The following is a 57,671-nucleotide window of genomic DNA, read 5'->3' as shown; positions in this document are numbered from 1 at the left end:
GCTTTTAAGCCCCCGGTAGTAAGACGCCCTTTAAACAAAGCTCCAAAGTGCCCCTTAAAGCCTAAAGTATCTCTTTGTCCCAGCATGTCATCGATAAAGCCTAAAAAGGATATCGTAACCAAACCCAGCAGTAAGAGGTTGTCGGGTGGATTAGGATTTAACAAGGCAAAGATCAGTCCCACCAGCATATAGGCCAGGGGAAAACTCAGACCTGCACTTACGGGTATTTCCTGGTTTAAATAATTTGAGCGCACTGCTCCAACTTCCTGCAGCATGGGTAAAAGGAAAAAGAGAAGCAATCCTTCTGCGACCGCCCCTCCCAGTAAAGCTAAGCCTATACCTACCCAATCATGCACAAACCTTACCCCCTTTTCTGCAAACGGATGACCCGTATTACATCAAAAAACTGCCTGCCTCGATGCAGGAAGCCTTTTAAATCCCGGCCGGTTTCATTATGACTCATGGTGGTGGGTACTTCCATTAATCTAAAACCGTTGCGCAGAGCTTTTATGCTCATGCCCAATTCGACACCGTAAGCTTCCTGGAAAGGGGTAACTGCCTGTAATACTTCCCGGGTCATGGCTCGTTGTCCGCTTAAGGGAGCAATGACATCCAGGCCACCCGCCTTTTTTATAGCACGGGCAGCCGTCCCCTTCACTAAACCAAAACCACCTTTTTTGGTGGGAGGCGGAAAAGCTGCCACACATAAATCAGTCTGACCATTTATAACCGGAGCAATGATTTTGACAGCTTCTGCTGCCGAATCGCCCAAATCAGCATCCAGGAAAACCACCACATCACTGTCAAGCATCGGTACAACAGCATTTAAGGCCCCGCCTTTGCCGCGGTTTTCGGGCAGATCAACTACGGTAACCCCCTGGGCGCAGGCCACTTCGGAGGTTTTATCGGTAGAGCCGTCATTGACTACAATAATCTTGTCTATACCAGATATGCTTTTGACCGCTTGCAGGGTTGCCCTTAGGCGGTCTTCTTCATTATATGCAGGTATCACAGCGATAATGGTTTTCATCTGCTTATCTCCTTAAATATTCCACCGGTATCGAAGGCATAAACTTGGTGGCGGTTGTCTTGGTTCCATAGTCACCCGGCTGCCCGGTCATAGCCAATACCAGCGATATTTGTCCCAGGCTTAAATCAATGTTATCTATCGTGGTTAGGTTGTATTTTTGATAGGTTTCCATGTAGGAGTAGCTTACTTTGGAATTCTCCACCCCCACTATCTGCTTGCCCGAGGCCAGCAGGATATTGATTAAATTGGTATCAAAACTCTCTGGATATGAATTGCCGGAATTATTACTACCACCTATTAAAATCACTGTATCGACCGGGTTAGTGTAGACACCGCCTAACTTGATTAAGTTGTTTTCTTCCAAAAATTTTCTTGTCCCGATATCCGCCTGATTGGTTATCAGCATACCAACCGAAATAGCCACTTTCTGCCTCAACGCATCTGAGCTCACATCTTCTTCAGTACCGTAAAATTTAACCAGCTTTCTACGCAGGCTGCTATCCTTTAAATTAATGTTGTTAAGCATCACGGTTTGGGTGTTAACAGTCGCCCCGGCTATAGTCAGGGTGTTCAGCAAACCGGCCGGAATCTCTTCCCCTCCAGTCACCACAATAGCTAATTCTGCACCCTTAAGGTGTTCTTTGACAATAGGCCCCAACATGACTTGACCGAAATTCTCATAATTGTTTATTATTTTGTTTTTAGCTTCGTTTTCAGCCAGGAGATTATTTTCCTGCTCGCGCAGGGTCGCAAACTGCTGCTCAAGACGGTCTATGATCCTTTGTTGCTGCGTAACCATCAAATCATCACTAACAATTGAGCTGCCAATCAATATACCTAATCCCAAAGCTAAAAAAATAGCAATTATTGAAACGATATGATCTTTTAAATCGATCATTGCTTACACCACCACTTATGTCATTAGTAAGTAAATTTGCTTCCCTATCCGTATCGCGCAACCATTTTCACAGGTGCGGACGGCACTCAACTTGAAAAGCCGACCATGGAAGGTTGATACATACTTATTATATACTGTTCACGAGAATTTTTATTTGCAGCCATATTAATCGAAAGAATGGCTGGGTAGCCGGTGAAACCCAAAGCAATATGGTAATAGGGATCAAGGCCGCCATAAATAACTGGGCCAGGTATTTGCTGTGCAAGCTTTGTTTGTATAACTGACTTACCCCCCGGGCATCAATCAAAATGGATCCCACTTTCAGCCGGACCAGGAACGTACTGGCCATACCCTTGCGTCCCTTTTCCAAAAAATCTATCATATTGGAATGTGTACCTACCGCAACAATCAGGCTGGCACCGTATTCCCAAGCCAAAATCATAGCTATATCCTCACTGGTGCCCGGTACCGCAAACACCAATGGTTCTATCCCCATGGACTCGACCCTTTCAAGTCCAGGAGCCTTGCCATTGGCATAGGCATGTACAACTATTTCGGCTCCGGATTGCAGGGCCTCATCGGAAACGCTATCCATGTCCCCCACAATAATATCCGGCTTCAGATTAAATTCCATTAGAGCGTCAGCACCCCCATCCACACCGATTAAAACCGGCTTTTGCTCCTGGATGTAAGAGTATATTGCCCTAAGATCCTCCTTATAACTACTGCCCCGCACCACTATTAATACATGCCGGTTTAATATATGAGTGTTGAGCGGGGGCACCTCCAGATTACCCAACAGGACATCCTTTTCTTTTTTGGCGTATTCAAGGGTATTATCAACAAAATCGTCCAGTTCCTGTTTAATATTTTCATTGGCTTCATCTAACTTTTGATTTACATCGGCCAATGTCAATACTTTTCCCTCACCTAGTATATGGCTTCCGGAAATTACCGTGCCATCTTTTATCTCCAGCAAGGTTCCTTCCTTGACATCTTCAAAAATTTTTTCCGGCACCTCATCAATAATTGGAATACCGGCTTTTAGAATTTTATAGGCACCCCGGGCAGGGTAACGTCCGGTAATCGAGGGCATGGTGTTAAGGATAGCTATGGGTCTTATATCAATTAAACTGTTAGCAGCGACTTCATCGATATCATCATGACTGATTACGGCTATATCGCCTTTGCGCAGCCGGTTTACCAAATTTTTGGTGCGTTTGTCCAGTTTGGCTTTCCCTTTTAAGTGCATACTACACCTCTGTATAAAATCAAAACATCGTTTATGTAAAATCTATATTATCATATCACAACAGCTAATCAAAAAAACCACCAGGAACCAAAATACCTGGTGGTTTAGCTGATATTTTAAGACAGTTAAAGACTTGCAATAATCTTAAATAAAGATTAACTGACCTTGTTTTCCAATCTCAGTTTATCTGCAATAATAGCGATAAACTCTGAGTTGGTTGGCTTACCCTTTTCACCACTGATAGTATAGCCAAAAAATTTATTGATCTTATCATAATCGCCCCGATCCCAGGCCAATTCAATCGCATGACGGATGGCCCTTTCCACCCGGCTGGGGGTCGTATCATATTTTACAGCAATGGTAGGATACAGTTCTTTGGTTACTGCACCCAGATAGTTTATTTCTTCTACCACCAGCATAATGGCATCCCGCAAATATTGATAGCCTTTGACGTGAGCGGGTACTCCAATTTCATGGATAATTTTGGTTACTTCCACTTCCAAGTTTTTCGGAGCCGGACTAGACATGGTAACCGTTACCTGCTGACCGCTACCTTTAGGAGTTTTCAGTTTAACGTCTCTTACAACCTGTTTGACCCTTTCTCCCAGCACTTGTAAGTTGAAAGGCTTCAGAATATAATAATCAGCTCCCAATTGAACCGCCTTCTGGGTTATATTTTCCTGTCCAAAAGCAGTGAGGATAATGATTTTGGGTCTTGGTTCCAGATGCAATTCGTTTAGTTTCTCAAGTACGCCTATGCCATCGATATATGGCATTATAAGATCAAGGATTAATACTTCTACCTCTTTCTTAGACATCACATCCAGAACTTCCATTCCATTAGCGCATACATCTACCAATTCAAAATCAGGTTCATTGGTAAAATAATCTCTTAGGATACCGCAGAACTCTCGATTATCATCCGCTACTAGAACTTTGATCTGATCATTTTCACCAAACATTAGTTTAATACCCCCCTCTTCCAATAATAATACCGGCTATGTATTATTATTTTTATTTACAAACGCTTTTCGACGATAGGCTAATTTATTCCTCTTTTTTTATTATACCAAATTAATCGATTATTTAGCACAGGCTCCTACAATGAAACATCATTAAACATAAGATCTAAGATCTTTTAGGATTGGTATTTTTTACCAAAAGGTTTGCTTCCCAATATTGCTCATTTCCTTATTTCATTAGATTGTCGAAAACTTTTTCATTTTTATAGGTCAGCGGGCATTTCCGACAACATATTGTCCATAAATGTGCCGTATCCTGAAGTAGGATCATTCAAAAAAACATGGGTAACGGCACCAACGATTTTATTTCCTTGAATTATTGGACTACCTGACATTCCCTGCACAATTCCACCCGAAAGACTTAAAAGCCGCGGATCAGTCACCCGTATTACCATGCCTTTGCCGTTTTCCCGATGAGGATATACTTTTTCTATTCTGATATCCCATTTCTCGATATCGCTTCCATTGACTACCGTCAGCATCTGGGCTTTACCGGGATGAACCTGGTGAGCGTAAGCTACTTCCATGGTATATTCTTCCTTGGCATTGGTGATGATGTTATCGCTGCGACCATAGATCCCGAAGTTGGTGTTTTTCATAATCTTACCAGAGATTCCGCCCTGTTCATCGAAAACACCAATTTTTTCTCCCGGGCGACCAGGTTTTCCAGGCTTTACGGTCTGGATTGAGGCACTTACTACGCGGCCTTTGAGTACGTCTATATCCTGTTTCGTATCGGCATCCACAATTACATGACCGAGCGCGGCAAATTGCCGGGTACTTGGATCCCAGAAGGTCAATGTTCCTAACCCTACCACACCATCTCTAACATACAAGCCGATCCGATAACGGTTCGTCTCCGGGCAAAGAAGCGGCTTAACAGGTACAATAATATTTTTGCCGCGCCTGTTAAGACTCACCTTTAATTCTTGGTCTTTTTTACTGTCAATGATTCTGGCCAAATCGTTTTCGCTGTTTACTGCCTGACCATCTATTTTAAAGATCCGATCTCCTATTTCCACACCTTCTTCTCGTCCCGGATAACTTTTGCCGCCTTTGCTGTTCAAAACAGGTGCAAACCCCACCACCATTATGCCGCGCGATTGCAACATAACACCTATGGAATGACCGCCAACTACCACCCGCTTCGTAGGCAGGGCTTCAATTTGAATTGATTTTATCGGCATATATTCTAAAATGTTAAGACTTACTTCTGTCTTGCCAGGCTTCAAAGCGGTAATTTTATAGGTGGAACCCGTACGGTTTATTATAATTGTAGGGTCTTTTCCCAAGGTAAATATGCTGCGAGATGATCCCGTTATCTTAATGTCGATTTTTTCCTGCAGTCCCTGAGGAAGTTTTATGTTTATGGAATTACCTTCCCCAACGATAATTTTCTGCTTCTCGGGCATACTCAAAACTGTTCTTACTTGAGGACTCAAACATAAAGCCAAAAAAAGAGAGGCTATAACAACTCCCACATAATGACGGTTTTTTTTCAACTTCTTTCCTCCCGAGTGTTGATTAGCTTATTATTTCCGGGAGGAAACATAAATATGCAGTTTATAGGCATAGCCAATTATTATGATCAGATGCGAACTGAATAGGCACCCAAAATCTATGTTATCAGTTGCTATGCCACTTTCATATTTTTTAAAAAAAATATTTGACTTTCCTTGACTTTGGTTTTATAATACAGGCATAATCAGTTGCCAATGGTGAAAAAATATACCTGGATGAAGGCATATTTTTTTCACCGGAATATATTAAATTAAAAAAGGAGGTTTTTGTATGTTTGAATTATCACCTCATCGCCGCCGGCACCGGGACATGATGTTCGGTTTAATTGGCTGGGATCCGTTCAAAGACATGTGGGGAAATGAGTTTATGCCCCGGATGTTTAATGAAATCCGTACGGATATCAAGGAAAATGATACCGAATATATTGTGGAAGCAGAATTGCCCGGGGTAAAAAAAGAAGACCTGGTCGTGGAGCTCAGGGATAATACGTTGACGATAGCGGCTAAAACTATGCGCGAAGATACACAGGAAACCGAAAACTATCTGCGCCGGGAAAGATCCGTGGGTCAAGTCAGCAGAAGTTATTATGTGGAAAACGTTGATCAGGACGCGGTAAAGGCAGATTACAAGGATGGCGTATTAAAAATAATCCTTCCCAAGTTCAAGGATAATAAAGACAGTGGCTTTAGGATACCTATTGAGTAATTTTGCAAGTCCCTGGATAAATCCAGGGACTTTTGACCTTTTCTGATTAAGTTTTATCCCGCCGCGCACCTTTAAATAATAGACCAGATAACACATATCGAAAGGACTCACCCAGGTTCTCAGGCCCAAATTCACTCACTCTAGCGGATCCCTGTCACATCGACGGCTACACTGCCCACTTCTGTTCCATTTAATATAATCAAGGATGCTGCGGATAGCATATATAAAACCCCCTACGGGGACTACTGTGGCTCACCGGCAATCAGCCCACCTTAAACCGGGGGTAATAGTAAATTGCGCGGGAAGCTATTAAGGACGCTGTGTTATTTTGTATAAATCTGGGTCTAATTAATCCGCGGTTATTATGTTTTGGACTCCAACAATTCCCGGGCATGCTTTAAGGTTAATTCGGAATAGTTCTCGCCATCTAACATACGGGCCAATTCTTTTACCCTGGCCTCATGATCCAGAGCTTGAATACAAGTGTAACTGCGTTCATTTTCAACATATTTATCAATCAAGAGATGCTGCTGCGCATAACTAGCCAATTGAGGCGAGTGGGTCACCAGGATAACCTGATGTTCGGTCGATAATAAGGCAATTTTTTGAGCCATGGCACTTAAAGAGGTTCCCCCCAGACCCGCATCGATTTCATCGAAAATTAAGGTAGGTACTTTGTATACGGCTGCCAAAGCTATTTTTAAAGCCAGGATCAAACGTGATATTTCTCCTCCGGAAGCAATGCGGGTAACCGGCCGCAATTCTTCTCCGGGATTGGGGGAAAAGAGGAATTCCACCTCATCCAATCCCCGCGGACCAGGCTGGGTTTTTTCCCTGATCTCAACCTTAAAACGTGTATGGGGCATATTTAGGCCGATTAGTTCCTGGCGAATCCTTTCTTCCAACCGAACAGCCGAATTCTGGCGCAGGGCCGTCAATCTAGCTGCTGACTCACGATATTGCTCTTGCGCTTTGGTCAATTCGGCGCGTATCTCTTCCTGCCTTTCCTCGCTGTGTAAGAGTTCTTCGCGCTCATGGCGGGCATTATCCAGAAAAACCAGGATTTCATGTATAGTGGAGCCGTATTTGTTTTTCAATTTGTCAATTACGTAGAGTCTTTCTTCCACTTTATCAAGCAAACCTGGTTCAAAATCCAGGTTATCCTTGTAAGAAGATATTTGCCTGGCCATATCCTCCAGGGTATAGATGATATTTTCCAGGGGTTCTGTTAAATTCTGAAAAAAACGATCTTCGCTGGTATTTAAAGCAATGTTTAAGGCGGACGAAATCTGATCATAGGCACTGGCCGTTTGTTCAGAGCTATATAAACAGGTCAGCATACTGTGGCTAGCCTCCATCAATCTTTGGGCATTACGAATGCGCTCTCTTAGATCTGTAAGCTCCTCCTCCTCGCCCTCCTTAAGGTCGCAAGCCTCTATCTCCTTAATCTGATAATTTAAAAAATCCAGTTTTTGATTCTTCATCTGTTGGCCGGTCTCAAAATCAGCCAGTTGTCGTTCAGCTTCTTTGATCCGGGTGAAAAGAGCTGCTACTGTATCCAGCAATTCGTCTGGAGGTGGAGAAAAGCCATCCACATAACCAAGATAATTGCTGCTTTGCAAAAACGCGTAGCGGTCATTCTGCATCTGGGTATCGACCAGCAGTGTCCCTAATGCCTTAAGTACATGCAGGTTTACGTTACGGCCATTAATGCGTGCTGCGCTACGCCCATTAGGGAAAAACTCCCGGCTGATAACCAGATCTTGATAATCAGCATCACATAAACCCTGTTGGGTCAAAAAAACCTGGGTCTCATGGCTGGACTGCAGATCAAAAACTGCTTCGATAACAGCCTTTTTATCTTCATCACGAATATAATCATTTTTGGTTCGTTCGCCCAAAAGCAAGCCCAGCGCATCGATAATAATTGATTTTCCCGCTCCGGTTTCACCGGTTAAGACGTTTAGACCGGCGGTAAAGTATAAGCGCTGTTCCTCTATGAGGATAAAGTTTTTAATGTATATTTCTTCTAACATACTATCAGACCTTTATTTCATTCCCCAATCAACCTGCGAAATGAGGCTAATACATTTTCTACCGCGTCCTTGGGCTTTACCAGGACAAAGAGGGTATCATCCCCTGCCACCGTACCTAATATCAGGTCATTTTCTATGGCATCAATGACAGCCGCAACGGTTTGCGCGGTTCCAGGAAGCGTTTTAATAACGATAAGGTTCTCGCTGGAATCCAGATAAGTTACCGAATCCTTAAACACCCTTTTTATTCTTTCATTGGAACTGCGGGAGCCATGCCCATCCGGGAAAGCATAACGATAGCCCTTTTCATCAGGTATCTTAATCAGACGCAGTTCTTTTATGTCCCTGGAAACAGTGGCCTGAGTAACATCAAAACCACGACTGCTTAAGGCATCGCACAATTCTTCCTGCGTAGTAATTCGGTCAGTTGAAAGGATGTCCCGGATTGTAAAATGCCTGCTTGATTTCACTTCCTACCTCCATGCAGTATTGGTTAGTGAAAGCCACCGGAGGATAAATCGGGCGGTTGGTTTAAGCTGGGCTGACTTGTTTTTAAAAAAACTGATACTCTTTAACCTTGGCCCTCATTTCTCCACAATTTATGGTTTATCGTATGAAAAAACGTTGTGTCTTTAAGCTGCAACAGTTTAACCTTAGGGGTGGCTTTTTTTATATTAATCATATAATTCTCATCCAATTCACTTTTTACCTGCCCGTCAATGATAATATCAACCGGATTTAAAGTTTGCGGATAAAGTGCTATTTCTTTGGCGGCATCGATCACCAGCGGCCGCCGATATAAATGGTAGGCTGCAATCGGGGTAAGCAGGAATACCTCCAGATCAGGGTCGGTAACCGGCCCACCCGCCGATAAAGAATACGCCGTAGACCCGGTAGGGGTTGCAATAATAATGCCGTCTCCGCGAAAAACACCGTGCGACTGCCCCGCAATATTTATACCCAGATTCAACATTTTGGCATTGGCAGATTTAACGGTCATTTCATTTAAGCTAAAATGGGTCGCTTTTAACTCGTGGTTTTGAAAAATATCTATTTCCAAAAGCATGCGTTCATCCAAGGAAAACTCCTGCCGAATCAGTCTTTCCAGCGATTCCTCTATTTCATGGGCTTCAATACTGCTCAAAAAGCCCACTGTACCCATATTTACACCTAAAATGGGAATATTTCGATCCGCATACTGACGTGCCACCCGGATGAGCGTGCCATCTCCGCCTAGAACGATGATGATATCAAAACCATCATCCGGTGGAGAGAGTAAACTGACATCTTCTATCTCTGCCCCAATACCCATTGCCCGAAATCTTGCAGCAATATTATCCGCTGTCTGCATACTTTGGACTATGAGTTTATTTCTCACCACTAAAATCTTCACCAATTCTATCCCCCAACCCGTTATGCGCCCGGCTGACTACCTTGGATATTTGTTCATCTATGTCATGCAAACCCGTTTTATGTTGGCACAGTCGGATAAAGTATTCAATATTTCCCTTAGGTCCTTTGATAGGTGAAAAGGTAACCCCCACACAATTCAGGCCTTCCTGCTCAGCCGCAGCTATACAGCACAAGAGTACCTCGCGGTGAATGGCAGGATTCCTGACAACTCCGTTTTTACCGACTTGGTTTCGTCCTGCTTCAAATTGCGGTTTGATCAAAGAGATTATTTCGCCCTCCTCCCGCAGCAGTTCTTTTAAAACGGGAAAAATCAGAGTAGTTGAAATAAAGGAAACATCCATGGTGATTATATCAACTTTTTCCCCCAATTGATCCCGGGTTAGATAACGGATATTAGTTCTCTCCATTACGATTACCCGAGGGTTGTTTCTTAATGTCCAATCCAACTGACCATAGCCAACATCCACGGCATAAACCTTTGCAGCCTGGTTTTGCAAGGCGCAATCGGTATAGCCGCCGGTCGATGCACCTACATCCAATACAGTTTTGCCGCAAAAATCAACCTTAAAATCCCTGATAGCTCCTTCCAGTTTATATCCGCCGCGGCTCACATATTTTAAACGGGAAGACTTGATATCAATAACGGCTGCGGTGTTGACCTTTACACCCGGTTTATCAATCAATTGGGAATCAACATATACTTCTCCCGCCAGGATCATAGCCCGGGCCTTTTCCCGGCTACCTGCCAGCCCTTTGGAAAATAACAGATTATCCAGCCTAACTTTCTCCAATTTTACGCAACCCCCAGGCCTGGCTGGGTATTAGATCCGGCCAATTATTAAAAACCGTTTCCGCTATGGCTTCCGGCGTCAAATCCAGATAATCGAATAGAATATCCACCCGGCCTTGTTCAATGAATTCATCCGGAATACCCAGGCGAACTACCTCGCATTCCATTTTATGGTCGGCTAAAACCTCCAATACAGCCGAGCCGAAGCCGCCTTCCAAACAGTTATCCTCAATTGTAATCAGGCGCTTGAAGCGTTGACTTAGGCTAATAATCATCTCTTGATCCAGGGGTTTGATAAAGCGGGCATTAACAAGTTCCACCTGGATACCCATCCCAGCCATTACATTCACAAATTCACGAGCAATTCCCAAGGCACGTCCCACTGCCAAAACAGCCAAATCCTGACCCTCGTTAATCAACTGAGCTTTGCCAATCTTCAATATCTGACGCTCGTTATGTATTTTAGCCCCCTCACCGATGCCACGCGGATAACGGATTGCTACCGGCCCCTTAATCGTAAAAGCAGTCTCCAGCATATCCAAAAATTCGTTTTCATCACCCGGAGCTAAAATCGTAAAATTTGGGATATTGCGTAAATAAGCTAAGTCAAACACACCGTGGTGGGTAGGGCCATCCTCTCCAACCAATCCAGCCCGGTCAATCGCAAAAATCACTGGCAGGTTCTGTAAAGCTACATCGTGCAGAATCTGGTCGTAAGCCCTTTGCAGGAAAGTCGAATAAATACAAACCACCGGCTTAAGACCGGCTTTGGCCATACCCGCTGCCATGGTAACAGCATGCTGTTCACATATCCCGACATCGAAAAAACGTTCCGGATAGGCCCGGGCAAAACGTTTCAAGCCGGTTCCGCTGGTCATCGCTGCAGTAATTGCTACAACTGCCGAGTCTTCCTGGGCTTTATCCAGAATATAGTCACCGAAAATTTCGGTATAACTAGGCAGCGGCTTTTTCGGCTGTTTACCGGTATTGATATCAAACGGGCCTATGCCATGGAACAAATCCGGGTCATTTAAGGCAGGCTGATACCCTCGGCCCTTCTGGGTAATGACATGCACTAATACCGGTCCCTTCATGGTACGTACATTGTTTAAGACGATCGTTAATTGTTCCAGATCATGACCATTTACCGGGCCAATATAAGTAAATCCCAGTTCTTCAAACCATACACCAGGAACCATCAGGTGTTTCACGGAATCTTTAAATCTGCCCGCCGCCTTGGCTATATTAGGCCCGATACCGGGTATTTTGCTTAGTACGCTTTCTATCTCTTCTTTGGTACGGGAGTAGGAGGGATCAGTACGCAGGCGGTTTAAGTAAGATGACATAGCTCCCACGTTTTTAGAAATGGACATCTCGTTGTCATTCAGGATTACAGTTATATCCGTACCCTCATTGCCGGCATGGTTTAAGGCTTCATATGCCATTCCGCCTGTTAGAGCACCATCCCCCATAACAGCCACGACAGAATAATCCTGGTCTTTTATATCTCGGGCCAGAGCCATACCTACCGCTGCCGAAATAGAAGTGCTGCTATGACCGGTATCGAAGGCATCATGGGCGGATTCCTCTGATTTGGGAAAACCACTCATGCCACCGTATTGACGCAAGGTAGACATACTATCTTTGCGGCCGGTGAGTATTTTATGTACATAACTCTGATGACCGACATCCCAAATAATCTTGTCTTGGGGAGTATTAAATACGTAGTGCAGGGCAATGGTGAGTTCGACAACACCCAGATTGGCAGCTAAGTGGCCTCCGCATTGAGCCACACTGCTTATTAATAACTGGCGAATATCCTGGGCTAGATCGTTCATTTCAGCCAACGAAAGTTTTTTTAAATCCTGGGGTGAGTCCACGCGCTTTAAAATGTCTGGCACACCCTCACCTCCTAGTTTTGAATAACTCAATACCACTAATGTTTTCCCACCAGGCCAAAACAATCGCAACTTTTAATATAATACTATTCGCATTTTCAATGGCTATATATTTGCCAATGGCTTTTCCGCCTACAGTCAAGGCGGCAATCAGGCTGGTCATCATGGCTCCGATTAAAACAATATTGGTTATCGAAAACATATTGCTCAAATTAAATACAATGCCGGCACCAATGGCTCCGCTTAGTGTCCCGGCAATATCACCGATAACATCATTGCAGTAATTGGCAACGGTTCCGGCGTTTTTAGTTATTTTAACCGCTTGCGAGGCGCCAAATACTTTTTTGGCCGCCCGGGCGTTAAAAGGCGGCAAAGCAGCAGCAGTGGCAGCAGTTCCAATAATATCAAAAAAAATACCTAAGGCAATAATAACCAGTAAAAGAATCAAGGCTACGATTACGTTATTAATAACTTCCATAAGAGCCTGTGATCCTATGTTTACTAAAAGGGCAATAAAAAAAGTAAAAAAGGCAACGAGCAAAGCTGACACCAGAATGCTCTTTTTTAAATAATTAACCAAACTTTTAAATACCCTCCAAAAACGGAATAAGGCAAAAGGTTATTTACCGAGTAAACGCTGTGACATAGGTCCAGCAGGTTTTCCCCGCAGTTCACCCATCTGTTGCCAGATGGGCGGTTTCCCTTTACGACTGCTACATGTCGTCACCGTACATGGGGCTGGATTACCACTAAGTACACACTTTAATCCTCGATAAACCGTGCGGTTATGCACACAGTCTAGGAGTTTTCCTCAACAACCCACATCCTTTTCTAGCCTCTTTTGCAGACGATAATTTCAAAGCGAGCTATAATACTTTGGCCCAAGTAATATAACCCTTATAAGCTTATCCGCTATCTCCACTCAAGGCAGGCTACACTGCACCCAGTATTACCGGTATGCAGGTTTTCTTGCTTCATCCCTGGGGATGAAAGCAAGCCTCCACGGATGTGGGGTCGTATCCGCATGCCTTTGCGGGTTGCCCCAGCACCCTTAACTCCCAGCACCGACCCCTGACTGGGCGTCACAAGCCGATACCAGAATCTTCATCGATGTGCCCTTAACGGATTTTTAGGCCCGTCTTGAAAAAGGATAGGGTTGACTAGAATACTGCAACCTTTTGCCGTACTTTCCAGGACAACATTATAACACACTATAAGGGGCTGATGCCAGTTTTTATGGACAGTAAAGCTGTTATATTGTACCTTCTCAGACAGTTCTATGCAGGGTAAAAGTCGCCAAATCCCTTAAAAAATCTGCCTCAGTTCCAAAACCGGCCAGACTATCATGGCAGCGGTCAACACATTGGCGGGCCAACTGCCGAGCCCCATCCAAACCAAATAAACTGGTATAGGTTGATTTCATGTTTTTGGCATCGCTGCCTACAGGTTTGCCCAGCACAAACTGATCCCCATCGACATCCAATATGTCATCGGTTATCTGAAATGCCAGACCAAAATGATGCGCATATTGGCCTAACGCGGTCAGACCTTGATCATCCATCTCGCCTAAAATAGCACCGGCTCTTAATGAGGCCTTAAAAAGAGCTCCAGTTTTTAAACTATGCAGCCCTTCTAATTCTTCGCGGTTTATCGCCTTATTTTCAGCATCCAGATCGATGAGCTGCCCTCCGATCATACCTTCACTTCCGGCAGCTTGAGCGATTTCCCGGATTACCTGGAGCAACCTGAGGGGATTTTGAGCAGCCAGGTCGGTACTGCCGGACATAAGGACAAAAGCCTCCGTTAACAGCGCGTCTCCAGTTAATATGGCGGTCGCTTCCCCGAACACCCGGTGGCAGGTGAGCTGGCCACGTCTATAATCATCATCATCCATGACCGGTAAATCATCATGAACCAAGGAGTAGGAATGGATCATTTCCATGGCACAGGCTATCGTTGATACCGATTCCGGATTACCTCCAGCCAGCCGATGACCTTCCAATACCATAATCGGGCGCAACCTTTTACCGCCGTTAAACACCGCATAACGCATAGCCTGATGAATAACAGGCGGATATGTATCCTCTTTTTTTAAAAGATTTTCCAGACAATTATCTATATATTCTTTGCGCTGCTGAATTTGTTGGGAAAACTCATGCAAATCAACCAACATCTATCTTCCTTTCTTTAGATGTTAAAATCGGTCACTTCTAAATCACCATTCATTTTCCTGATTAAAAGGCTGACCTTGCCATCTGTTTTCTGAAGCTCGTCCTGGCAGTAAAGGGCTAACTTGACACCCTCCTCAAACAAACTCAGGGATTTTTCCAGACTTATTGATCCCGATTCCAACTCTTCCACAATTTCTTCCAGGCGTTTGAGGGATTGATCAAAATTCATTTTTTTCATTTTATAATTTCTCCTTGGACTTGATTAATAGATTGAGTTTCCCATCGCTCAGCCGGGCTGTTAATTCCCCATCGGCGGCCAAATCATCTACGCTAGAGATAAGACGGTCACCCTGAGTCAACATTGCGTAACCACGGGCCATTACTTTAAGCGGACTCAGGTTATCCAAACCTGCCGTGGCTATTTGTAAACTATACTGGCGAGAGTTGATAATCTCCTGAATAGCTTTTTGCAGCCTTAGTTTTTTTTCTTCCAGACCGACAAACTGTTTTTCCAGCAACAGTTGAGGATCGTACCAGATTTTTCTCATCATCAGCCTATCCAGCGTTTCGGAACGTTTTTCCAGATTCCTGTTTATGCCTCGTAACAAGCTGCGTTTTAACTTTTCCAGATCCTGCTGCAACTGAAAACGATCCGGTACTGCCAATTGGGCTGCCTGGGTAGGCGTGGCCGCCCTAACATCAGCAGCCAAGTCACTTAGACAAAAATCCACCTCATGCCCTACAGCTGATATAACCGGAATTGCGGATTCATAAATCGCCTCCACCACTTCTTCGCTGTTGAAAGCCATCAGATCCTCCATAGATCCGCCTCCCCGGCCGATAATAATCAAGTCAACCTGAGCATATTGGTTGAGCGCTCGCAGACCGGCAGCCAGTTCCCGGGGAGCCTCGATACCCTGCACTGAACTATGAACTATGACTACCTCAACTCCCGGTTGACGTTCATGCAGCACTTTCAAAATATCTCTTAGGGCCGCACCATCTTGAGAGGTGACTACCCCTATCCGATTAACCACAGTCGGCAAAGGTTTTTTTCTTTCTTCGGCAAAATAACCTTTTTGGGCCAACTCTTTTTTTAATTGCTCCAAGTACAAAAACAGGTTACCTACTCCGAAAGGAAGCATTTTTTCTGCGTACAGCTGGTACTTGCCCTGTTTGGAAAAAACCGCAACCGAGCCAAACAACAATACCTCCATCCCGTCTTCGGGTTTGAATTTAAGGCTTGAGGTGCGGCTGCGAAACATTACGCAACTAACGGCTGCTTCTCCGTCTTTAAGGGTAAAATACATATGACCGGATTGTTGATACAACCGGAACCCGGAAATTTCACCTTTTACCCAAACCCCCTGAAGAAGGTCATCATTTTCCAACAGGGAGCCGATATATTCATTTAAGGCACCAACCGAAATATACTCCTGCATATTATCATTATCCTATCATCCTGTGTTTTTATCCGGGAGGGACATCCCGGCGGCCATACACAGGTTTTCCAATAACTTTGTAATCAGCATGGGTCCCACCCCACCCGGCACCGGCAGCAGATGCCCGTCAATCTTGGAAAGGTCTTCCTTGTCCACATTACCAAACAGGCTGTTCTGGTCATAATAAAAACCGGCATCGATCAACAGAGCACCTTCTTTTATTCCGGAGGCTTTGACGATATGAGGGCCACCTGCTTCAATAACGGCTATGTCTACTCCCTCCATAAGTGCGGACTTGTATTGGGGGGCAACCGACACCTGGCAAGACTCCTTTATAAACATAAGTGCCAGCGGTCTGATGAGATCGAAAGAGTCACCGATCAAAAGCACTTTTTTTCCAGCCAAGGGGGCTTTATATCTTTTACTTATATCCATGCAGGCCAAGGCGGCGCAGCTAATAAAACCGGGTGTGCCATTTACAAGCCTGCCCATGTTGACAGGATGGAATCCATCAACGTCCTTGGCAGGATCAATGGCGCTTAAGAATTCTTGCTCATAGGGTTGCAGCTCTTTCGGTAACGGCAATTGTAACAAGATACCGTTAACTGCCTGATCATGATTAAGCTCATTAATTAGATTTAAAACTTCCTCTTTAGCAGCATTTTGCGGCAAACTGGCAATACGGGTTTCCCCGCCCAATGTATCTACGGCATTCTCCTTAAGTCCAATATATAGTAGGTTCTCCTTGTCATCCCCGACATTAATGACTGCAAGACATGGCTTAAGACCTTCCTGGGCCAGGTTTTCTTTTAATTGGTTCCTTATTTCGCTTGAGATATCTTTGCCACAGATTAATTCCATCTAGTATTGCTCCTTTCTTGGAACTTTATTTTTTTAACCTTTGTAGCCTGTCAACTTCCAGGGGTTCATTTTTGTTGATGCAAATAAGCGGCCAAGGCGGCTGCACCCACCGCATTATCAGAACTTAAATGGCTGTCAGCAAAATGGGTATTAATACCCACGGCAGGATGCTCCAGCCTTTTCACCAGCCGTTCTCTGATTATTCCGTTGGCCATAACCCCTCCTACCAATAAAACATCTTTGATTCCGGTCTTATTGGCATGAATCACAATGATTTTCTCCAGGGTATTGGCAATTACTCTCAGTACAGCAAAGGCCAAAGCTTCCCGGGGAACCCCCTCTTTAAGCAACTGTTGGCAACGGGTTTCCACTCCTGAAAAAGAAAAACCCTCTTCAAGAACGTATGAGGGGAGGTTTAAAGGGTGTTCCCCCTTATACCGGCGAGCCATTTCTTCCAGCGCCGCCCCGGCTGGAAAAGGCAGCCCCATGGCTACACCGACCCGGTCGACCAGTTGTCCGGCATGTAAATCAAAACCTGCAGCCACAGCTTCAATGTTAAGCAGGTTCTGTCCTCCGGCCTTTTTCACAACCAATAATTCTGAGGTACCTCCTGAAAAGTGGACAGCCAGAAAACCTGGTTTGTCCAACAAACTGTAATTCCCAATTAAACCGGCCATGATATGGCCCTCCTGGTGGCTGATTTCGTAGAGCGGCAACTGGCTAAAGGTAGAGATACTTCGAGCGCTGGACAGTCCGGCCAAAAATACCGGCATATAGCTTCCTGCCACATTACGGGGAGCAGCGCTTGCCCCCAGAGCCTGAACCTGGTGTCCACTTAATATTGGTTCAATTTTTTCAAACAAAAAAGGAAGGTTTTTTATATGATAAAAAAGGGCTTCAGACTGTCTTAAGCCCCTCTCATTGTTGTCAACCTTCAATAATACACGTTCATCAGACAGAATATTTAATTCCTCGTCTACCAGTGCAACTGAAGTAGTGTAGGCACTGGTATCTAACCCTAAATATGTTCTCATGATCTATTCCTATTAATTTTATCCAAAATTGCATTAACGAATGCGGCTGAATTATGCTCCCCATATTTCTTGGAAATTTCTATGGCTTCGTCCATGGCAATAGCAGCCGACTTTACTTCCTCCATATATAGGATCTCATAAGTGGCCAGCCGCATCAGGTTTCGGTCGGTAGAGGACATACGTTCCACGGTCCAATCGGTGGAATGGCGAGCTATGCATTGATCAATTGGTTCCAAATGCGTCAGGCAGCCCTCGATTAAAGTCCAGGCAAACTCACTATCTGGTTCTGTTAAATTGCTTTCTTCCAGAAGATATTCAAAAGCTGTCCGGGGTTCGGCATTGACCTGATCTACCTGAAATATAACTTTGAAGGCAATTTCCCGGGCTTTTCTTCTGCTCAAATCAATCTCCCTTTCTGCAGGGGCGATATGGTTTCCCCGCTTATTATTTTTCTTTAAACAGATTTTTTATCCAAATCTCAAAACTGGCACTTTCATCAATTTTCTTGCCAATAAAATACCCCATGGCAATGCAAAAAATCACAAATATAGTGCGCCAGAAACCATAGCTGATAAACAGAATACTGGCCAGCAAGCCCAGCAATATCCCAATAAATTTACCTCGGTGTTCTGTTATGATTAGCATAAACAGCTTTTCCAACATTTTGGTCTTGCCTCCTTATTTGTCAGCGTTAAAATCATGAAACTGCACTTTGATTTCCGCTACCGGCAGGCCACCTATATTCTCTAAGTGTTCTTTGACAATTTTTTGCAGGACACCGCTGAGTTCAGGAGCACTTAAGGCAGGGTTTATCATGGTTTTTAGGGTGATTGACAATCCCGCCGATCCTTTTTTTACCACTGGGCGTATTTCTTTAACGCCGTCTATCTGACGCACCGCTTTCATGATAATCAGTTTTACGGCTTCTATACTTATAGATACTTCGCCTAAAACCCCTTTATCAATCAAAATACCATCCCTGTTTGGTTCGTTTCTTAGTCCCAGGTATAATAGTACGAGAGCCAAGAAAAACAACAGAATCCCTACCGTGCCGCATATAATACGGTTTTCAGGAGTCGCAGCAACAAGATTTATGTATTGCAAAGGCTCAGGAGCACCTAGTGATATCGCAATTGCAGCTGCCCCAACCACAAGCAGGATTAGGTTATATATGAAAAGAACTATCCGCCAAAAAACCGGCATAGTAGAATTCTCCTTTCATTTATGCAAAATAGATTAGTATTCAATACAGATAACCCCCTGTGTAAACAGGGGGTTATTAGACATCAATCATTAAAAATTACTCTGCTTCCATTTCTATAAGCAGATTATTGTCTTCCCCGCTGTTTTTTTTCATGCTGACTGATACAATGTGCACGTTTACGGTCGTAACCTCAAGACCAGTCATGGTCTCAACCGCAACCTTGACTTCCCTTTGTACTGTCTCAGCTACCTGGGGAATAGTATAGCCAAACTGTATAATTAAAAATATATCTATGGCGGTCTCATTATTGTCGATTTCTACCTTGATACCTTTACCAAAATTCTTTTTGCCGAGCTTTTCGACAAGATCAGTACCCCATCCGCCGCTTAGCGATACAACACCCTCTACCTCAATGGCTGCCAAGCCTGCGACCGTTGAGACAACTTCATCGGCTATCCGTATAACACCATAATCATTAGGGAATTCCGGCTTGTTTGCTTCCAAAACGTTCACCTCCAACTATATTATGGAGTTATTTTACACTGTCAGATGATATTAATCAATCTTTGCCCGATATTTATGACAACAAAACGTTAAGGGCAGAGCTATTATTCAGTCATTCTTCTTTGAATAAAGTTGGTATATACTTCACCTTTTTGGAAAAAAGCATTATCCAGCACCTTTAAATGAAAGGGTACGGTGGTAATTGCACCGGTAGCCTTGAACTCCAGCAAGGCCCGTTTCATACGCACGATAGCCTCGTTGCGGTCTCTGCCCCATACAATCACTTTGGCTATCATGGAATCATAGTAGGGGGTTATGGTGTAACCGCTGTAAACACCTGAATCAACTCTGACCCCCGGGCCTCCGGGGGGCAAATATTCCCCGATCATTACCGGAGAAGGCCTGAAATCATGATCCGGATCTTCCGCGTTAATCCTGCATTCCATAGCCCAACCGTTCAAACGTACATCTTCCTGCTTAATATTTAACCTTTCTCCCGCCGCAATTTTTATCTGTTCCTTCACGATATCAATACCGGTCACCATTTCCGTAACCGGATGTTCCACCTGAACCCGCGTATTCATTTCTATAAAATAAAAGTTTTTGTCTTTATCGACCAGGAATTCAATCGTTCCGGCGTTGTAATAATTTGCGGCGGCAGCTGCTTTGATAGCTGCCGCGCCCATCCGTTCCCGCAGTTCTTCGTCAACCAAAGTGGATGGGGATTCTTCCAGAAGTTTTTGATTACGCCTTTGCAATGAACAATCTCTTTCTCCCAGATGAATAATATTGCCATACTCATCGCCCAGGATTTGTATTTCCACATGGCGAGGTTCTTCTATGTATTTTTCAATATAAACTTCGTCATTGCCAAAAGCAGCTTGGGCCTCCAATTTGGCCATATCCAGAGCCTCTTTTAAAGCAGCCTTGCTGTGGGCTAAACGCATACCTTTACCGCCACCGCCGGCAGATGCCTTGATCATCACCGGGTAGCCAATATCATCAGCTATTTTTATGGCTTCAGCCAAGCTCTGTACCGCTCCTGCGCTGCCGGGAACGAGTGGTACACCAACGGCGGTTACCAGCTCCCGGGCCTTGACCTTATCCCCCATCAGGTTAATAACCTGGGACTTGGGACCAATGAATTTGATATTATTGGTTGTGCAGAGTTCGGCAAAATAGGCGTTCTCTGCCAGGAATCCATAGCCGGGATGGATAGCCTCAGCTCCGGTATTCTTAGCCGCGGCAATAATATTGGATATGTTTAAATAGCTATGATTGGCTGGCGCATCACCGATACAAACAGCCTCATCCGCCATTAGAACATGTAGTCCGGGTTTGTCGGGTTTAGAATATACGGCCACAGTGGCAATATTTAATTCCCTACAGGCTCTGATTATCCTTACCGCAATCTCGCCCCGATTGGCGATTAAAACCTTGGAAAACACAATCTCACCCCTAGTCTTTCTCAATTATGAATAATACCTGATCGAACTCTACAGGTTCAGCGTTTTCCACTGCTATCTCCGTTATGGTTCCATCATACTCGGATTTAATTTCATTCATTAATTTCATGGCTTCGACAATGCACAGGGTCTGCCCTTTTTTGACCTGTTCCCCTACCCGAACGAATGGAGGGGCATCTGGGGAAGGAGCAGCGTAAAAAGTTCCCACCATGGGCGATAATACCTCTACCAGCTTATCGTTTACACGGTCGGGCCGGGCCGCAGGTTGTTGCAGCGGGGATACAGCCTGCGCCAAGGAAGTCTGATTATCTCCAGCCGGATTTTTACGCAGGCTAATCCTAAAATCGTCCTTTTGGACTTCCAAATCAGATATGTTGGTCTGATCCAGCAATAATATCAGTTCTCTGAGTTCATTTAGATTCATCTCTTCATCTCCCATGTTGACAGCTTTTTTCCTAATCCTGGGTAACGGTTTGTTAATGATTTCCTCTTTTATTTCGGCTTCTTTTATTACTTCTTCTACAGCCAGCATTTGTGGTACATCTTCATTAGACCGTTCCTGTCTATATTCAAAGAACTTCAAGGCTACCTGGGGAAATAAGGCATAAGTCAATATGTCTTCTTCTACTTCCGATATGCCTTGCATCTCCTGTCGGGCTTTTTCCCAAACAGGTGGCAGTAAGTCAGCCGGACGTCCTTGTATTACCGGTTCATCACCGATAATTTTTTCCTTTACATTAGGATCAATGGGAGCCGGAGGTTTACCATATAAACCCCGTATATAATCCTTTACTTCGCCTGGACAGAGTTTATAGCGCTCTCCCATAAGGATATTCAGAACCGCTTGGATTCCGATTATTTGACTGGTTGGAGTTACCAGCGGCGGATAACCTAAATCCTTTCTGACCCGGGGAATTTCACCTAATACCTCATCCAGACGATCTGAGGCCTTTTGCTCTTCCAGCTGGGCAACCAGATTGGATATCATTCCGCCTGGAACCTGATGCTCAAATACCTTCATATCAGAAATCCTGGTTACCCCGCGCTCAAATCCCTTATGTTTTCTGAGTTGTTCAAAATGGTTGGCAATATCAAAAAGATCATGCAGATTCAAACCAGTATCCAAAGGCGAACCTTGTAAGGCTCGTACAATCGTCTCCACCGGCGGCTGGGAAGAACCAAAAGCCATAGGCACACTGGCGGTATCAATGATATCTACCCCGGCTTCGGCGGCCTTTATACAGGATACAACCGCCAATCCGCCGATATAGTGGGTATGCAATTGAACCGGCAGGCCCACTTGTTCCTTTAAGGCCTTGACCAGTTCATACGATACATAAGGAGATAAAAGGCCGGCCATGTCCTTGATGCAAATGGAGTCAGCCCCCATATCCTTTAATTGCAGGGCGGTATCTACAAAATGCTGCATGGTGTGAACCGGACTGACCGTATAGACAACACAGGCCTGGGCATGCCGATCGGTTTTTTTCACAGCCTTCATGCAGGTCTCTAGGTTGCGAATATCGTTTAAGGCATCGAAAACCCGGAAAACATCGATACCATTCTCGGCAGATTTATCAATAAATCGATAAACCAGATCATCCGGGTAATGAGAGTAACCTACCAGGGACTGTCCTCTAAGAAGCATCTGCAATTTTGTTTTTTTAACATTCTCACGAATGATGCGCAGTCTTTCCCAGGGATCTTCATTTAGGTAGCGGATACACACATCAAAAGTTGCTCCGCCCCAGACCTCCAAAGAGTGATAGCCAACGTTATCCATCTTTTCAAGCACCGGTATCATATCATTTGTTGTCATGCGGGTGGCCCACAGACTTTGGTGGCCATCCCTCAGGCTGGTGTCAGTTATTTTAATCTTGTTCATGTTGCACCCCCAGTTAATATCGCCATACCCTTTTAAATCTAAATTTATTCTTATATACAAATATACTCAGGTCGATGGACCTGAGTATTTAATGCTACCCCGACTGTTACTATTATATGTATTAACCTTTCTTATTTCAATATTTATTAATTGTATACCTGATAAATATACAAAAGAATGTCCTTTCCCTCTAGCGATAGTTCTCACGGGGTGCGATTGTGATGCGGTTTTTAGGCAATCCGGTAGTTAGGCTGGTCAATCCGGTTATTTCGGATATATGGGCTTCATCCAAACTCCGAACAGGTAAGACAATTGTGGCCTGGTCGTTTTTAACAATTACGGCGCAGTCCTGATAACCCTTTGATCTGATTAAGGTTTCTGCCTGCATTTCTTTTTCTACTGTATCGGCCACCTGAACCAGCCTCATAGCGGCTGCATCCCGTACTTTCTGGGTATTGGTCTGGTTGTTGGCAATTTCCCTTAACAGCTCGATCTGCTTGCTGCGTACCCGTTCCCTTTCCATCCTGAACTCAGCGAAAAAACCTATACTTACATTTTCCTGTGGCTTGGTTTTCTTAATTGAGGTATTCGCTACCGGGTTAGGGTTACTTGCTTCCTGGTTGACCGGCTGACTGTTTTTGGTCAGACTCACGTTGATTAAGTTAACGCAAATAATGGGTATTACTACAATAGCAGTAATTATCGCCAGACGCTTAAGCTTGTTTAGATCTATCCGCATGTTACTCCTCCTTCCCGGGAACTACTCTCACCTGGTAGGGATGAATGTTCAATAGTACCGCAGTAGCATCCGTCAACCTTTCCTTTACGGCCGCATTGTCCGCACCTTCGGCAACTACCAGCACACCTGAAATCTTAGGAGCCTTTTCCTCAACCAGCAAAGCTTCTCCGGCTGATACTGCCACATCGCTATTCAGATTTTCTTCTCGTATTTTGCGATCCCCGCCACTGCGATCCTGCTCCAGTGTTTCTCGGGTCTCATTCCTGGTATTACTGGCATAGCTTTTTATTCCGTTGGAACTTAACGTAATACATACTTTCACCTGTCCGGCACCCTCAATCTGGGCTAGGATATTTTCCAATTCTGCGCCTAGTCTATCCTGAGCCTGTTCGACACTGCCGGGAGCAGATTTTATATCCACTGAAGAAGGTTGGTTTTTGCCCATGGGCCATATCAGAGCCAATAATCCAAGGCATATAATAATCGCTAACAGATAGCGACTCCATTTTTTAAAATCCCGCAGCTCCTTTTTATTAGAATTTTGATCCCCCCTGATCCATTCTTCCAGCATCTTGTTAACCTCCCTCAAACTCGATTTCCACATCGTTACTCGGCAGACCATACAGGTTGTTTATTACCTGGGTTATTTTATTTTTTATCTGTTTTTGATCAACTTCAATTATCGGTTCCTCCGTACTGGAAAAAACATTGATTCCTTGTACTGTATTAACCCTGTCCGGCTGGGTGGTGCGTACTGTTATCTTAACCTTTTTCAGGTCGCCGCTTGGTTCCATCTGCACCTGGGTTTCTACATCGTGGACACCCGGAACTAAATTGCTGACGGCACTAATCTGTCCCTGGATTTTATCTTTAATAATATTTTCTCCGGTATCCATCATCTGTTGGTTGAGATTTTTGCCTTTCTCTTGAACTTCCTGTTTTATTCCCTCCTCCATCTGATAATCCCATAGGTTTACTTTAAGATCCTGATTTTTTGACAACAGATTTAGGGTAGGACTTAAGATAGCGATGAGGATAAACAAACCCACGGCCAATCGAACAAAGGGTTTGATTCTGCCCTCCGGCACCAATAATTCCAGAAAACTGGAGATAATGATAATTACCAGCAGATTTCTCACCATGCCATATAGAACATTCATAAAAATCACCTCTAACGCAAGATGAAAGCACTATTATACAACCCTGCCACAATGGCAATCATGATAAAAAACATTAATCCCACCGCGGCCGTAGCTGCCAGCATTAAAAATAAATGTGTACTCATTATTTCCAGGACAGCAGCGGTGCGCGGGTCTCCAATGGGCTCTACCACGGCACCTACCAGTTTATAGATTAGGGCTAGTACAGCTATTTCTACGAGGGGGAAAATAATTATGCCGAATACTATTAATACCCCAAATATCCCTAGAGCCTGTTTGAGCATGACCACATAGCCTGCGGCTACCTCGACAGTATCACCCAGCATCTTGCCTATGACCGGAACGGCGTTGTCAGTTACAAAGCGGGTGGTTCGCAGGGTTACTTTGTCCAGTACCGATGCATAAAGGGCTCGCAGGGTTATAATACCCACAAAAAAAGTAAGCAAAAAACCCAGCACTAGTTGCGAAACTTGTCCAAAAAATTTCGCCAATCGTTCTACTTTTATGGTATCCGACATACCGTTGACCAGATGCAGGGTAGCAGATATTATAATGAGCGGAAATACGATGGTTTTAATAGCGGAAGCAAAAGCCGTAGCCGTAGTCATCAATAAGGGAAACAACATAACCGAAGCGTTTACATTACCCAGACCGGTAACCAAAACCATCATCTGGGGAAGCATACTCAACATAAAAGTAACCATATTGTCAATGGTATGCTGACCTATCCCCAGCACCACTTTAAATGAACCAATGGCGATGGCGCACAAGGCTAAAAAACACGCCATATATGCGATCTTGCCTACCTCAGAGGTGAAGGATTGCTGTAGATTAATCAGTAAAGCTGCCAAAACCGACAGAATAATAAGTTTTGATAAAAGGCCGGAGTTTGCCAAAAACTCCTTGCCGAAGAACTTAACTATATTGGACAAAATTTCCTGGGGATTTAGCTGCCAATCACCTTTGGAAAAATCAAGCAGCCATTCTTTCACTGATTTATGTTGCAGGTAAGAATTCAATTCGCCATCGATATTGGCTTTATACTTTTCCAGGTCACTCATATCTATATTTTGCATACTATCCTGGAAAGAAAACACTTCCGCATTGGCAGCATTCTCCACAGCCACAGCCGGCAGCGGCAGCAGCAATATTAAAACCAATATGAACAACCCGATCCAACCTGTTTTTCTCACAATCAACAACTCCATTTAATCTACTGCCCTTCCATGGTTAGAACTCAACCACTTAAGAAAATAGCTGTCCCTTATTACGAACTGGCGAAGCTTGACTTACCTGCGGAAGCTAAAGCTTTTGCTACGGCGATTGGGTTAAAGCATCGCGGTTATTTAAGCTAAAGCTTTTGCTCCTAAGTCCGTTTTTTGATAAAATGCAATGATGCTGTAGATCGTTTTATTTGTTAAAGATAAAATCTCCCATTTTAATGACTACCGGTTCTACTTGGGCACTCAGCCCAACCATGAACCGCGATAGTGGTAAATTACCCCGGCATAAGTTCCAGCAGTGATTCCAGAATGGCCACCATGATCGGGAGAGCCAGAACGGCTATAATGATCTTGGAAGCGAACTCCACCTTTTTGGCAACGGCCTGTTCGCCGGCATCCTGGCAGATCACAGCCGCAAATTCGCCCAGATAGGCAACTCCTAATATTTTTAATATGGTTGTCATGAAAAAAAAATTAATACCGGCCCGCCGTGTCAGTTCTTGCATGACACTGATTATGGACGCCATTTTCCCCATCATTAAAATAAAGATCAGGATGCTAAAAACCATGCTTAACAGAACTGCCATAACCGGTTTTTCTTGACGAAGAATCAGCAGGAAAATGGTCACCATTAAAGCCAACCCTACAACTTGCGCAATTTCCAAATACCTGCCCCTCCACTTAATAAATATACTCGCGCTTTTAAATGTTAAATACCGATCTGACTACCGTAAATAATTGGTTCATCAACTGCACCACAATAATAAGCACGACCACCACACCTGCCAGGGTCAACATCTCCGCCTGTTCCTGCTTTTGCGCTTGTTTAAGAACGATACACAATACCGAAATCAAAATCCCAATGCCGGCAATACGAAAGAGTATGTCAATATTCACAACCACTCCCCCTAACTTTTTAAGGTTTCATTTACAGCAATAGCAAGACCACCATTGTGCCTAAAATAAACCCCCCATAACTCCACAACTTGCGCCCTGATTCCATTTGGTCGCGGGCGTTTTCTTCCTGTATCTGCAATTCTTCCTGGATGAGCTGAAATAATTTTATTTGTTCTTTAATTCCGGAAGATCCCATTTGATTAGCTACGGCTTTTAGAATTTCCAGATCATCCTGATTAAGATCACAAGCCGGTTTCAACTTCTGCAGAGCCTTTTCCCAGGCTTCCCCAACCGTTATGCCTTGCCTGTCCTGCAATAACCGGGAACTCTCCCCAAAGAGGATTTTTACCGGCTGAGCAGTTAATAGGGCCGTCTTTTTTAAGGCGAGGTATAACGGGGTTTGCAGGTAGGTAATCTCTTTTTCCAAAAAACCCAGTGCCATCCTGATATTTTTTATTTGTTCGACCCGCTTTTCAATCCGGCGGGCCCCCATCAAGCCATAGCTGCCAAATCCGGCAATTATAAATACTATTCCTAATGTTTTTATCCAGATCATATTAATCCCACCTGATTATTTCTTCCACCGTGCCGGGTCCCTGGCGGCGAGAGAGCGTAATAAGGGTTTGAAATGCCCCGCAAGCTAATATTTCCTGCAGCATGGGACGCTTGCGGGCTTCGCTCAAGTCCCGGGCATGTGCGGAAGCGATAACGGTTACACCGGCATTGATACATTCCTGCAGAGCGGCAATATCCTCCTGACGCCCGATTTCATCCGTAATTATTACCTGAGGTCCTAAGGCCCTTATAGCCATCATCATACCCAGGGCTTTGGGACACGCATCCAAAACATCGGTACGCGGACCCAGATCCATTTGTACTCTGCCCCGGTAGCTGCCGGCCAATTCGGAACGCTCATCAATCACACTCAAGGTGCAGGCTGGCCCCCAATGGTTGCCAGCAGAAATATTACGGGCTAAATCACGCAGGATGGTGGTTTTACCGCAGCGAGGGGCCGATATCAGCAGGGTACTGCCCGGCATATTATGCTGATAAATATGGCGCAAAAGAGGCAGGGAACAATCCTTGACTTCCCTAGCGATACGGAATGACAAGCTGGAGAAGTCTTTGATCGTTTTTACTTCCCCGCCTGCCATCAGCACCTGGCCTGCCAGGCCGACCCGGTGACCACCCGGAATCGTAATAAAACCTCGTCTGATCTCCTCTTCGAATGCATAAAGAGAATTATCACTTATGGAAATAAGGGTGCGAAAGATATCCTCCTCACAAACCACATATCCTGCCGCCAGATTTTTTTCTAAGCCCCCCTGCCGGTTTACCGCCCATTCCTGAGCGCCGGTCTTCAGAAGCAAAGGCTGCGCACAGCGCAGACGAATTTCCTCCAGATAGTTGAAGTTATCCGGGTTAATTTGCATAAAGATATCTTTTATTACCGGTGCCAAAAAAGGAATAATGGTGCGATACATTATTTCCTGACTGCTAAGTCCCATAGGTTCACCACCCTTGCCTTAATAATTATTGGTTTAGGCAGTAAAATATGCCAATTACTTTATATGGAGCTTGCTCGGAAACGATGCAGGGGAGTTTGGTGAAACCAAAAAGAGACTGTCCTTTGATGGACAGTCTCCCTAAAAAATCTAATGGATTTATAGATAACCTCTGCTTGTATCTGCATTCAGTTCCGGGCTTTCGTGCCCGCAATCGAAACAGTTGTCATTTACGAAAACGACTTCATTGCAACACGGACATATGACTTCAATGCTATCTTCTACATCAGCAAATATATCGCTTTCAATAAAGAGTTTTTCCCCACAGTTGCGGCAGGATATTTCCATAAATTCATTGTCTTCAAAAATCGTCTCTTCTAAATCCAGCAAATCATCATCAATGTTTTCCAGGTATTCCCTGATTTCGTCCATATCTTCCTGGAGTTGACTGATTTCCTCAGACATTTCATTTAGTACGCCCAGTATGCCGGAAATAATTTTACCCTGCGGGTTGCCCTCAGTAATATTGAGTCCCTCACTCAATCCTTGTAGATAGCTGACCTTCTCCGACAGATCTCTTAACATAAAATCCTCCTTTTTGAGCAAAAAAGTGCCTAATACTATTGGGTGCATTTTTTATTATTAGCACTTTCAGGAGGAAATAAACCTTATGCCAACTATTTTTAATCCTCTATTTCACCCCTGATTATTGGCTTAAGACCAGGGGGAAAAAATGAATCAAGAGAATTATTTCTTGACTCATTTCACATTTTACTAAGCTCTTTCCATATATTGACCGGTTCGGGTATCAATTCTCAGGCGATCCCCCTCGTTTATAAATAGCGGCACCTGTACAGTAGCTCCGCTTTCCAGTTTGGCATTTTTGGTAGCACCGGTAGCCGTATCTCCTTTGACGCCAGGTTCGGTTTCGGTTACGGTAAGTTCAACGAAATTGGGGAGTTCTATACCCATGATAGTACTGTTATGCATCAATACACTTATATTCATATTTTCCATAAGCCACTTGACACCGTCACCAATATCATCCTTGTTCAAGGTCAACTGCTCGTAATTTTCATTGTCCATGAAAACATAGCCTTCACCGTCATTATACAGATACTGCATCTCTCTTTTATCCAGATGTGCCCGGGCTACTTTTTCGCCGCCCCGGAAGGTCTTTTCCACCGTACCGCCGGTTTTGACATTTTTCAGTTTAGCTCTTACGAAAGCCGCTCCTTTACCGGGTTTCACATGCTGGAAATCCAATACCTGATAAACAACGTCTTCAAACTCAATAGTAATGCCTGTTTTAAAATCATTAACTGAAATCATCCTATCCCTCCATCATAAAATTATTATTCCTTTATCAGAATGGGTGATTACTTCACATCCCCCGTTCTTTACAATAACGGTATCCTCAATCCGGATTCCTCCCCAACCAGGAATATAGATGCCTGGTTCCACGGTTACCACCATGTTTTCCTGCAGTATGTCTGAACCGGAGGGAGATAAACGGGGGGCTTCATGGATCTCCAGCCCAACCCCATGACCCGTGCCATGCAGAAAATATATATCCAGACCAGACATCTTGAGACAGTCCCGCACTTTTTTATCAATTTCTCGGCCAGCTGCCCCGGCCTGAACGAGACTTACTCCCAACTGCTGGGCATCCAGCAGATGCAAGTAATAATCACGCAACCGGCTGGAGGCTTTGCCTATAACTACCGTTCTGGTCATATCACCTGCGTAACCCTGGTAAAAACCTCCGTAGTCCAGGGTTAGCATATCACCAGTTTTTAAAAGGCGGGATCCCGGTTGTCCGTGCGGCAGGGCTGCGTTTTCACCGGCCACGACAATCGTGTCAAAAGCTTCCTTGGTACAGCCGGCATCCTTTAGCAGCCAGACTATCCGGTTAGCTATGTATTGTTCGCTGATTCCAATGCGCAATTCTTTTATTATCTGCTCAAAGACGACGTCCCCATAATGGGCGGCCTTGCGCAGCATGGCCAGCTCATGATCATCCTTGATCGTACGCTGTTGTTCAACAATCCCGTCCAAAGGCACCAGTTCAGGTTTTATTCGAGATTGCATTTGCCGGTAGCTGTTATAACTGACATCCCGACTTTCAAATCCCAGCTTTTTAAAGTTATCACAAATACCCGCCAGGCTGTCAAGTGGAGCAGCATTTTCCTTAATTAATTCCCAATCCGGCGACTCCCTGGCTGCCTGTTCAAAATAACGGCCATCCGTGATTATATAACTATGTTCACGACTTACCAGCAGCCGGGCATCCCTTCCACCCGTAAAACCAGATAAATACCTTATATTCTCGGGACGGGTTATTAAAACTGCCTCCAGTTTGTTTGATTCCAGGCTACGGCGTAATTCATTAATACGGGTAATGTTTATTGTTTTCACCTGCCTATCGCAATACTATTCAATTATATTTTGTCCCAGAGCCCCCAGCCTAAAACAATTACTGATTCAGTTAGAACTTACGTTGCAACCTAAATTATGCACGAAGTTTCCAATCCGTAAAACTACTCTGCTATGTAATAGATGGTTGGGGCCTATGGATATGAGGAGGTTAATTCTTATTAAACCATTGGCAAACCGCCAGCAAAGCCAGGCTGTAGCCGTATGAACCCAAGCCAAAAATGCCTCCTTGGGCCACCGGCGATAAAAGTGATTTTTGGCGAAAATTCTCCCGGGCATAAATATTCGTCAAATGTACCTCTATAAAGGGAATCTGCACCGCTTTTAAGGCATCGACAAGGGCAATACTGTAATGGGTTAAAGCCGCAGCATTTATAATGATAGCATTAAATCTATCCACTGCTCCTTGAATTATGTCTACCAGGTCACCTTCATGATTAGATTGAAAAAACTCCAGATAAGCTCCGTTTTGTTGAGCCAGCAAGCTTAGTTCCCGCTCAATGTCATCCAGGGTTTGAGTACCATAAAGCTCAGTCTCGCGCGTACCCAACATATTCAGGTTCGGCCCGTGAATAACCAAAATACGGGGTACATTAGGATTTCTGTTCAAAACTGCAAAAGAAGTATTTGATTCCAACCTCTGCGGCATTTTTTCTCCTCCTCCCTTACTGTCCGCCTACACTTATACCCTCCATGCGAATACTGGGAGCTGCCCTGGCTCCATAGAAACGCAGATCCGAACCAACTGCCTGCACATTCTTAAGCCAGGTGAAAATATTGCCGGCAATCGTTATACCTCGAACCGGTTCAGCCAGTTCCCCTTCCCTGATCATTATTCCGCTGGCTCCCAGGGAAAAATCACCGGAGATGGGATTGGCAGTATGCATGCCCATTACCTCCGTTATTAAAATTCCTGTTTTAATATCTATTCTTAAATCTGCCGGATCTTTTAATCCCGGGCTTAGAACCAGATTGGTAATTCCCACCGATGGCAGGCTTCTAAATGATGACCGCTGACCATTACCGGTGGAAACCTGGTCTGCTTTCATAGCTGAGTAGTTGTCATACAGGAAAGCTTTAAGGCATCCATCCTGAATCAAACCAGTTCTTTGACAGGGCATACCTTCACCATCAAACGGGAAAGCTGCTATACCACCGGGCAGAACTCCGTCATCTACAAGAGTTACAGCCGTTGCCGCTATTTTATCACCCAGACGGTCTTTGAGCATGGATTTACCTTTGAGCACCGCATCACCTTGCAGAGAAGGTGCTAATAGACTTAAAAAACGGGCTGTTACAAACGGCTCCATTATGCAAGGCAAATTTGCTGTAGCGGAAGTTGTGGCCCCAAGACTGCGCAAAGCCCGGTGGGCCGCTTCCTGCCCCAGCGCAGCCGGGTCTAATTCTGCGAACTTCTTTTTGCTCATCACCGCAAAACCGGTTTGAGAATCTTCTTCATCCTGGGCAACGAGTGAAATAAATAAAGTGCTATAATTCCCCTGAGCCGAAGCCAAGAGTCCCTTGCTGTTCATAATAAGCGTATTAAAATCCGCTTCTTCATAACCGGCCCTTTCGACAACTGCTATTCGGGGATCAAAGGCACGGGCAACCCTTTCTGCCTCCCGGGCCAGTTCTATTTTGTTTTCCAAAGGGGTCACGCAAATCTGCGGATCGTAAATATCCAGAGTCGGATAGGAATTAACCGGCTCTGGCAACTGGTTATATAAATCCAGCGGCGTGTTTTGCGATATGTCGATAGCATCCTGAACCGACTGTGCAACCGCCTGTGCGGAAAGATCACTGCTGTATACAAAACCTAGGCGCCCTTGATTGAATACCCTTACCCCTAAACCGATTTCTTCGGCTTCTTTTAGGGTTTCCACCTTGCCCCGGTTCACATCAACGCTTAATTCCCGGTTATAAAGCAGGTAAGCCTCAGCTTCAACGCCTTTTCTACGAGCAGTCCAAAGAACTTTTTCACCAGCCTGTCTAAGTAATTCTTCCATAAAACCACCTATACTAATTAAAAATACTATACTACCTTAACCACCTGCTATTTTCTGCGGATTCTTTTAATAATCTTATCCGCGGCCTGTCCGGTTCCGCCCACAGTCAATTCTTTAATCCGAATGGTAGGCTGGGCATCGGCTACCGTAACACCCTGACCGTCTTTGCCACATACCCCTATAGCAAAACCCAGATCATTGCCGATCCTTTCTATATCCATCAAAACCCTGGGGCCGTTTCCGGTTAGAGTTGCTCCCCGTACTGGATACTTGATTTCTCCATTTTCAATAAAATAACCTTCCTGAACATCAAAAACAAAATCTCCATTGGTCGTATTTACCTGACCGCCACCCATTTTTTTGACCAACAACCCCTGCCTGGTACTGGCAATAATATCCTGGGGATCATCATTGCCGCTGGCAATAAAAGTATTGGTCATGCGAGGGATGGGTTTATGCTGGTATGATTCCCGGCGCCCATTGCCGGTTAACTCAGCACCTTCCTGGGCGGCAGTCAAACGATCATTCATAAATGTATTTAGTATCCCTTGGTCTATAAGCACGGTGCGCCGGGCGGGACTGCCCTCGTCATCAAAACGAAAGCTGCCGTATTTGCCTTTGAGGGTCGCATCATCAATAACACTTAGTTCCCGGCAGGCTACTTGTTCCCCGCGTTTATCTTTATAAACTGATAATCCTTTCTGAACCAAATCCGCCTCCAGACCATGCCCGCAGGCTTCATGAACCATTGTACCACCGGCCTTCGCATGCATTACCACCGGCATTCGCCCGGCCGGAGCCGGTTCTGCCGACAACATGGCTACAGCCCGACTGGCCGCCTGCTGAGCCATATCCTGGATAGATACGGTGTCAAGTATTTCCCATCCGCATAATCCCCCGGCGACCTCGTAGCCGGTTTGGATCATACCATCCCGGGAAGCGATGGCGTTTACCATTAAGCGAATACGGGCTGATTCATCCTCCACAAATACGCCGTCCGAGTTGGCAATCTGTATCTGACGATGGGTATCACCAACCGCCACGGTAACCTGGCGAATTTCATCATCGATCTCCCGGGCGGCTTGATTGGCTGATAAAACCTGGGCAATTTTTTCACTTAATTCCACATCTTCGGGTAATCGTAAAAACTCAAACTGCAGCCCGGATTGGATCGGAGTCAGATGAATCTCGCGATTCTGTTCTTTTCCCGCAGCCAAGGTACGACCAGCCACCTCGGCTGCCTTCATTAACCCTGATTCACTCACATCATTAGTATATACATAAGCGGTTTGACCGTCCTTGATTACCCTGACACCGGCTCCCTTCTCCCGTCCCAGGTTTACTTTTTCGATCTTATTGTCTTCGCACAATACGTTACTTATTCTTTTTTCCTCGATAAATATCTCGGCAAAGTTCCCGCCCTTACTAAGAGCTTGGGAAAGCACATTGCTAAGTTCGTGTTTGTCCAGCATTTTTAGCTCCTTCTGGTTATTTATGTATGTTCTCACTATACTCAAGACGGCCGCACTTGTCCAGAAAAGTCCCAATCCCCCAGAAATAGCAAAAGCCCCGCATTTAGCGGGGATCCCCTATGACCTTCGTCTCTTTTGGATATACATGTTTAGCTCTTCATAAAAGTTTTCACGAGTACCGGCTAATATAATAATTATAAGTTTTCCATCTTGCTCTATAATAACTCTCGACATGATTTCCTTAGCCACCGTACATAGCTACAGTTGCCCTTGAATAGCCACATCATCACTCCGGCAAATTATATGCAGTTTGGTAGGTGACGGCCGATGTGTCAGTTCCCGGGCACGATTTCATAAGAGGTAATTCTGCCGGTTATGTATTTCTGTGTCTTGGTATCGTAGATAAAAAGTGCCGATACCAAAAGGGTTCTTGATATTCTCTGAGTGGTGCCCCTTTCACAAGTTCCTTTGGATTTAAAAGTATAGATATAATCGCTGTTATCGATAGGCTTGGAACTCGTATATACAATCTCCCAGTATATTGAGTCATCTTGATAATTATACTTTACTGGCGTTGGGGTCGAGCCCACCTGAGTACCTGCGGGGCCGGTTGACGGATCATCATCCCGCAGGTTTTGCAGGGTCTGCTCCAAAGCCCATTCCACCCCGGCGTCGGCTGCTTCCTGGGCTTGAAGTTTGCGGTAGGTATAATAACTGATTTTTTTCTCCATTGCAGCCAGGCTGATTATGGCAGTACCTAAAATGACTACTGCCAGCATTACCATCACAGCCATAACCATTAAACTACCCTGCTCATGATTGGAAGTATTTGGTTTAATTAACATTTTACCCTCAAAAAATCTGCGGTTTTTTTATAACCTTTGTCGCATCTTAAAAAGGAATAACTCGAAACTTTAAAGCGAATTTAGCCAATCGTTTTCATCAATTTCGGCCCTGGGGACAATCATTTGTGTTAGTGTAAAGCTGTTCTTTTCGTTACCAGCCACCACATCTACAGTTAGGATATGGGGGCCTGACAAGCAGAATTTCACCTTGGCAATCTGCTCAACAATAGGTTGCGGTGGTCCTGAATCCGGTCCCTTGCGATAGAGCCAATAATTTGCACCTTGGGAGTATTGGATTTTGGCCCCGCTTGATAGGATAAACTCCAGTTGGCTGCCTTCAGCGCCGTTGACTGCTAATGAGTCAGGTTGGGCCTGTACCACGTAATCAATAATATCTTCCATGGCCTTGCGAGCCATGTATTGAAGTTCAGATCGAGAAAAGTCGCGGTAGAAGATATGGTGGCTCATTTGAAAAACCGTAACCAGACTGCTGGCAACCAATATCGCCAGAAAAAGGGCGACTAATATTTCAATCAAGGTAAATCCTGCATTCGCTTGCTTAATCATCTAACCCCTTCTTTTTACTATTTATTACGGTTTTTAACACTAATGAACGGGACTTTACACCTTCAGTCCAATTAACGGTTACTGATACATTGAACAGATGGCTTAATTCGCCAGGACGTTTTTCAATATCTATGGTAGAAGTTAAGTCTGATAGTTGTGCCGGTTTATATTTATGGTCGGCCCATATTTCGTCAGCAGATTTACCCTGGTTTCCCGCATTGACCTTATCCTTATCGGCTCTTAGATTTTCCAAGATAGAACGGGCATAAAAAATAGCCGCAGTTTCAAAGCGAGCCTGTTGTAGCCACATGTTTGCCGGGATATATACTACAACGACCGTTGAAGCCAGAAGGGCTACTAGTACCAAGACGGCTAAGACCTCTATTAAGGTCAGGCCATGTTCCTCTAACTTTATTAAAGCGAACATTAACTCACCTGATTTTTTGCATTAATCCTCCAAACAGGATTTTTATAAATTCGCCGCATTTAGGTTTTTTCCTTTTTTTTGTCAACAAATTATTCCCATTTTTTACTGTCTTTTGAGCGACAAAAAAGCCTGTTCAGTGGATGTATTTAGGTACAAACCCAGAACAGGCTTATTTTATCGTTTTAGTTTTTTGAGAATTGATTAGTCGATTTACGGACGGGTAAACTTTAGCTTTCGCTTTGCTATGACAAGGTTTCGTATTGGTTCAATTCATTAATAATTTCTTCTATCACCGCATCCAGATCTTTACTGCTGGTATTAACCCGAATGTCGGCACAATCATAATATGGTTTTCTCTCATCCAGCAGGTGCTGAATGTCCTCTGCCGTATAAGACCCCTTAAGCAGGGGGCGGGTTCCTTTTTTACGACTGACCCGGGTATGAATATCTTGGGCTGTCGCCTCCAATAAAATAATAATTCCGTTTTGCCGCAGTACTTCAATATTCTCAGGCAAAAGAACCGTGCCACCTCCGGTGGCAATAACTAGATTGTCCCTTAGACTAAGCTTTTTAGCCATTAGAGATTCTTCAGAACGAAATCTAAGTTCTCCAAAACGGCGAAATATTTCAGTTACGGTCATGCCACTTATGTTTTCGATTTCCCGATCCATATCAACAAATTCTTTATTTAATTTCATCGCCAGCTTGGAACCTACCGAACTTTTACCAGTACCCATAAATCCTATAAGAACAATATTTTTCTTCATTACCTCACCTTTTCAATTACTGTCCATCAACTTCATTTATATATATGTATAAGTGGCGGAGAGATTACTAATAATTGCTGCTTCCTAAAACGACCGTTTATTTCTTTTTAAAATAACCTCCCCGAAAATATTTGGGCTCCATATACACGATAAAAGCACACGGGTCTCTTTCATAAATCTTTTCTGTTACTTTAGAAGCCAGATTGCGTTTTACGACTGTGTTTAAAACCAGCTTCGGCCCTACTTTACCCTCAGCTTCCCAGCAGGTTACCGGATAGCCTTCATCCCGAAGTTCATCAACCAGGTAAGCATTCTGATAATCAATCGTTATCTGCAGACCTCTAAAACCCAAGGCCAGTTTTTCTTCAATGATACTTCCAACCAATACACCCATCGCAAATCCCGTACAGAACACTACCAGCTTAAGGGGATCTGATAATGCACCTACGACCATTCCCAAAGCGATGGTATAAACCATAATTTCAAAAAAGCCGATAATAGCGGCCGGCCATTTATCACCACGAATAATTAATATTGTGCGGATCGTTCCCATCGAAACATCAATAATTCGGGCAAAAAAGATAAACAAAAGTTGACCTATCAAATTCTATATCACTCCTTGGCAATCTTCTAATCTTCAACCCTGATTCTTCCAGTGGTATTTAACACTATCACAGATTTATAAATGTTTTGGCATTTTATGGTAACCCTACCGGCCGCGCTCGATGTGCCATCGGGAAGAAATATACACGCATTGCGTCCACCATAAAAACTGTTGAAATTCGTTACAACATAAGTAGTGCCACGGTTGAAGGAGTAAAACTGGTTATTATAGCGGTACGTGTTATCATCAAAATAAAATACCACCGCCTTATAGCTTCCGCTGGTAACAGCCTCTTGGCGCGCACATCTTAATGTATAGGCCAACTGCCGTGCGTCCCCTTCAACCTGCAGCCGCGACAATACCCCAGTAAAACGCGGAAACACCAGAGCCGATATAATCACTAAAAGAGACGCAACCGTTAAAACCTCAATCAGGGTGAAGCCTTTCTTGTTTAGCGCAATAATCGTACACCACTTCTTTCATGTAGGCCACCGGAGCAGAACAGGCGCATAAAATCTCCAAGCTTAAGGCCCCCTGATGAACGAGCATAGGAAGCCCCCCCAGGGTTTTAAGTCCTTTTTCCTGGGCCATTGACAAGAAACGGGTTTTAAGCGGATTATAAATCAGATCACATATGAGCGTATCTTTACGGCAATTATCAAGGGATACAACCGGACAATCATCTGTCTTAGGGAACATACCTACCGCGGTACAATTAATAATAATATCAGCCTTAGCGCTTAATTCCTGAAATACATCATCCCGCATAGCCTGGCCGATTGCCGTGCAGTTTGCCGTATTCTGCACGTTTAAAGCCAAGTTGCAGGCTTTGGTTTCATCAACATCCAAAAAAACAAGCTGTTCAACATTAAGCAAAGATATTTCATGAGCCAGAGCTCGGGCAGCCCCACCGGCCCCAATAAAGACAATCCGTCCTTGGGGTGTGATCCCTTCATCAGACAGACTCCTAATAAAACCCTGACCATCCGTATTAAACCCAATCAAACGACCCTTATCGTTTTTAATTACATTGACGGCTCCACAGAATCGGGCTGAAGATGAAAGATCATCAAGAAAAGGTATAACCCTCTCTTTAAAAGGAATAGTTACATTTACTCCGCCCATATGTAGGACCCTAATGGAAGCTACCGCATCTTCTAAGTCAGTTTTTTCTATCTTAAAGGGTAAATATGCATACGGCAAGTCCATTTTGGCAATAGCACTGTTTTGCATCAATGGTGACAGACTGTGTTCAACCGGATTTCCAAAGAGTCCTAAAAGGATACGATGTTGATTATCCAAATCCATACCTCCAGCTAGGTTATATTTTGAGCCGTTTCTTTTTGGTGCTCGTAAAAAACCCTAATTACAGGCAACTGGCACTACTAGCACCCACCTAGGCTAATAACTAGCAGGTTGCAACCCCGTGGTTTTTTGATTGCCCGCGCAAGCTAAAGCATCCCCTGCAGTTGTAAAATATTATTTTCTTTAATCCGCGTCTAGTTCCTTATATGCGTTTACTGCGCTCAAAGCGGCGTAAAACAAAAAACTCCATGGCCCGGGATATTTTCGTACCATAAAACTCCCTTTTTGCTAAGGGTTTAACCAATATGGTTAGAAGACGGGATCGATTTCCTCCCAGGATATCAGTAAAAATCTGATCGCCGATTACGGCAGTTTCTTCGGGAGCAACCTCCATTAAAGTAACTGCCTTTATAAAAGATCTGCGGCTAGGTTTACGGGCGCGATGAATAAAAGGAACGTCCAGTCTAGAGGCTACTTGCAGAATTCTTTTTTCAGCATTGTTGGAAAGGATGCAGATTTTAAAACCCTGCTGCTTAACGAGCAAAAACCATTCCTCTACTTCGCTGCGCAATTCGTTGCTGTTCCATTCGGTTATCGTATTGTCCAAATCTAAAATAAACGCCCTGATACCCTGACTCTTAAGTTCTTCCAGTGGAATGTCCAATAAAGAATCCACGTATAAGCTGGGATATAAAATATTTGCCATTTAATTACCTCGGTTTAAGACATGATTTCTCTTAACATAGCTGCTGATAGCTCGGGGGCCACCGGATTCATGTATATTCCGGCAGCAATTTCCACGGCTGCATTTACCAGCAGCCGGGGAGTCAACTCCATATACCAATGGTAACCGGCTTCAGGTTCAACATTTACCGGCGCAGTGTTAAATACCAAATTATACGATGGATTATCCAGACAATCCATGATTACCCCGGTTAGCTTTTTAAGCACACGGGCCAGATCCCTTACTTCTTCTTCGTTAATATCCGCAAAATGCTCACAGTGGCGTTGAGGGACGATCCAGGTTTCATAAGGAAAACGCGGTGCATAAGGACAAATAAGTGTAAAATGGTCGGTTTTACATATCAGCCGTTCTTCCGAAGCGGTTTCCTGAGCCAGCATATCACAAAGCAAACACCGGTTATTATCCCGGTAATATTTAGGCAACCCACTGTTCTCCTGCGGTACAAAGGGCAGTCCTACAATCTGACTGTGGCAGTGTTCCAGAGAAGCTCCGGCAAACATGCCTCGATTCTTATAGATCTGAATGTATTTTATCCTTGCATCGCTGGATAAATCCTGATAGCGTTCTTTAAAAATATTCAGTACGGTTTCAATTCTCTCCGGCGATAGATCGTGAAATTCCACTCCGTGCCGGGGATCCTCGATAATTACTTCGTGCTCACCCAGGCCATTGTAGCATGAAAAAATCCCTGAATCTGTTTTTACAAGCTCTCCTTCCAAGGTAAACGCTGAAAACTTATTCGGTATGGCTCTGACCAGCCATCCTTTCTCATTGGCTTGCGATTTAGGCCGGTAAGCGGTAATTTCCGGGGGCGTAAAGTTCTCATTACCCTCGCAGAACGGACAGAAACCTCCTGCTGCTGGAGCTTTTAGTCCCATTTTGGCAATAGGAAAATCATTGGGCTTTAGAGCGCGGTTCGCGGCTACCGCCACCCAGTTTTGTTTAACCAAGTCCCATCTAATCTCCGACATTTAATACCCCTCCTTGCTTAAATAAAGCAGATTTCTTTAAACTATATGTTGCCTGATACTGTTTACAACAACACAGTATAAATTTCTTTTATAGTTGTAGTACCCCCTATATCCGGCAGGCTTATGCAAACAATTAAAATATCACTCACAAGAAAAAGTGTCCTGCAGTGTCTAAATAATCTGGGTTATCTATATCTTACCGCAAAATCTGTCATTGTAAAAATTTACGGGTTTTTTTTAATAAAATGCTTGCCATTTTAATTCTTATAATATAAACTTGTAAATAGTTAATGTAGATGTAATTAGTCCACTTTAGAAGGTGATGTTAATGCAGCTTACCCGACAGGCAGAATATGCGCTGAAAACCCTTTTGGAACTGGCATCTCACCCCTTTGGGGAAATACTGTCCAGCAAAGTAATATCTGAACGCCAGGATATCTCGGAAGATTTTCTTAAAAAAACTATCCAGCTTCTTTCTTTAAGCGGTCTGGTTGTTACCCAACGGGGTAATCAAGGAGGGGTCAGACTAGCTAAACCGGCAGACCAGATAACCATAGCCGATGTAGTTACAGCCATAGAAGGCCCGATAGCTATTAATCCCTGTCTGGCTCCGGGTTATTCCTGTCCCAATCGTGCAACCTGTCAGATTTCTCCGATTCTATCCAGGGCACAACAAGCCTTACTGGCTGAACTGAGCCGGGAAAGCCTGGCTGACTTGGCAGGCAAATAATTTTTTATATGCTTGCGGAGAATTGCCGTCTCTTAGTGGACTAAATATGTCCGAATTATCTATTAAGATTAGGAAAAACGTGAGAGTGAAAGGGAGGATGTATAATGTACTGTAACCAATGTGAACAAACCTCAAAAGGAATTGCCTGTACCGTGACCGGAGTCTGCGGTAAAAAACCTGAGGTAGCAGCCCTCCAGGATGTGCTGCTCTTTGCTCTTAAAGAACTTTCCATGTATGCCGATCAGGCCAGGCAGGAGGGTATATTAGATCCTGAAGTCAACCATTTTACTGTTGAAGCACTTTTTAGCACCTTGACCAATGTGAATTTTGACCCGCAACGTTTTTTGGACATGGTAACAAAATGTGTATCTTTAAGAGAGAATCTTAAAACCAAGCTTTCCTCATCCCCGAATCCCTTACTGGCTAAAAACCCTACAGTTGCTTTTGCTGCAACACTCCCCGAGCTAATTAAACAGGGGGAGGAAATTGGTTTTCTAGTAGATCAGAAGGGTGACGCGGATCTGCGCTCTTTGCAGGAGCTGCTCATCTACGGATTAAAAGGTGTGGCCGCATATGCTCATCATGCTTTAATACTGGGCAAAGAAAACGATAATATATATGCTTTCATCCATTCCAGTCTGGCTAAAATAGGCAATCCCGAGCTAGATCTCAACGATTGGCTGGAGCTGGTCATGCAATGCGGAGAGATAAATCTGGCGGCTATGGAACTGCTTGACGCCGCTAATACAGAAACGTTTGGCCATCCCGTTCCGACTGAGGTTCCTTTGGGACATAAGGCCGGCAAATGTATCCTGGTCTCCGGCCATGATTTAAAAGATCTAAAAGATCTCCTGGAAGCCACCCAGAATAGCGGCATAAACATCTATACCCACGGAGAAATGCTGCCTGCGCATGGATATCCAGAGTTAAAGAAGTATCCACATTTATATGGCAATTACGGCACTGCTTGGCAGAATCAGAAAAAGGAGTTTGTTGATTTTCCCGGCCCGATCCTGATGACTACCAACTGCATACAGGAACCTCAGGAAAATTACCGTGATAATATATTTACTGCCGGTCCGGTTGGCTGGCCAGGGATTAAGCATGCGCCTCATGGTGATTTTGCAGAAGTTATCGCTAAAGCAAAAGCGATGCCCGGCTTTAGCAATGATGAAGATAAAGGTTCAGTAATGGTTGGTTTTGCTCGCAACTCGGTTATGGGTGTGGCCGACCAGATCATTGCGGCTGTAAAAAGCGGTGATTTGAAGCATATTTTCCTGGTAGGCGGTTGTGATGGTGCCAAGCCAGGTCGTAATTACTTCACTGAATTTGTGGAAAAAACCCCTGACAATACGGCGGTTCTCACTTTGGGGTGTGGCAAATATCGCTTTTATGATAAACAGTTGGGCACTATCGGCGACATTCCCCGCCTGCTGGATATAGGACAATGCAATGATGCCTATTCCGCGATTCAGATAGCGGTAGCCTTAAGCCAGGCATTTGAATGCGGTGTTAATGATTTGCCGCTTTCCATGGTGCTTTCCTGGTATGAGCAGAAAGCTGTCTCCATTCTCCTTACCCTACTCTATCTGGGAATAAAAGATATTCGCCTGGGACCTAGCCTGCCGGCATTTGTCAGCCCCAACGTGCTGGATGTACTGGTGAAAAATTTTGATCTTAAACCGATTTCCACTGTGGAACAGGATCTCACTACTATTTTGGCTTAATATCCGTTATTATAAGGAAAAACCATAGGAGGTTATGATTATGGGCAAAGAAATTGATTTAGAAGAAAACGCCATACTACTGGCTAAAGCCGTATCAGCTGCAGGAGCTATAGAATACCAGGCTGATTCAGTTGTAAGTAAAACCCTAATTAACAAACCATCTGGAAACGTTACCTTATTTGCTTTTGATGCCGGGCAAGGCTTAAGCGAGCATACCGCTCCTTTTGATGCCATGGTATATATCTTAGACGGTACAGCCAATATTACTATTTCCGGTTCAGACCAGGTTGTAAAAACCGGTGAAATAATAATCATGCCTGCTCATGAACCTCATGCTCTAAAAGCAACCGAGAATTTTAAAATGATGCTGATTATGATTAAGTCCTGATCCGACTTGGACCGCAGAAGACGATAGCCCCTGTCTTCCGGCAGGGGCTATCTTTATTGGCAGTACTTGTTAGCAATGATTTTGGAGAAGGAGTGGGATTAATGCAATGGACCGAAGAAGCGCTGCAGGAACTCGAAAAGGCACCTGGTTTCATTCGCAGTATGGCCAAAAAGGCAGTTGAAAAAGCGGTTAAAAAAGATGGACGGCAGGAAGTAACCCGGGATGATGTTATAGCAGGACGGGAAAATTATATAAGCTTTGCCGAGAAAAAATCTTCTGATAAAAATATTACCCGAATCGCAGTAGTTCGTTGTGATACTGTATCGGAAGTATGTCCCGGGATAGCCTGCTTCAAGGCTTTTAACAACCGCCGCCAGCAATTTAAAGACTATGGTGACAATGTGGAAATGATTGGCTTTTTTACCTGTGGAGGCTGTTCAGGGAGGCGCGTATCTAGGCTGGTGGATAAACTGCTCAAGTACGACCTGGATGTCGTACATCTATCTTCCTGTATGACGCTGGATGATGATTATCTCCCCTGTCCTCATATAGATGAAATCAGAAAAACCATCGAAAGCAAAGGGGTTAAAGTAGTAGCAGGGACTCATCATTGAGTTGCACCGTAAACCGAATGAAGATTGAAGGGAGGTTCTGTTATGGCCGTGCGTACCATAGTTAGGATCGATGAAGAGTTATGCAATGGCTGCGGGGTTTGTATCAATCCCTGTGCGGAAGGCGCCCTGGCCTTAATAAACGGCAAAGCCAAGGTTATACGCGAAGAGCTTTGTGATGGGGCGGGATTCTGTTTGGGCGTTTGCCCTACCGGGGCCCTGTCTCTGGAGCAAAGAGATGCCCGGGATTTTTCGGAGCATGCCGTCAACGAGCATAAAAAAGGGATGAAAATAAACTATATTCCCCAGATTTGCAATTTTTGCCACACTACTGAGGAAGATGCCTATTTGATCGCTGTCAAAAACCAAGGTCAGGCTTTGTGGGTATGTACCCGCTGCCTGCCGCGTCTGATCCATGGCTAGTAAAACAGAAAATTAATTAAAAGTATAGAATATTCTACCCGAATTATGTTATACTTACCGTAAAGTAAAATAACTGGTTCGGTCAAAGCAATTCTGATGAAAATCAGATGCGTGGGACGGGTGAATCTAAGTCAGGCACAGATATGATGATCCGGTCGTGAGAATTGGCATACTGGGGTGGGTAGCCTTATTAAAGCTATCCACTCCTTTTTTGTCTCTATATGAGGAGGTGTTATTTGAAGTGCTTTTTAGATTAGAATGACTGCATATTTATCAGATTTCAAGGTAAATCCTATAGCTAACAAGGAGTTGAATGCATGTTTTACTTTTGGCTTTCCATAGCCATTTTTCTGATAACCTATGTTTTCATAATCTGGGAAAAGATCCATCGCAGTGTCGTTGCATTTGTGGCTGGCACTCTGGTTATCGCCTTAGGTGTAATTAGCCAAGAGATGGCTGTCGAAGCGGTTGACTTTAATACTCTATGGCTTTTGATCGCTATGATGATAATCGTTGGTATTACCCGCAAAAGCGGTGTTTTTGAATACCTGGCCATTAAGTCAGCTAAAGTGGCCCGGGGTAATCCCATGCTGATCCTGGTGCTCTTCAGTGTAATAACAGCGGTGGCATCTGCCCTGTTAGATAATGTCACTACAGTGTTGCTGATGGTGCCGGTAACCTACGCAATAACAGATCGTTTAGGCATTAACCCCATTCCTTTTTTGCTGGCTGAAATTCTATCTTCAAATATTGGAGGAACCGCTACCCTCATAGGTGATCCGCCCAATATTATGATTGGCAGTGCAACCAAGCTTGGATTTATGGATTTCGTAAGCAACCTGGCCTTACCAGTTATTGTTATATTAATTGTTACGATTATAATTTTAATGTTTATCTTCAAAAAAAGCCTGCATGCTGACGAGGATAAAATTGAACAAGTAATGGAGCTTGATGAATATGACAGCATTAAAGACTGGGGACTCCTAAAGAAATCTTTGCTGGTGCTGGCACTAACAATGCTTGGATTCATCCTGCACCAAAGTTTAAACCTGGAGTCAGCCACCGTTGCCCTTCTAGGGGCTGGCATACTAATGTTGATTACCGGGGTTGACCCAGCCGAGGCCCTATTAAATGTAGAATGGCCTACTATCGTCTTCTTTGCCGGCTTATTTATAATTGTAGGCGGCATGGAAGCTAATGGGGTTATTGAATACATTGCTCAGAAAACCCTGGATTTAACCGGCGGTAGTGAGATCAAAACCGGTATGTTTGTATTATGGCTGTCGGCCATCGCCTCGGCCTTTTTGGACAATATTCCTTTTACAGCTACGATGATTCCTTTACTGCAAAGTGTGGGCGAAATGTCACATATGCCGATGGAATCAATCTGGTGGGCCTTGTCTCTGGGAGCCTGTCTGGGAGGTAACGGTACCCTGGTCGGCGCTTCTGCCAACGTAATAGTAGCTGGGATTGCCGAACGAAATGGCACCCCCATTAGTTTTATCGACTATCTGAAGATTGGTTTTCCTTTAATGATTCTGTCCGTAGTGATGGCTATGGGTTATCTATATATTGCCTTCTGGATGTAATTGCGGACCTGAAACTAAATCCAAGGCATTCCAAAGAGGCTGGTATAACAATGTACCAGCCTCTTTTATATCATTTTCATTCCCCGTACTCCCTTGGGGATAAAAGCCCTAGAGACTTTGCAACGGATTTAAACTCAGTTTAAAAAACTGTACCCGCTACCTCTAAAAAGAAACAGTCTTACAATCTTAATAAAGATCTGAATTTTCCCCAGGACGGCAGCGCATTTCAATTAAGCTCATTTCTAATTTGTCCTTGGTATATTATTCCAGAGGCTTCCCCATTCTGTCTAGGAAACTAGAGTCAAATGCCTGAAACAGCACACTCTTTTGATATAAATATGGAAATACAGTTAAAATATGGTTGATTAAGAATCCTCGTCTTGATATACTGTAACCAATATAGTTACAACTTAGTCATGATGAAGAAAATTGGCTTAAAAACCTGCGAATCACCGAATGGAGGGAGCGATACCGATGGAAGAGTGGAAAAAGAGCAGTTGTACACTCTGTGCCCAGAATTGCGGACTGGAGATGATGGTGGAGGACAACCGTATCAAAAAGGTTCGCGGGGATAAGGATAACCCGCGCAGTCAGGGCTATTGCTGCCGAAAAGGATTAAGCATCGCCCATGCAATACATAATGCCGACCGCATTCATTATCCGATGAAAAAACTGGGCGATCATCATGAACGGATTAGCTGGGAACAGGCGATAAAAGAAATTTCGGAAAAAATGCTAGCCATCCGGGAGCAGCACGGTTCGAAAGCCTTTGCCTACATGGGAGGCGGGAGTAGCGGCGGCCAGATGGAAGTAGGCGTAGGCTTGCGTCTTTTGAACCTCCTTGGTTCCCGTTACTATTATTCACCGCTGGCACAGGAATTCTCCAATGTCTACTGGGTCGATGGCCGTATTGCCGGCAAGCAGGGTCTGATTACCCTTCCTGATCCGCATCGTGCCGATACCATCGTTGCGTGGGGCTGGAACGGCTGGATGAGTCATCAAGAGCCGCGTACCCGAGAATTGATCAAGGAAATCAAAGCTAACCCTAATCGCAGACTCATTGTTGTTGATCCCCGCCTTTCCGAAACAGCGGAACGTGCAGACATCCATTTGGCACTTCGTCCAGGTACAGATACCATGCTCCTTAAAGCTATGATACAAATCATTCTGAACAATAGATGGGAAGATAGGGCTTTCATCCAGGAACATGTTAATGGCTGGGATGAGCTTGAGCCTTTGTTCGAAGATTTTGATGCGAAGCGTGCTGTAGAGGAGGTCTGCGCACTCGATTATGCACTGGTAATCGAGGCAACCCGTCTGATAGCTCAGACAAAATCCTGCATCCATCAGGATCTCGGCATCTATATGAACCGCAACTCCACCATCAATAACTACATGCTGCACATCCTACGATCCATAACTGGCCGTTTTTGTGTGGAAGGAGGTCAAATGTATCCGGCTTTTCTCTTTCCCATGGGCGGAGACAGTGATGAACGTAACCCCAAAACATGGCGCACAGTCAAGCACAATATGTTCCCGATTATGGGGGTATTCCCGCCGGCAATTCTGCCGGACGAGATCTTAAATGACCACCCTGATCACATCAGAGCACTTATCGTCAGCTCCTGCAACCCCTTGCGCTCGTATCCCGATACACTGGCCTACGAAAAGGCATTTGAGGCGTTGGAGTTATCCGTTTGTCTGGAGATCAACTACAGTGAAACAGCCCGTCTTAGTGATTATATACTGCCGTGCCGCAGCTATATGGAAATGTATGATACAACCTGTTTCAATTTCTCCTATCCTGAACTCTTCTTCCAGATGCGGCAGCCGGTCCTGGTACCACTTAGTGATGAATCCAAGGAAAACGCAGCCATCATGCTTGAACTTATAAAAGCTATGGGCTTTTTGCCTGAATTGCCTGGGTATCTCTATGAAGCTGGCAAAAAAGGTATCACTTCATACCTGGGTGCCATGGGAGCGTTCATCAATGAAAATCCGCAGCACCTAAAAATTGTCCCCCTGATCATGGCTGAAACGCTCGGATATGCTCTTGGATCTGTGAATCAGGCTCTGATAGTCGGACTTTTGGTCGGCAGCAGCAAAGCCTTTAAGGTAGGTGCAGCTGCAATGGGCTATCCGACAGACCAAACCATGGTAGAGACAATCTTTAATGACATCCTTGCACATCCGCAGGGGCTCATGCTGGCGAAATTCCAGGGTGATAATTTTAATATGCTGCGTACTGAAGACAAAAAAATTGCCCTGAAGATTGAGGAACTGCTGGAACCGCTAAAAGCAGCCACCATAAACAGCGAACTTGAAAGCTTAACAATGCCTGCCAAATACCCGATGATTCTCCACTCCGGCCTCCATCATGAGACAGTTGCTAACACGAACATGCGCAATCCAGAGTGGAACAAATCACGACGCTGGGCAACAATGCTGGTCAACGAAGCTGATGCCGTCCGTCTAGGCCTGACGGACGGAGAAAAGGCACGTATTGTAACAAAGGCATCATCCGCGGAAATAGAAGTAGAAATAAGCCCGCGTGCAGCAGCCGGCTGTGTATATATCCGGCACGGCGGTGGATTGATCTATGATGGCAAAAAATACGGCGTCAATGTCAATGAGCTAGTAAAAAGCACAGACCGTGACGAGATGTGTACTCCTATGCATCGCCGTATCTATTGCAGAGTTGAGAAGCTATAAAATCAAAATAAGTTTGGGGACAGACCCTGAACTTTTTTCCCCTAAGCTGGCACCCAGCCTTTCCCCCGTTTTAAAACAGAGCAAATCAATAACGGAATCAAACCCCGGAAACTTTAAATTAAATAGCAGGATTCAAAAATGGGTTGATAATGTCGATTAGCTTAGCCCTGGATCTCAAAAAGGGCCATGTTTCAAATTATGAAACATGGCCTTTGCCCATGAAATCCTATGGTTATTTTCGCTGAGGTTTAATATACATTTGTATTTGGTTGGAAACGATTAAATAATCCACCGTATTTTCTGCTCAAAATCGGGAACCGGGAATACAGGGGGATCTGGCCAGGCAACTGGGTGCCCCAGCGGCGTAACCGCAACGATTTGTTTGTCATCGGGAATATCCAGAAGTTTGCGTAAGTTGGCCTCATCCTGCAGCGGCCCTGTCATCCAGCAAGTCCCCAGACCCAGGGCGGTAGCGGCCAGCAAGATATTCTCCATCGCGGCGCAGCCGCTCTCCAGGTGCATCCTGTTAACACCTGGAACGGGATCAGCATCGGCCAGCACCATGATAATGACCGGAGCCCCGCCATAGGTGCGGGAGTAGTTGATAAAAGACTCCCTGGCTTGAGGGTCTTCCCAGTCCCGGGTATAGCCTTCCGCAATTTTGCCGTAGCTTTCTCCCATAACCTGCTTCTTTTCTCCGCTAATTACCAGAAAACTCCACGACTGCAGATTGCGCCCCGAAGGTGCGGCGTGGGCTGCCTCCAAGATGGTCAAAATATCCTCGCGGCTGACCGGATCAGGTTTATACATGCGTACCGCCCGGCGCTTCTTTATAACCTCAAAAAATTCCATTTAACTCGCTCCCTTCAGAAAACATTTTGTAAACTTAAATGAAAATTGAGGACTTGCCATCCCCCTTGGCACACTATTTTTGCGATAAAGCGAATACCTCCCGAAGGAAACAAGTCCTCATGCAAAACAATGTATCAATTAGATGTCCATAATGCAACCATTCTCATTTAGTCTATCGCAACGGCAAGTAGCTTCTGAAACCCGTTTTGTTATTGGCTTTCACCTCTCACTAAACTGCGATTCTCCTCAGGCTTTCTTGTCCCGACTCAGCGAAAGACTTGGGGCATCTCAGACAATCGTATCGTTACCCTGCATACAAGGTACTTTTTTAAAGCTACCTTCATTACAGCTACCCCCTTAATTATAAATAGTTTATTGTTATGCTCTCCAATCCTAGTATAACCAGATTTTGAACTTCCTTTATCCGGGGAACATAGATTATTAATAAGTATACCTTTCCCTACCATAAATCCTCCATCGGTTGCCAAACATCCATCGGTGGCAATGATATGCAACCTGGTAATTGGTGATTGATTAATATACAAAATAGAAAATAAGTTGTATAAAAGTAATAATATTCAGAAAATTGAAACTTTACACAGGGGCTTGTCTCTGAGTATTATATAGGTATCCTAAAATAATATTATTGGTATACATTAACTGGGAGGTGATTGTAGGTTTAACTGGGATTGAGCTCTGAATACGAGAGATTTTTGGGGAGGTTTATCATGAAGAGAAAAATAATTGCTTTGTTACTTGCCTTGGTATTTAGTTTTACCTTTGTTTGTCCGGCACTGGCGTTTAACCTGGGCGGAAATGCTCTGCCTTCGGGTTCATCAGGAATAAGTCTTCCGGGGGTAGGAAATATCAGTATTCCTTCACTGCCATCAAGCCCATCTGGCGGCGGCTTGCCCAACATAAGCTTGCCATCGATACCGGGCCTTCCAGCGATTCCTGGTACTACACCAGCAACGCCGACTACTCCGCCAACAACACCGACAATACCGACTACACCTACTACTCCGCCTACAATTCCCGAAATTCCTGTGGTTATTCCTGATATTGGTTCCATTCCCGAATTGCCGACCAATGAGATCACCTTTGATGATGTCGCCAAGTTTATTCAATCCGATCAGTTTAAGCAGACCCTGGCTCAAATAATAACGTACATCCCGGAGAAAGACCTTAAAGAGATTCAGAAGTATGTACCGCCAGAGGTAATTAAGGCCCTGTACACCGGAATGATTACCAACAATCAAGCCAAGACACAGCAAGCCATGGATAAAATAATTGCCGGGCTCTTGCAGAAATATGCGCCTCAGATTGCCGCATATGCGGCCGAATCTTTGGCCGACCTGATGATAAGCCAGGGTTATCCCGGCACCAAGGATGAACTAAAGGCCAAATTGTATCCGGTTGTTCTGAGCGTTATTACCGGTCAAACCCCACCTGATACAGCCAAGATACAGGAGAAACTAATTGCAGCCGGGGTTGATGCTCAATTTGCCCCTTATCTGGCCTATGGAATCGCCCTGATGGCCTCAGACCAGATGATTGACATCATGGCTCCGGTAGTTGCTATGATAATCGTAGACCTAATTGGCAAGGTTATCGGAGTACCGATTCCGGCCAGTATAAAAGCCCAATTGGTGGCCAAACTAACTCCAATAATTGCCAAGATCATGAAGCAAGGCAAGACCGTCATAATTGACGCCAAGGCTATCAATAACCTGGATTCAATGTTGCAACTGAAGCCAGTAATCTTGAAGTAGTTACACGCAAAAGCAGCCCTGGGACGACCGCCCTCGGGCTGCTTTTTTAACCATACCCAATCCTTTTTAGTTAATCAAGTAATTAACTCGCACAATGTATTGATACTTAATATAACAATGCATTATTTTTGAGAAAATCCTCATAGTAACCTATTACCTAAGTCATCGATATAATCAGGCTGGTTCGAACCAGCAGTGGCTTCCAGTAATTCTCCTGCCTGTATAGCAATAAAACTTACCCTAATATACTCAGGTGTAAGCTTACCCATTTTAGGTGTTTTCGATCCTTATTTCCTTGATCAGCTTATTTACCGCCCGCTTTTCAATCCTGGAAACATATGATCTTGAGATCCCCAGTTTCTTGGCGATATCGCGTTGAGTTTCCTTTAAACCAGTAAAAATACCATAACGCATCTCGATGACTTGTCTTTCCCGGCGGGTTAGAGTATCTAATTTATCCCTCACCTTTTCCTCCTGCAGGCGAGCCTCAACCATTTCAACTATTTCGCTGTCTGTAGTCAAGATATCAATCAGCGATATTTCATTACCTTCCTTGTCATAACCGATGGGATCGTAGATTGATATCTCCGTTTTAAGTTTCTTGATATTGCGCAAATGCATAAGGACTTCCGTCTTAATGTCAATATCGTGCTTCGGCTAAAACCCTTATGGAATCGGCGATTCGATGATTAAAGGTTATTTTTATATTTACTCCGGGTAAATCACCTGGTTCATGGTAAGTGCCGTGTATCCTGCCGGATATATTTACTTGTGCTACCAGGCTTCGTACTATCCTTTTCTTGTCTTCAAACTCCAATTCATCAATATTTTCTAAAACTTGTTTACCTAGCTTTTTAAGTTTTTTGATATCGTTTCCGGATATACTGAGATTGGCCTCTTTTTTTATTTCCCCTATACGTTTCTCCAAGGATTCTTTACGTTGCTTTAACTGATATAGTTTGTTTTTAGTTCCGGCATCCAGTTCAGCCAGGCCAAGGGATATTACATCCAAAAGTTGCGCTCTGCCTCGTTCGGTTTCTGTCAGTTGTTTTTCAAGACGCTTGATCTCATTTTTATAATTATTATTACTCGGCAGACTTTGATTAATTTCGATTAAGAGCTTATCCGGATTAGATAATACCTCTTTTATTTCTTCCCATACTATTAATTCCAAACTCTCTGCATTAATGTATTTAGCGGGTTCACAACCCGGTATACGGTTAGTGGATTTTGATTTTCTACACGTATAACAACGTACTTTTCTGCCCCAATAATTAGCGTGAACTCCCCCCATAGGTGTACCGCAATCAGTGCAGGTAATTAATCCTGATAACAAATATTGCTGCTTGCCCCGCTTAGCCCATAGTCTTCTGGATTCTGCCAAAATCTCCTGGGCCTTTTCCCAAGTAGTCGTCTCCACTATTTGAGGCACCGGAATTATAATGGGGTTTTCGTGGTTTTTTAAGTAATGCCACTCCCCTTTATAAGCAGGATTCATAAGAATTTGTCTTACTACCTGTCGATACCAATACGTGTTCTTTTTAGTGGGAACTCCTCTTTCATTGAGTTCTATAGTGATTGCCGCAGGACTATAATAAGCTGTAAATCGTTCAAAAATATATTTCACTACTTCGGCTTCGTCTGGGTTTATTTTAATTCCGGTTCGGGGTTCGTAATCATACCCATACAGGCTGAAATTCATAGGGACACCGCCTTGGCGGGCTTTTTGATTTTTGCCGCGAATCATTCGTTCTTTGATTTTATCCCGCTCATACTCAGCAATAGCACCTTTCATACTGTAAAAAAGCCGACCTTCGGGGGTATCTTCCCAGGTAAAATCAAGAAATTCTAATTTAACATCGCCTTTTTCGAATTCTTCTGTCAGCAATAACTGGTATGATAATTTCCTGCTAAGACGGTCAGGATCTCTTAATACTACAGCATCAATCAGACCCTGGCTTACCTCGTTACGCAGATCCGATAAGCCCGGACGCTCTAATGTTGCGCCGCTATATCCTTCGTCTATAAATTTTACTATCTCAATAGCTCCCAGCTCATTAGCCCTTTGTATGCCGCTTTGAATTTGTTCATTAATGCTGTAGCCATGTTGGGCTTGATCTTCCGTGCTTACACGAGCATAAACCGCTACTCGCATTTCTTCTCTCCTTCGAGTTCTTTTTCTTTTTCCTCAGTAAACTTTTTAATAACGATATCCGCTAAAATCTTGTAGGCCTTTTTTTCGCCATCACCCCCGGTAAATACAAGATTAACATTTGGTCTTTTTCCTGGTATTACTATAGGTTTCTCTTCCAAGCCATCAACTCCTTTTTATTATAATTTTTATTAAATAATCAGGTTGTCTTATTAGCCCAAATAATGGTTATACGGGAAGACCTCGTTTAGATCATATTTGCCAGCCCAAAAGTGCCTCAATAATTTCCGTAGAAGCAAAAGACGCCACTTGTTCTATAGCCTCATGGGCAGCAAACTTTTTATTATTTCTATAGGCTCTATTCTCCGTACAAGCAGAATAGACATCAGCCGCAGCCAGAAGGATGCATAAAAATTCCGGTTCTTTCTGTTGCGGGTATCCCTTTCCCTCTGGACGTTCATGATGTTCTGCTACAAGCCGAATTATTGACTTTGGTATTTCTGGTAAAACGCTTAATAGTTGCGCACCGTCCAAAGGATGCTGCTGCATTTGTTTCCAGTCATCATCGTTTATCAGATAGCGCGGCTTCACGAACCAGTCCTTTTTCCAACTTGATTTACCCACATCATGTAAAAGAGCCGCGGTCAGAACATCCCTAACCTCTTTACCGGTTAAGGCCTTATCCGGTAAAGCATCAATAATTTTACCCACCGTTAAAAATACCTTGATCGAATGTGGTAACAAATCTGGACAACTTAAAAGCATTCTGGATATTTCCTGGGCAGAATCATTAACATCCGTTGACAAGAATTAACCCCCCTCTCTTAAAACCGCATATAAAAAAAGGCCCTGGAAATAAATCCAGAGCCTAAAAGAGTAAATTTTATAAGCTTACCAGCTTCTTGTTTGAATATAGAATCTCTGATGGATATTACCTTTGATGCTGAACGGCAGTACAATCTCTTTACGGGTGGTTCCCTTTTGACCAATAACTTTAATCTGATACATTCCGTCTGCTGGCCAGCGATTGGTTTCATAGATTTTTTCTCGTACCATATAGGTAACTCTAAAATCAGCCTTACTAGCATCGTAAGGCATGTTCAGGGTTTCAATTCCTTCTGCTACTGCCCGACCTGATTTTGTACAGGCAGCGTCCAGATAGGCCAACTCTGCTTTCATGCTGTCGATCTGGTATTTTTCGTTAGGCTTGCCCTTTCTGTGGGCATAAGCCTGGATGCGCATGTTGCGGCCCCGTTCACCTACTTCGGGAATAATTTGGCCTGTGATCTCCCAGCCTTCTGTAACGGTAAATGTTTTTTCTGCAGGTGCAGAGAATTGCCCCAAACTGTCTACTACAACCAATCTTACCGCCCATTGTCCTAACTCATTATCTGCCGGATATATCGGGAACATCAGCCATCGTTCCTGGGGCAGATTAAAGTTCCCGCCGTGAATTTGAGTATGGGTATCTGACCAATCCTGGCCCGGCTTCTTATACTGCCAATAAGCCCACTCCAGTGTAGAGCCAGGTGCCTCTGCTGTGGAGGCTCGTCCGTCCATCAGACTTATCTCGCCAGAATATACCGGGTTGGGTACGCTGATTCTGGCAATAGGAGGTTTGGCTTCATTGACTACAACTATTTTTTCAGCCGTTCCAGTAGCCCCCTCAGGATCTTTTACGGTCAGTTTAACTCTGTAAGATCCCGTATCCTCCCACGTATATCCAAAGGGATCTGGAGTTGTATGAATAAATATATCTGTCTGATCACTGGCTTTTTGAATTTCCCATTTATATTCAACGATTGGTTCGCCGTCCGGATCATAACTTTTATCTGTAATGGTAGTTGAAAGCTTAGTAAAAGTAGGATTTGGATTCACTATAAAGTCGGCAACGGGAGAACGGTTGACAACATTAAATGATTTGGTTTCTGTCCAATCTGACCAAGCTTCAAAAACATCTTGCACCCGCAAGCGGATCTGATACGTTCCTGCTGCTGCGTTGATCGCCGGTGGAACATTGTCATATCGGATATAGCTCTCCCATGTCCCATCGGGCTTCTTATACTGCCACTGCCAGCAGCGCAGGCCTTTCTGGTTTAAGGGATCGGTTGTAGCCTGGCTGATTGGATTATATAGGTCAGGATCATAACTGTTATCAATAATGCTTAATGGTACATTCTTGTTTACTGTGGTGTCCGTGATCGTAAAGCTTGCCACGGGTTTATAGTGAGCGATGATGGTAATGTATGCGTCCTGGTTCGACCATTTATTACCGGCCTTTTCATGTTCCCGGTAAGCTTCGGTGGTATTGGGACGATCCTGGGCCTTGCAGTATACTTTATAGGTTCCTGCCTGGTCAAAAGTAAGATCCAAAGTGGTTTGATTTTCCTCTGGCACAACCGTTTTACTGGTGTCATGAAGGGTAGATATATCTGCTTTTTCCACCAGCTCATAATCGCCCAGTTTATCGGGATCATGGGTAAATGACCAGGTCATCATTGTTGCCGGGTCTTCTTCGGGATCTTGATAATTGGCTCGCAAAGCAGCATCCTGCCCGACCAATACGATATTATCTGCCCCGCGATCCTCATCTACAGCCTTTATGATCTTTTTCGCCAGGTCGCTTAACGGGATGGACATATCATCAGCAGTTTGAATCCACCAGCCACCTTCGGGATTTTTCGCTATCATCTGCCCGGCCTGTGATTTAGTCAGTCCTGTAGGCGGTGATATAACTGCGAGTTTAAGGTTATGGGCCTGTAAAAGGGACACAATACTATCTTTTTGAGCCTCAAAATCCTTAAAACCATCTGTGTCTATAACGGATACTACGACATTACATTTATCCGGATCCCAATTATGATTCTCAATAGCTTGTTTGAGATACTGTAGACCTTGCAGCTGACTAAAAACGTGTGTTATGCCGTTGCTATCCCTCGTGTATAAGTACTGGGTATTGTTGCTGACATATGTGTATGGGATGCTTGCCCCTACTTGCTGCCCGTTATTAGGATTCAGTAACTGAATCTGACCATCCGCGCAATATACTACTAACCCTAAGAAATAGGCCGGTGCACCAATTGTGCCTCCCGGTTTACTCCATAGCAGCATACCATTTGGGTCATAAAATCTCAATTGACCGTCCAAAACGGCAAAACGTTGATCTGACATAGTACCGACAACTCTACCACCAGGGATTCTAATATTAGTATTCCTATCATCGTTTACTTGACCAGGAGATAAAGTCATTATTACTGCACCAGTAGTGGCATTGTATATTGTCCTAAAATGTTGATACCAACGATTATTGTAACCAACAGAAGTAAAAGCACCCTGAATCCGCTCTACACCAAACAGATGTTTATTAACGGGAAAAGAAAAAATTTTATCGGCACAATTAGCAGCTCCATCAGTTCTGTTTACCGGCCCTAAAGGAGTTGTGAAAGAAGTATTACTGTTTATATTAATAGCATTAAAGTAATATATGTTAGAGTCAGAGTATTTTCCGGAGGTTTGCTTACCTGCAGTAACCCCTAATATACCATTAGCTGCATTTACATCAAGCGTGAAAAAAGGACCGTACCACTTCTCTACAGGACCAAATACCCCAGGGTAAATGTTAGACAAAGACTTAATATTTTCGATAGTCCCGTTAAGCTTATTGATAACGACTAAAACAACTTGTCCATTTTGGGAACTGAGACTTTTGCATAATTCAAAAAAATATTCGAAAAAAGATAAGTCAAAGCTATCTGTTATAATTAGCAATAACATTTATTACCATGTTGGCTAAGATATAACAGTCAGACTATGACAATTTCCGAAAAAGGACATAGTACCCCCTTCAAAGTATTTTGTTCTTTTAAAACCCGATAGATTTAAGTTATGCAGCCAGCGACTGCGTATTGCTATCT

Annotated in this window: 62 protein-coding genes (1 of these 62 running past the window's edge); 10 read left to right on the top strand and 52 right to left on the bottom strand. The window is 44.1% G+C overall.

What is annotated here, in order from left to right:
• The 6 genes from AAV90_RS06535 to spoIVB form a co-directional block, all read right to left on the bottom strand.
• Window positions 1-356, bottom strand: the 5' end (the start) of a protein-coding gene (locus AAV90_RS06535) for an MraY family glycosyltransferase (protein WP_046496840.1). It extends 475 nt beyond the left edge of the window; 356 of the gene's 831 nt are visible here — the first part of the coding sequence; the start codon lies at window positions 354-356; its stop codon lies beyond the left edge, outside the window.
• A 5-nt stretch (window positions 357-361) separates the two neighbouring features.
• Window positions 362-1,030: a glycosyltransferase family 2 protein gene (locus tag AAV90_RS06530; protein WP_046496837.1), complete on the bottom strand. Its 669-nt coding sequence runs from the start codon at window positions 1,028-1,030 to the stop codon at window positions 362-364.
• 4 nt (window positions 1,031-1,034) lie between these two features.
• On the bottom strand, window positions 1,035-1,928 hold the full coding sequence (locus AAV90_RS06525; protein WP_046496835.1) for a copper transporter: 894 nt from the start codon (window positions 1,926-1,928) through the stop codon (window positions 1,035-1,037).
• Window positions 1,929-2,055: 127 nt separating this feature from the next.
• Complete coding sequence (gene steA / locus AAV90_RS06520; protein ID WP_046496833.1) at window positions 2,056-3,180, bottom strand: putative cytokinetic ring protein SteA; 1,125 nt, start codon at window positions 3,178-3,180, stop codon at window positions 2,056-2,058.
• A gap of 155 nt (window positions 3,181-3,335) precedes the next feature.
• The gene (spo0A, locus tag AAV90_RS06515) at window positions 3,336-4,142 is read right to left on the bottom strand and encodes a sporulation transcription factor Spo0A (protein ID WP_046496830.1); all 807 of its coding nucleotides are present in this window, start codon (window positions 4,140-4,142) and stop codon (window positions 3,336-3,338) included.
• A gap of 263 nt (window positions 4,143-4,405) precedes the next feature.
• On the bottom strand, window positions 4,406-5,704 hold the full coding sequence (gene spoIVB / locus AAV90_RS06510; RefSeq protein ID WP_046496828.1) for a SpoIVB peptidase: 1,299 nt from the start codon (window positions 5,702-5,704) through the stop codon (window positions 4,406-4,408).
• Window positions 5,705-5,993: 289 nt separating this feature from the next.
• On the opposite strand from spoIVB, the gene AAV90_RS06505 reads away from it, so the two are divergent.
• Window positions 5,994-6,428 carry an Hsp20/alpha crystallin family protein gene (locus AAV90_RS06505; RefSeq protein WP_046496825.1) on the top strand — a complete coding sequence of 145 codons (435 nt, stop codon included), beginning with the start codon at window positions 5,994-5,996 and terminating at the stop codon, window positions 6,426-6,428.
• Window positions 6,429-6,790: 362 nt separating this feature from the next.
• Here the strand turns inward: AAV90_RS06505 and recN are convergent, their stop codons facing one another.
• From recN to spoIIIAE, 21 genes are all read right to left on the bottom strand, one after another.
• On the bottom strand, window positions 6,791-8,464 hold the full coding sequence (gene recN / locus AAV90_RS06500) for a DNA repair protein RecN (RefSeq protein WP_046496823.1): 1,674 nt from the start codon (window positions 8,462-8,464) through the stop codon (window positions 6,791-6,793).
• A gap of 17 nt (window positions 8,465-8,481) precedes the next feature.
• Complete coding sequence (argR, locus tag AAV90_RS06495) at window positions 8,482-8,934, bottom strand: arginine repressor (RefSeq protein WP_046496820.1); 453 nt, start codon at window positions 8,932-8,934, stop codon at window positions 8,482-8,484.
• Between the two features lie 101 nt (window positions 8,935-9,035).
• Window positions 9,036-9,815 (bottom strand): NAD(+)/NADH kinase, encoded by a 780-nt coding sequence (locus AAV90_RS06490; RefSeq protein ID WP_207642049.1) that lies wholly within the window; start codon window positions 9,813-9,815, stop codon window positions 9,036-9,038.
• 16 nt (window positions 9,816-9,831) lie between these two features.
• Window positions 9,832-10,668 carry a TlyA family RNA methyltransferase gene (locus AAV90_RS06485; RefSeq protein WP_046496817.1) on the bottom strand — a complete coding sequence of 279 codons (837 nt, stop codon included), beginning with the start codon at window positions 10,666-10,668 and terminating at the stop codon, window positions 9,832-9,834.
• The gene (gene dxs, locus AAV90_RS06480; protein ID WP_046496814.1) at window positions 10,655-12,568 is read right to left on the bottom strand and encodes a 1-deoxy-D-xylulose-5-phosphate synthase; all 1,914 of its coding nucleotides are present in this window, start codon (window positions 12,566-12,568) and stop codon (window positions 10,655-10,657) included. Before dxs ends, AAV90_RS06485 begins: the two co-directional genes overlap by 14 nt.
• 4 nt (window positions 12,569-12,572) lie before the next feature.
• Complete coding sequence (locus AAV90_RS06475) at window positions 12,573-13,145, bottom strand: hypothetical protein (RefSeq protein WP_046496811.1); 573 nt, start codon at window positions 13,143-13,145, stop codon at window positions 12,573-12,575.
• Window positions 13,146-13,832: 687 nt separating this feature from the next.
• Complete coding sequence (locus AAV90_RS06470) at window positions 13,833-14,738, bottom strand: polyprenyl synthetase family protein (RefSeq protein ID WP_046496808.1); 906 nt, start codon at window positions 14,736-14,738, stop codon at window positions 13,833-13,835.
• A 14-nt stretch (window positions 14,739-14,752) separates the two neighbouring features.
• Window positions 14,753-14,974, bottom strand: coding sequence for an exodeoxyribonuclease VII small subunit (locus AAV90_RS06465; RefSeq protein WP_046496805.1), 222 nt, complete (start codon window positions 14,972-14,974; stop codon window positions 14,753-14,755).
• A 1-nt stretch (window position 14,975) separates the two neighbouring features.
• Entirely contained in the window at window positions 14,976-16,178 is a 1,203-nt protein-coding gene (xseA, locus tag AAV90_RS06460) for an exodeoxyribonuclease VII large subunit (RefSeq protein WP_046496802.1), read from the bottom strand.
• Between the two features lie 15 nt (window positions 16,179-16,193).
• Window positions 16,194-17,039: a bifunctional 5,10-methylenetetrahydrofolate dehydrogenase/5,10-methenyltetrahydrofolate cyclohydrolase gene (locus AAV90_RS06455; protein ID WP_046496800.1), complete on the bottom strand. Its 846-nt coding sequence runs from the start codon at window positions 17,037-17,039 to the stop codon at window positions 16,194-16,196.
• Between the two features lie 65 nt (window positions 17,040-17,104).
• The gene (locus AAV90_RS06450) at window positions 17,105-18,073 is read right to left on the bottom strand and encodes a Kae1-like domain-containing protein (RefSeq protein ID WP_046496798.1); all 969 of its coding nucleotides are present in this window, start codon (window positions 18,071-18,073) and stop codon (window positions 17,105-17,107) included.
• Window positions 18,070-18,474, bottom strand: a complete 405-nt coding sequence (gene nusB, locus AAV90_RS06445) for a transcription antitermination factor NusB (RefSeq protein WP_046496797.1) — start codon at window positions 18,472-18,474, stop codon at window positions 18,070-18,072. Before nusB ends, AAV90_RS06450 begins: the two co-directional genes overlap by 4 nt.
• Before the next feature lie 43 nt (window positions 18,475-18,517).
• Complete coding sequence (locus AAV90_RS06440; RefSeq protein ID WP_046496794.1) at window positions 18,518-18,736, bottom strand: DUF2273 domain-containing protein; 219 nt, start codon at window positions 18,734-18,736, stop codon at window positions 18,518-18,520.
• Window positions 18,737-18,751: 15 nt separating this feature from the next.
• Window positions 18,752-19,276 carry an alkaline shock response membrane anchor protein AmaP gene (gene amaP, locus AAV90_RS06435; protein WP_046496792.1) on the bottom strand — a complete coding sequence of 175 codons (525 nt, stop codon included), beginning with the start codon at window positions 19,274-19,276 and terminating at the stop codon, window positions 18,752-18,754.
• Window positions 19,277-19,373: 97 nt separating this feature from the next.
• Window positions 19,374-19,781 carry an Asp23/Gls24 family envelope stress response protein gene (locus AAV90_RS06430; RefSeq protein WP_052729644.1) on the bottom strand — a complete coding sequence of 136 codons (408 nt, stop codon included), beginning with the start codon at window positions 19,779-19,781 and terminating at the stop codon, window positions 19,374-19,376.
• 104 nt (window positions 19,782-19,885) lie between these two features.
• Window positions 19,886-21,229: an acetyl-CoA carboxylase biotin carboxylase subunit gene (gene accC, locus AAV90_RS06425; RefSeq protein WP_046496788.1), complete on the bottom strand. Its 1,344-nt coding sequence runs from the start codon at window positions 21,227-21,229 to the stop codon at window positions 19,886-19,888.
• Window positions 21,230-21,239: 10 nt separating this feature from the next.
• Window positions 21,240-23,132: an acetyl-CoA carboxylase biotin carboxyl carrier protein gene (gene accB / locus AAV90_RS06420; RefSeq protein ID WP_046496786.1), complete on the bottom strand. Its 1,893-nt coding sequence runs from the start codon at window positions 23,130-23,132 to the stop codon at window positions 21,240-21,242.
• A gap of 190 nt (window positions 23,133-23,322) precedes the next feature.
• Entirely contained in the window at window positions 23,323-23,871 is a 549-nt protein-coding gene (locus AAV90_RS14060; RefSeq protein ID WP_052729643.1) for a SpoIIIAH-like family protein, read from the bottom strand.
• Window position 23,872: 1 nt separating this feature from the next.
• Window positions 23,873-24,442 (bottom strand): hypothetical protein, encoded by a 570-nt coding sequence (locus tag AAV90_RS14055; RefSeq protein ID WP_052729642.1) that lies wholly within the window; start codon window positions 24,440-24,442, stop codon window positions 23,873-23,875.
• Between the two features lie 4 nt (window positions 24,443-24,446).
• On the bottom strand, window positions 24,447-25,013 hold the full coding sequence (locus AAV90_RS06405) for a stage III sporulation protein AF (RefSeq protein WP_207642048.1): 567 nt from the start codon (window positions 25,011-25,013) through the stop codon (window positions 24,447-24,449).
• Window positions 25,014-25,042: 29 nt separating this feature from the next.
• Complete coding sequence (gene spoIIIAE / locus AAV90_RS06400) at window positions 25,043-26,239, bottom strand: stage III sporulation protein AE (RefSeq protein ID WP_084691495.1); 1,197 nt, start codon at window positions 26,237-26,239, stop codon at window positions 25,043-25,045.
• An 18-nt stretch (window positions 26,240-26,257) separates the two neighbouring features.
• Between spoIIIAE and AAV90_RS15595 the strand changes: the two genes are divergently transcribed.
• A complete protein-coding gene (locus tag AAV90_RS15595) occupies window positions 26,258-26,386 on the top strand; it encodes a hypothetical protein (RefSeq protein ID WP_278279299.1) in 129 nt (42 codons plus the stop codon).
• Between the two features lie 143 nt (window positions 26,387-26,529).
• On the opposite strand, the gene spoIIIAD is transcribed toward AAV90_RS15595, so the two are convergent.
• The 19 genes from spoIIIAD to galT form a co-directional block, all read right to left on the bottom strand.
• On the bottom strand, window positions 26,530-26,919 hold the full coding sequence (gene spoIIIAD / locus AAV90_RS06395; protein ID WP_046496781.1) for a stage III sporulation protein AD: 390 nt from the start codon (window positions 26,917-26,919) through the stop codon (window positions 26,530-26,532).
• Window positions 26,920-26,956: 37 nt separating this feature from the next.
• Entirely contained in the window at window positions 26,957-27,151 is a 195-nt protein-coding gene (spoIIIAC, locus tag AAV90_RS06390) for a stage III sporulation protein AC (protein ID WP_046496779.1), read from the bottom strand.
• A gap of 31 nt (window positions 27,152-27,182) precedes the next feature.
• Window positions 27,183-27,707: a hypothetical protein gene (locus AAV90_RS06385; protein ID WP_046496777.1), complete on the bottom strand. Its 525-nt coding sequence runs from the start codon at window positions 27,705-27,707 to the stop codon at window positions 27,183-27,185.
• Between the two features lies 1 nt (window position 27,708).
• Window positions 27,709-28,659, bottom strand: a complete 951-nt coding sequence (gene spoIIIAA, locus AAV90_RS06380) for a stage III sporulation protein AA (protein WP_052729641.1) — start codon at window positions 28,657-28,659, stop codon at window positions 27,709-27,711.
• 156 nt (window positions 28,660-28,815) lie between these two features.
• Entirely contained in the window at window positions 28,816-29,241 is a 426-nt protein-coding gene (locus AAV90_RS06375) for a CD1247 N-terminal domain-containing protein (protein ID WP_046496775.1), read from the bottom strand.
• 189 nt (window positions 29,242-29,430) lie between these two features.
• Complete coding sequence (gene efp / locus AAV90_RS06370; RefSeq protein ID WP_046496773.1) at window positions 29,431-29,988, bottom strand: elongation factor P; 558 nt, start codon at window positions 29,986-29,988, stop codon at window positions 29,431-29,433.
• Window positions 29,989-30,000: 12 nt separating this feature from the next.
• Entirely contained in the window at window positions 30,001-31,074 is a 1,074-nt protein-coding gene (locus AAV90_RS06365; protein WP_052729640.1) for a M24 family metallopeptidase, read from the bottom strand.
• Window positions 31,075-31,243: 169 nt separating this feature from the next.
• On the bottom strand, window positions 31,244-31,741 hold the full coding sequence (gene aroQ, locus AAV90_RS06360; RefSeq protein WP_076982617.1) for a type II 3-dehydroquinate dehydratase: 498 nt from the start codon (window positions 31,739-31,741) through the stop codon (window positions 31,244-31,246).
• Between the two features lie 16 nt (window positions 31,742-31,757).
• The gene (locus AAV90_RS06355) at window positions 31,758-33,098 is read right to left on the bottom strand and encodes a TldD/PmbA family protein (RefSeq protein WP_046496772.1); all 1,341 of its coding nucleotides are present in this window, start codon (window positions 33,096-33,098) and stop codon (window positions 31,758-31,760) included.
• A 47-nt stretch (window positions 33,099-33,145) separates the two neighbouring features.
• On the bottom strand, window positions 33,146-34,570 hold the full coding sequence (locus AAV90_RS06350) for a TldD/PmbA family protein (RefSeq protein ID WP_046496770.1): 1,425 nt from the start codon (window positions 34,568-34,570) through the stop codon (window positions 33,146-33,148).
• A 332-nt stretch (window positions 34,571-34,902) separates the two neighbouring features.
• Window positions 34,903-35,415 (bottom strand): pilus assembly PilX N-terminal domain-containing protein, encoded by a 513-nt coding sequence (locus AAV90_RS06345; RefSeq protein ID WP_157609504.1) that lies wholly within the window; start codon window positions 35,413-35,415, stop codon window positions 34,903-34,905.
• Between the two features lie 69 nt (window positions 35,416-35,484).
• Complete coding sequence (locus tag AAV90_RS06340) at window positions 35,485-35,982, bottom strand: type II secretion system protein (RefSeq protein WP_046496766.1); 498 nt, start codon at window positions 35,980-35,982, stop codon at window positions 35,485-35,487.
• Complete coding sequence (locus AAV90_RS06335; protein ID WP_046496764.1) at window positions 35,975-36,409, bottom strand: prepilin-type N-terminal cleavage/methylation domain-containing protein; 435 nt, start codon at window positions 36,407-36,409, stop codon at window positions 35,975-35,977. The genes AAV90_RS06340 and AAV90_RS06335 overlap by 8 nt, the downstream gene beginning before the upstream one ends.
• Before the next feature lie 242 nt (window positions 36,410-36,651).
• Window positions 36,652-37,176, bottom strand: coding sequence for a shikimate kinase (locus tag AAV90_RS06330; protein ID WP_046496762.1), 525 nt, complete (start codon window positions 37,174-37,176; stop codon window positions 36,652-36,654).
• A gap of 97 nt (window positions 37,177-37,273) precedes the next feature.
• Entirely contained in the window at window positions 37,274-37,780 is a 507-nt protein-coding gene (locus tag AAV90_RS06325; protein ID WP_052729639.1) for a DUF2179 domain-containing protein, read from the bottom strand.
• A 26-nt stretch (window positions 37,781-37,806) separates the two neighbouring features.
• Window positions 37,807-38,181, bottom strand: coding sequence for a GspH/FimT family pseudopilin (locus AAV90_RS14050; RefSeq protein ID WP_052729638.1), 375 nt, complete (start codon window positions 38,179-38,181; stop codon window positions 37,807-37,809).
• A 25-nt stretch (window positions 38,182-38,206) separates the two neighbouring features.
• Window positions 38,207-39,082, bottom strand: coding sequence for a shikimate dehydrogenase (gene aroE / locus AAV90_RS06315; protein ID WP_052729637.1), 876 nt, complete (start codon window positions 39,080-39,082; stop codon window positions 38,207-38,209).
• 205 nt (window positions 39,083-39,287) lie between these two features.
• Window positions 39,288-39,791 carry a YqeG family HAD IIIA-type phosphatase gene (locus tag AAV90_RS06310; protein WP_046496759.1) on the bottom strand — a complete coding sequence of 168 codons (504 nt, stop codon included), beginning with the start codon at window positions 39,789-39,791 and terminating at the stop codon, window positions 39,288-39,290.
• Between the two features lie 14 nt (window positions 39,792-39,805).
• The gene (gene galT, locus AAV90_RS06305) at window positions 39,806-40,801 is read right to left on the bottom strand and encodes a galactose-1-phosphate uridylyltransferase (protein ID WP_046496756.1); all 996 of its coding nucleotides are present in this window, start codon (window positions 40,799-40,801) and stop codon (window positions 39,806-39,808) included.
• Window positions 40,802-41,129: 328 nt separating this feature from the next.
• On the opposite strand from galT, the gene AAV90_RS06300 reads away from it, so the two are divergent.
• The 7 genes from AAV90_RS06300 (at window position 41,130) to AAV90_RS06270 (ending at window position 48,981) form a co-directional block, all read left to right on the top strand.
• Window positions 41,130-41,531, top strand: coding sequence for an RrF2 family transcriptional regulator (locus AAV90_RS06300; protein WP_046496754.1), 402 nt, complete (start codon window positions 41,130-41,132; stop codon window positions 41,529-41,531).
• Between the two features lie 104 nt (window positions 41,532-41,635).
• Complete coding sequence (hcp, locus tag AAV90_RS06295) at window positions 41,636-43,258, top strand: hydroxylamine reductase (RefSeq protein WP_046496752.1); 1,623 nt, start codon at window positions 41,636-41,638, stop codon at window positions 43,256-43,258.
• Window positions 43,259-43,298: 40 nt separating this feature from the next.
• Window positions 43,299-43,646, top strand: coding sequence for a cupin domain-containing protein (locus AAV90_RS06290; RefSeq protein ID WP_046496750.1), 348 nt, complete (start codon window positions 43,299-43,301; stop codon window positions 43,644-43,646).
• A gap of 56 nt (window positions 43,647-43,702) precedes the next feature.
• The gene (locus tag AAV90_RS14435) at window positions 43,703-44,260 is read left to right on the top strand and encodes a CGGC domain-containing protein (RefSeq protein ID WP_242847500.1); all 558 of its coding nucleotides are present in this window, start codon (window positions 43,703-43,705) and stop codon (window positions 44,258-44,260) included.
• Window positions 44,261-44,302: 42 nt separating this feature from the next.
• Window positions 44,303-44,680 (top strand): ATP-binding protein, encoded by a 378-nt coding sequence (locus AAV90_RS06280; protein WP_046496748.1) that lies wholly within the window; start codon window positions 44,303-44,305, stop codon window positions 44,678-44,680.
• A gap of 317 nt (window positions 44,681-44,997) precedes the next feature.
• Window positions 44,998-46,269 carry an ArsB/NhaD family transporter gene (locus AAV90_RS06275; RefSeq protein ID WP_046496746.1) on the top strand — a complete coding sequence of 424 codons (1,272 nt, stop codon included), beginning with the start codon at window positions 44,998-45,000 and terminating at the stop codon, window positions 46,267-46,269.
• A gap of 474 nt (window positions 46,270-46,743) precedes the next feature.
• Window positions 46,744-48,981 (top strand): molybdopterin-containing oxidoreductase family protein, encoded by a 2,238-nt coding sequence (locus AAV90_RS06270; RefSeq protein ID WP_046496744.1) that lies wholly within the window; start codon window positions 46,744-46,746, stop codon window positions 48,979-48,981.
• 279 nt (window positions 48,982-49,260) lie between these two features.
• On the opposite strand, the gene AAV90_RS06265 is transcribed toward AAV90_RS06270, so the two are convergent.
• Window positions 49,261-49,833 carry a nitroreductase family protein gene (locus tag AAV90_RS06265; RefSeq protein WP_046496742.1) on the bottom strand — a complete coding sequence of 191 codons (573 nt, stop codon included), beginning with the start codon at window positions 49,831-49,833 and terminating at the stop codon, window positions 49,261-49,263.
• Window positions 49,834-50,561: 728 nt separating this feature from the next.
• Here AAV90_RS06265 and AAV90_RS06255 point away from each other — a divergent pair.
• Window positions 50,562-51,605: a hypothetical protein gene (locus AAV90_RS06255; RefSeq protein WP_046496738.1), complete on the top strand. Its 1,044-nt coding sequence runs from the start codon at window positions 50,562-50,564 to the stop codon at window positions 51,603-51,605.
• Between the two features lie 270 nt (window positions 51,606-51,875).
• Here the strand turns inward: AAV90_RS06255 and AAV90_RS06250 are convergent, their stop codons facing one another.
• From AAV90_RS06250 to AAV90_RS06235, 5 genes are all read right to left on the bottom strand, one after another.
• Complete coding sequence (locus AAV90_RS06250) at window positions 51,876-52,226, bottom strand: sigma-70 family RNA polymerase sigma factor (RefSeq protein WP_076982615.1); 351 nt, start codon at window positions 52,224-52,226, stop codon at window positions 51,876-51,878.
• A gap of 19 nt (window positions 52,227-52,245) precedes the next feature.
• Window positions 52,246-53,760 carry a recombinase family protein gene (locus AAV90_RS06245; protein ID WP_052729636.1) on the bottom strand — a complete coding sequence of 505 codons (1,515 nt, stop codon included), beginning with the start codon at window positions 53,758-53,760 and terminating at the stop codon, window positions 52,246-52,248.
• Entirely contained in the window at window positions 53,751-53,918 is a 168-nt protein-coding gene (locus tag AAV90_RS14885) for a hypothetical protein (protein ID WP_157609503.1), read from the bottom strand. The genes AAV90_RS06245 and AAV90_RS14885 overlap by 10 nt, the downstream gene beginning before the upstream one ends.
• 91 nt (window positions 53,919-54,009) lie before the next feature.
• Window positions 54,010-54,564, bottom strand: a complete 555-nt coding sequence (locus tag AAV90_RS06240; protein WP_052729635.1) for an HD-GYP domain-containing protein — start codon at window positions 54,562-54,564, stop codon at window positions 54,010-54,012.
• Between the two features lie 84 nt (window positions 54,565-54,648).
• Window positions 54,649-56,928: a PKD domain-containing protein gene (locus tag AAV90_RS06235; RefSeq protein WP_157609502.1), complete on the bottom strand. Its 2,280-nt coding sequence runs from the start codon at window positions 56,926-56,928 to the stop codon at window positions 54,649-54,651.
• Window positions 56,929-57,671: the final 743 nt, after the last annotated feature.

Origin of the sequence: Syntrophomonas zehnderi OL-4, from assembly GCF_000983115.1 — a bacterium.
Taxonomy (GTDB): domain Bacteria; phylum Bacillota; class Syntrophomonadia; order Syntrophomonadales; family Syntrophomonadaceae; genus Syntrophomonas_B; species Syntrophomonas_B zehnderi.
Note: the sequence above shows the minus strand (reverse complement) of the source record. Positions and strands in the feature narration are given on the sequence as shown.

Bases quoted from the DNA above. Each gene is read 5' to 3' on its own strand.
- AAV90_RS06385 (WP_046496777.1), bottom strand. From the start codon at position 27,707: ATGATCTGGATAAAAACATTAGGAATAGTATTTATAATTGCCGGATTT.
- amaP (WP_046496792.1), bottom strand. From the start codon at position 19,276: ATGCCGGTTTTTTGGCGGATAGTTCTTTTCATATATAACCTAATCCTG.
- AAV90_RS06455 (WP_046496800.1), bottom strand. From the start codon at position 17,039: ATGGAATTAATCTGTGGCAAAGATATCTCAAGCGAAATAAGGAACCAA.
- AAV90_RS06505 (WP_046496825.1), top strand. From the start codon at position 5,994: ATGTTTGAATTATCACCTCATCGCCGCCGGCACCGGGACATGATGTTC.
- AAV90_RS06350 (WP_046496770.1), bottom strand. From the start codon at position 34,570: ATGCTGGACAAACACGAACTTAGCAATGTGCTTTCCCAAGCTCTTAGT.
- AAV90_RS06330 (WP_046496762.1), bottom strand. From the start codon at position 37,176: ATGAAGAAAAATATTGTTCTTATAGGATTTATGGGTACTGGTAAAAGT.
- AAV90_RS06375 (WP_046496775.1), bottom strand. From the start codon at position 29,241: ATGTTAAGAGATCTGTCGGAGAAGGTCAGCTATCTACAAGGATTGAGT.
- AAV90_RS15595 (WP_278279299.1), top strand. From the start codon at position 26,258: ATGGTTAGAACTCAACCACTTAAGAAAATAGCTGTCCCTTATTACGAA.
- accB (WP_046496786.1), bottom strand. From the start codon at position 23,132: ATGAACAAGATTAAAATAACTGACACCAGCCTGAGGGATGGCCACCAA.
- AAV90_RS06450 (WP_046496798.1), bottom strand. From the start codon at position 18,073: ATGAGAACATATTTAGGGTTAGATACCAGTGCCTACACTACTTCAGTT.
- galT (WP_046496756.1), bottom strand. From the start codon at position 40,801: ATGTCGGAGATTAGATGGGACTTGGTTAAACAAAACTGGGTGGCGGTA.
- AAV90_RS06470 (WP_046496808.1), bottom strand. From the start codon at position 14,738: ATGTTGGTTGATTTGCATGAGTTTTCCCAACAAATTCAGCAGCGCAAA.
- AAV90_RS06255 (WP_046496738.1), top strand. From the start codon at position 50,562: ATGAAGAGAAAAATAATTGCTTTGTTACTTGCCTTGGTATTTAGTTTT.
- xseA (WP_046496802.1), bottom strand. From the start codon at position 16,178: ATGCAGGAGTATATTTCGGTTGGTGCCTTAAATGAATATATCGGCTCC.
- AAV90_RS14060 (WP_052729643.1), bottom strand. From the start codon at position 23,871: ATGCGGATAGATCTAAACAAGCTTAAGCGTCTGGCGATAATTACTGCT.
- AAV90_RS06345 (WP_157609504.1), bottom strand. From the start codon at position 35,415: ATGTTAATTAAACCAAATACTTCCAATCATGAGCAGGGTAGTTTAATG.
- AAV90_RS06335 (WP_046496764.1), bottom strand. From the start codon at position 36,409: ATGTTCGCTTTAATAAAGTTAGAGGAACATGGCCTGACCTTAATAGAG.
- aroQ (WP_076982617.1), bottom strand. From the start codon at position 31,741: ATGCCGCAGAGGTTGGAATCAAATACTTCTTTTGCAGTTTTGAACAGA.
- AAV90_RS06355 (WP_046496772.1), bottom strand. From the start codon at position 33,098: ATGGAAGAATTACTTAGACAGGCTGGTGAAAAAGTTCTTTGGACTGCT.
- hcp (WP_046496752.1), top strand. From the start codon at position 41,636: ATGTACTGTAACCAATGTGAACAAACCTCAAAAGGAATTGCCTGTACC.
- AAV90_RS06290 (WP_046496750.1), top strand. From the start codon at position 43,299: ATGGGCAAAGAAATTGATTTAGAAGAAAACGCCATACTACTGGCTAAA.
- AAV90_RS06265 (WP_046496742.1), bottom strand. From the start codon at position 49,833: ATGGAATTTTTTGAGGTTATAAAGAAGCGCCGGGCGGTACGCATGTAT.
- AAV90_RS06250 (WP_076982615.1), bottom strand. From the start codon at position 52,226: ATGCATTTGCGCAATATCAAGAAACTTAAAACGGAGATATCAATCTAC.
- AAV90_RS06245 (WP_052729636.1), bottom strand. From the start codon at position 53,760: ATGCGAGTAGCGGTTTATGCTCGTGTAAGCACGGAAGATCAAGCCCAA.
- AAV90_RS06300 (WP_046496754.1), top strand. From the start codon at position 41,130: ATGCAGCTTACCCGACAGGCAGAATATGCGCTGAAAACCCTTTTGGAA.
- AAV90_RS06340 (WP_046496766.1), bottom strand. From the start codon at position 35,982: ATGATTAAGCAAGCGAATGCAGGATTTACCTTGATTGAAATATTAGTC.
- AAV90_RS06440 (WP_046496794.1), bottom strand. From the start codon at position 18,736: ATGTTGGAAAAGCTGTTTATGCTAATCATAACAGAACACCGAGGTAAA.
- AAV90_RS06525 (WP_046496835.1), bottom strand. From the start codon at position 1,928: ATGATCGATTTAAAAGATCATATCGTTTCAATAATTGCTATTTTTTTA.
- efp (WP_046496773.1), bottom strand. From the start codon at position 29,988: ATGATTTCAGTTAATGATTTTAAAACAGGCATTACTATTGAGTTTGAA.
- AAV90_RS06465 (WP_046496805.1), bottom strand. From the start codon at position 14,974: ATGAAAAAAATGAATTTTGATCAATCCCTCAAACGCCTGGAAGAAATT.
- AAV90_RS06405 (WP_207642048.1), bottom strand. From the start codon at position 25,013: ATGGTGAGAAATCTGCTGGTAATTATCATTATCTCCAGTTTTCTGGAA.
- AAV90_RS06310 (WP_046496759.1), bottom strand. From the start codon at position 39,791: ATGGCAAATATTTTATATCCCAGCTTATACGTGGATTCTTTATTGGAC.
- AAV90_RS06490 (WP_207642049.1), bottom strand. From the start codon at position 9,815: ATGCAGACAGCGGATAATATTGCTGCAAGATTTCGGGCAATGGGTATT.
- spo0A (WP_046496830.1), bottom strand. From the start codon at position 4,142: ATGTTTGGTGAAAATGATCAGATCAAAGTTCTAGTAGCGGATGATAAT.
- AAV90_RS06275 (WP_046496746.1), top strand. From the start codon at position 44,998: ATGTTTTACTTTTGGCTTTCCATAGCCATTTTTCTGATAACCTATGTT.
- AAV90_RS14055 (WP_052729642.1), bottom strand. From the start codon at position 24,442: ATGCTGGAAGAATGGATCAGGGGGGATCAAAATTCTAATAAAAAGGAG.
- spoIIIAA (WP_052729641.1), bottom strand. From the start codon at position 28,659: ATGGGACTTAGCAGTCAGGAAATAATGTATCGCACCATTATTCCTTTT.
- AAV90_RS06235 (WP_157609502.1), bottom strand. From the start codon at position 56,928: ATGTCAGATCAACGTTTTGCCGTTTTGGACGGTCAATTGAGATTTTAT.
- steA (WP_046496833.1), bottom strand. From the start codon at position 3,180: ATGCACTTAAAAGGGAAAGCCAAACTGGACAAACGCACCAAAAATTTG.
- spoIIIAE (WP_084691495.1), bottom strand. From the start codon at position 26,239: ATGGAGTTGTTGATTGTGAGAAAAACAGGTTGGATCGGGTTGTTCATA.
- AAV90_RS06280 (WP_046496748.1), top strand. From the start codon at position 44,303: ATGGCCGTGCGTACCATAGTTAGGATCGATGAAGAGTTATGCAATGGC.
- AAV90_RS06530 (WP_046496837.1), bottom strand. From the start codon at position 1,030: ATGAAAACCATTATCGCTGTGATACCTGCATATAATGAAGAAGACCGC.
- recN (WP_046496823.1), bottom strand. From the start codon at position 8,464: ATGTTAGAAGAAATATACATTAAAAACTTTATCCTCATAGAGGAACAG.
- AAV90_RS06270 (WP_046496744.1), top strand. From the start codon at position 46,744: ATGGAAGAGTGGAAAAAGAGCAGTTGTACACTCTGTGCCCAGAATTGC.